49 protein-coding genes, 3 tRNA genes and 1 rRNA gene (1 of these 53 cut by a window edge) are annotated in these 52,722 nt (G+C 60.9%); 25 read left to right on the forward strand and 28 right to left on the reverse strand.

The genetic code is table 11. The annotated features are described in order from the left end of the window. Nucleotides 1-1,669: the 3' portion of a C4-dicarboxylic acid transporter DauA gene (gene dauA / locus HUS66_RS10995; RefSeq protein WP_175070958.1), read on the forward strand. Its footprint begins 80 nt before the window's first position; the window shows 1,669 of its 1,749 coding nt (coding positions 81-1,749); its start codon lies beyond the left edge, outside the window; it ends in the stop codon at nt 1,667-1,669. Nucleotides 1,670-1,870: 201 nt separating this feature from the next. Continuing rightward, a complete protein-coding gene (locus tag HUS66_RS11000) occupies nt 1,871-3,580 on the forward strand; it encodes an ABC transporter permease (RefSeq protein ID WP_254628795.1) in 1,710 nt (569 codons plus the stop codon). On the opposite strand, the gene HUS66_RS11005 is transcribed toward HUS66_RS11000, so the two are convergent. After that, nucleotides 3,533-4,705 carry an ABC transporter ATP-binding protein gene (locus tag HUS66_RS11005; protein ID WP_175070959.1) on the reverse strand — a complete coding sequence of 391 codons (1,173 nt, stop codon included), beginning with the start codon at nt 4,703-4,705 and terminating at the stop codon, nt 3,533-3,535. The genes HUS66_RS11000 and HUS66_RS11005 overlap by 48 nt on opposite strands. A gap of 286 nt (nt 4,706-4,991) precedes the next feature. Here HUS66_RS11005 and HUS66_RS11010 point away from each other — a divergent pair, with 286 nt between their 5' ends. Next, nucleotides 4,992-6,020, forward strand: a complete 1,029-nt coding sequence (locus HUS66_RS11010; RefSeq protein ID WP_175070960.1) for a Fe(3+) ABC transporter substrate-binding protein — start codon at nt 4,992-4,994, stop codon at nt 6,018-6,020. A 133-nt stretch (nt 6,021-6,153) separates the two neighbouring features. Here the strand turns inward: HUS66_RS11010 and HUS66_RS11015 are convergent, their stop codons facing one another. The 4 genes from HUS66_RS11015 to HUS66_RS11025 form a co-directional block, all read right to left on the reverse strand. Next, nucleotides 6,154-7,311 (reverse strand): HlyD family secretion protein, encoded by a 1,158-nt coding sequence (locus tag HUS66_RS11015; protein ID WP_175070961.1) that lies wholly within the window; start codon nt 7,309-7,311, stop codon nt 6,154-6,156. 37 nt (nt 7,312-7,348) lie between these two features. After that, nucleotides 7,349-7,672 (reverse strand): hypothetical protein, encoded by a 324-nt coding sequence (locus HUS66_RS17830; protein WP_254628796.1) that lies wholly within the window; start codon nt 7,670-7,672, stop codon nt 7,349-7,351. A gap of 32 nt (nt 7,673-7,704) precedes the next feature. Further along, nucleotides 7,705-8,931 (reverse strand): DHA2 family efflux MFS transporter permease subunit, encoded by a 1,227-nt coding sequence (locus tag HUS66_RS11020; RefSeq protein WP_254628797.1) that lies wholly within the window; start codon nt 8,929-8,931, stop codon nt 7,705-7,707. Nucleotides 8,932-10,243: 1,312 nt separating this feature from the next. Beyond that, entirely contained in the window at nt 10,244-10,948 is a 705-nt protein-coding gene (locus tag HUS66_RS11025) for a haloacid dehalogenase type II (protein WP_175070962.1), read from the reverse strand. 406 nt (nt 10,949-11,354) lie between these two features. On the opposite strand from HUS66_RS11025, the gene HUS66_RS11030 reads away from it, so the two are divergent. From HUS66_RS11030 to HUS66_RS11080, 10 genes are all read left to right on the forward strand, one after another. After that, nucleotides 11,355-12,269, forward strand: coding sequence for a restriction endonuclease (locus tag HUS66_RS11030; protein ID WP_217487990.1), 915 nt, complete (start codon nt 11,355-11,357; stop codon nt 12,267-12,269). A 90-nt stretch (nt 12,270-12,359) separates the two neighbouring features. Next, a complete protein-coding gene (locus HUS66_RS11035; RefSeq protein WP_175070963.1) occupies nt 12,360-13,178 on the forward strand; it encodes a DUF2971 domain-containing protein in 819 nt (272 codons plus the stop codon). Nucleotides 13,179-13,333: 155 nt separating this feature from the next. Next, on the forward strand, nt 13,334-13,612 hold the full coding sequence (locus tag HUS66_RS11040) for a hypothetical protein (protein ID WP_175070964.1): 279 nt from the start codon (nt 13,334-13,336) through the stop codon (nt 13,610-13,612). Nucleotides 13,613-13,700: 88 nt separating this feature from the next. After that, nucleotides 13,701-14,881, forward strand: a protein-coding gene (locus HUS66_RS11050) for an IS3 family transposase (protein WP_425340083.1) whose coding sequence is annotated in 2 segments (ribosomal slippage) — nt 13,701-13,997 and nt 14,000-14,881 — 1,179 coding nt in all. Because the reading frame shifts where the segments join, the coding sequence is not laid out codon by codon here. A 97-nt stretch (nt 14,882-14,978) separates the two neighbouring features. Beyond that, nucleotides 14,979-15,545, forward strand: coding sequence for a hypothetical protein (locus tag HUS66_RS11055; protein ID WP_175070966.1), 567 nt, complete (start codon nt 14,979-14,981; stop codon nt 15,543-15,545). A 68-nt stretch (nt 15,546-15,613) separates the two neighbouring features. Further along, nucleotides 15,614-16,153 carry an MltR family transcriptional regulator gene (locus tag HUS66_RS11060; RefSeq protein ID WP_175070967.1) on the forward strand — a complete coding sequence of 180 codons (540 nt, stop codon included), beginning with the start codon at nt 15,614-15,616 and terminating at the stop codon, nt 16,151-16,153. A gap of 175 nt (nt 16,154-16,328) precedes the next feature. Next, on the forward strand, nt 16,329-16,739 hold the full coding sequence (locus HUS66_RS11065; RefSeq protein ID WP_175070968.1) for a hypothetical protein: 411 nt from the start codon (nt 16,329-16,331) through the stop codon (nt 16,737-16,739). 215 nt (nt 16,740-16,954) lie between these two features. Beyond that, nucleotides 16,955-17,362 (forward strand): hypothetical protein, encoded by a 408-nt coding sequence (locus HUS66_RS11070; protein ID WP_175070969.1) that lies wholly within the window; start codon nt 16,955-16,957, stop codon nt 17,360-17,362. Between the two features lie 134 nt (nt 17,363-17,496). After that, a complete protein-coding gene (locus tag HUS66_RS11075; protein ID WP_175070970.1) occupies nt 17,497-17,739 on the forward strand; it encodes a type II toxin-antitoxin system Phd/YefM family antitoxin in 243 nt (80 codons plus the stop codon). Between the two features lie 88 nt (nt 17,740-17,827). Continuing rightward, complete coding sequence (locus HUS66_RS11080; protein WP_175070971.1) at nt 17,828-18,121, forward strand: YkgJ family cysteine cluster protein; 294 nt, start codon at nt 17,828-17,830, stop codon at nt 18,119-18,121. Between the two features lie 127 nt (nt 18,122-18,248). Here HUS66_RS11080 and polA read toward each other — a convergent pair whose 3' ends face one another. Continuing rightward, nucleotides 18,249-21,020: a DNA polymerase I gene (polA, locus tag HUS66_RS11085; RefSeq protein ID WP_175070972.1), complete on the reverse strand. Its 2,772-nt coding sequence runs from the start codon at nt 21,018-21,020 to the stop codon at nt 18,249-18,251. A gap of 142 nt (nt 21,021-21,162) precedes the next feature. Here polA and HUS66_RS11090 point away from each other — a divergent pair, with 142 nt between their 5' ends. From HUS66_RS11090 to speA, 3 genes are all read left to right on the forward strand, one after another. Then, entirely contained in the window at nt 21,163-21,471 is a 309-nt protein-coding gene (locus tag HUS66_RS11090) for a DUF2782 domain-containing protein (RefSeq protein WP_175070973.1), read from the forward strand. A 188-nt stretch (nt 21,472-21,659) separates the two neighbouring features. Next, complete coding sequence (locus tag HUS66_RS11095) at nt 21,660-22,607, forward strand: homoserine kinase (RefSeq protein ID WP_175070974.1); 948 nt, start codon at nt 21,660-21,662, stop codon at nt 22,605-22,607. Between the two features lie 191 nt (nt 22,608-22,798). Further along, nucleotides 22,799-24,700 carry a biosynthetic arginine decarboxylase gene (gene speA, locus HUS66_RS11100; protein WP_175070975.1) on the forward strand — a complete coding sequence of 634 codons (1,902 nt, stop codon included), beginning with the start codon at nt 22,799-22,801 and terminating at the stop codon, nt 24,698-24,700. Between the two features lie 216 nt (nt 24,701-24,916). Here the strand turns inward: speA and HUS66_RS11105 are convergent, their stop codons facing one another. From HUS66_RS11105 to HUS66_RS11120, 4 genes are all read right to left on the reverse strand, one after another. Continuing rightward, a complete protein-coding gene (locus HUS66_RS11105; RefSeq protein WP_175070976.1) occupies nt 24,917-25,582 on the reverse strand; it encodes a fumarylacetoacetate hydrolase family protein in 666 nt (221 codons plus the stop codon). Between the two features lie 214 nt (nt 25,583-25,796). Next, complete coding sequence (thpD, locus tag HUS66_RS11110) at nt 25,797-26,741, reverse strand: ectoine hydroxylase (RefSeq protein WP_282848687.1); 945 nt, start codon at nt 26,739-26,741, stop codon at nt 25,797-25,799. 536 nt (nt 26,742-27,277) lie between these two features. Further along, nucleotides 27,278-29,509, reverse strand: coding sequence for a S8 family peptidase (locus HUS66_RS11115; RefSeq protein ID WP_175070977.1), 2,232 nt, complete (start codon nt 29,507-29,509; stop codon nt 27,278-27,280). 30 nt (nt 29,510-29,539) lie between these two features. Then, nucleotides 29,540-30,622 (reverse strand): ATP-binding protein, encoded by a 1,083-nt coding sequence (locus HUS66_RS11120; RefSeq protein WP_175070978.1) that lies wholly within the window; start codon nt 30,620-30,622, stop codon nt 29,540-29,542. A 258-nt stretch (nt 30,623-30,880) separates the two neighbouring features. Here HUS66_RS11120 and HUS66_RS11125 point away from each other — a divergent pair, with 258 nt between their 5' ends. Continuing rightward, on the forward strand, nt 30,881-31,126 hold the full coding sequence (locus HUS66_RS11125; RefSeq protein WP_175070979.1) for a hypothetical protein: 246 nt from the start codon (nt 30,881-30,883) through the stop codon (nt 31,124-31,126). A 369-nt stretch (nt 31,127-31,495) separates the two neighbouring features. Here the strand turns inward: HUS66_RS11125 and HUS66_RS11130 are convergent. From HUS66_RS11130 to HUS66_RS11160, 7 genes are all read right to left on the reverse strand, one after another. After that, nucleotides 31,496-31,571 (reverse strand) — tRNA-Thr (locus HUS66_RS11130). Nucleotides 31,572-31,627: 56 nt separating this feature from the next. Then, nucleotides 31,628-31,702, reverse strand: a tRNA-Gln gene (locus HUS66_RS11135). Nucleotides 31,703-31,708: 6 nt separating this feature from the next. Next, a tRNA-Phe gene (locus HUS66_RS11140) sits at nt 31,709-31,784 on the reverse strand. Between the two features lie 81 nt (nt 31,785-31,865). Continuing rightward, nucleotides 31,866-32,138, reverse strand: coding sequence for an oxidative damage protection protein (locus tag HUS66_RS11145; RefSeq protein ID WP_092528489.1), 273 nt, complete (start codon nt 32,136-32,138; stop codon nt 31,866-31,868). Between the two features lie 4 nt (nt 32,139-32,142). Continuing rightward, a complete protein-coding gene (mutY, locus tag HUS66_RS11150) occupies nt 32,143-33,252 on the reverse strand; it encodes an A/G-specific adenine glycosylase (RefSeq protein WP_175071010.1) in 1,110 nt (369 codons plus the stop codon). Between the two features lie 189 nt (nt 33,253-33,441). Further along, the gene (locus HUS66_RS11155) at nt 33,442-35,898 is read right to left on the reverse strand and encodes an AsmA family protein (protein ID WP_175070980.1); all 2,457 of its coding nucleotides are present in this window, start codon (nt 35,896-35,898) and stop codon (nt 33,442-33,444) included. Next, on the reverse strand, nt 35,895-36,350 hold the full coding sequence (locus HUS66_RS11160) for an acetyl-CoA sensor PanZ family protein (protein WP_175070981.1): 456 nt from the start codon (nt 36,348-36,350) through the stop codon (nt 35,895-35,897). Before HUS66_RS11160 ends, HUS66_RS11155 begins: the two co-directional genes overlap by 4 nt. 154 nt (nt 36,351-36,504) lie before the next feature. On the opposite strand from HUS66_RS11160, the gene hisB reads away from it, so the two are divergent. The 5 genes from hisB to HUS66_RS11185 all read left to right on the forward strand — a co-directional run bounded on the left by hisB (nt 36,505) and on the right by HUS66_RS11185 (nt 39,987). Continuing rightward, nucleotides 36,505-37,098, forward strand: a complete 594-nt coding sequence (gene hisB, locus HUS66_RS11165; protein WP_092528495.1) for an imidazoleglycerol-phosphate dehydratase HisB — start codon at nt 36,505-36,507, stop codon at nt 37,096-37,098. Between the two features lie 85 nt (nt 37,099-37,183). Then, a complete protein-coding gene (gene hisH, locus HUS66_RS11170) occupies nt 37,184-37,825 on the forward strand; it encodes an imidazole glycerol phosphate synthase subunit HisH (RefSeq protein WP_175070982.1) in 642 nt (213 codons plus the stop codon). A 61-nt stretch (nt 37,826-37,886) separates the two neighbouring features. Next, nucleotides 37,887-38,642, forward strand: a complete 756-nt coding sequence (gene hisA, locus HUS66_RS11175; protein ID WP_175070983.1) for a 1-(5-phosphoribosyl)-5-[(5-phosphoribosylamino)methylideneamino]imidazole-4-carboxamide isomerase — start codon at nt 37,887-37,889, stop codon at nt 38,640-38,642. Nucleotides 38,643-38,657: 15 nt separating this feature from the next. Next, nucleotides 38,658-39,431: an imidazole glycerol phosphate synthase subunit HisF gene (gene hisF, locus HUS66_RS11180; RefSeq protein WP_175070984.1), complete on the forward strand. Its 774-nt coding sequence runs from the start codon at nt 38,658-38,660 to the stop codon at nt 39,429-39,431. Between the two features lie 7 nt (nt 39,432-39,438). Continuing rightward, nucleotides 39,439-39,987 carry a hypothetical protein gene (locus HUS66_RS11185; RefSeq protein WP_175070985.1) on the forward strand — a complete coding sequence of 183 codons (549 nt, stop codon included), beginning with the start codon at nt 39,439-39,441 and terminating at the stop codon, nt 39,985-39,987. Nucleotides 39,988-40,072: 85 nt separating this feature from the next. Here the strand turns inward: HUS66_RS11185 and HUS66_RS11190 are convergent, their stop codons facing one another. Together HUS66_RS11190 and HUS66_RS11195 are read right to left on the reverse strand one after the other, a co-directional pair. Then, a complete protein-coding gene (locus HUS66_RS11190; protein ID WP_175070986.1) occupies nt 40,073-40,666 on the reverse strand; it encodes a YjaG family protein in 594 nt (197 codons plus the stop codon). A 92-nt stretch (nt 40,667-40,758) separates the two neighbouring features. Further along, a complete protein-coding gene (locus HUS66_RS11195; RefSeq protein ID WP_175070987.1) occupies nt 40,759-41,055 on the reverse strand; it encodes an MGMT family protein in 297 nt (98 codons plus the stop codon). Between the two features lie 146 nt (nt 41,056-41,201). Between HUS66_RS11195 and HUS66_RS11200 the strand changes: the two genes are divergently transcribed. Continuing rightward, on the forward strand, nt 41,202-41,909 hold the full coding sequence (locus HUS66_RS11200) for a type 1 glutamine amidotransferase (protein ID WP_175070988.1): 708 nt from the start codon (nt 41,202-41,204) through the stop codon (nt 41,907-41,909). On the opposite strand, the gene mnmH is transcribed toward HUS66_RS11200, so the two are convergent. The 7 genes from mnmH to hmgA all read right to left on the reverse strand — a co-directional run bounded on the left by mnmH (nt 41,889) and on the right by hmgA (nt 49,407). Further along, nucleotides 41,889-42,989 carry a tRNA 2-selenouridine(34) synthase MnmH gene (mnmH, locus tag HUS66_RS11205; RefSeq protein WP_175070989.1) on the reverse strand — a complete coding sequence of 367 codons (1,101 nt, stop codon included), beginning with the start codon at nt 42,987-42,989 and terminating at the stop codon, nt 41,889-41,891. The two genes, HUS66_RS11200 and mnmH, sit on opposite strands and share 21 nt — an antisense overlap. Beyond that, a complete protein-coding gene (gene selD / locus HUS66_RS11210; RefSeq protein ID WP_425340084.1) occupies nt 42,986-44,026 on the reverse strand; it encodes a selenide, water dikinase SelD in 1,041 nt (346 codons plus the stop codon). The genes mnmH and selD overlap by 4 nt, the downstream gene beginning before the upstream one ends. 104 nt (nt 44,027-44,130) lie before the next feature. After that, on the reverse strand, nt 44,131-45,507 hold the full coding sequence (radA, locus tag HUS66_RS11215; RefSeq protein WP_175070991.1) for a DNA repair protein RadA: 1,377 nt from the start codon (nt 45,505-45,507) through the stop codon (nt 44,131-44,133). 164 nt (nt 45,508-45,671) lie between these two features. Further along, nucleotides 45,672-46,130, reverse strand: a complete 459-nt coding sequence (locus HUS66_RS11220) for a copper resistance protein NlpE N-terminal domain-containing protein (RefSeq protein ID WP_175070992.1) — start codon at nt 46,128-46,130, stop codon at nt 45,672-45,674. Between the two features lie 205 nt (nt 46,131-46,335). Then, nucleotides 46,336-46,977: a maleylacetoacetate isomerase gene (maiA, locus tag HUS66_RS11225; protein ID WP_175070993.1), complete on the reverse strand. Its 642-nt coding sequence runs from the start codon at nt 46,975-46,977 to the stop codon at nt 46,336-46,338. 25 nt (nt 46,978-47,002) lie between these two features. Beyond that, on the reverse strand, nt 47,003-48,022 hold the full coding sequence (locus HUS66_RS11230) for a fumarylacetoacetate hydrolase family protein (protein ID WP_175070994.1): 1,020 nt from the start codon (nt 48,020-48,022) through the stop codon (nt 47,003-47,005). A gap of 71 nt (nt 48,023-48,093) precedes the next feature. Next, entirely contained in the window at nt 48,094-49,407 is a 1,314-nt protein-coding gene (gene hmgA / locus HUS66_RS11235; protein ID WP_175070995.1) for a homogentisate 1,2-dioxygenase, read from the reverse strand. A 335-nt stretch (nt 49,408-49,742) separates the two neighbouring features. Between hmgA and HUS66_RS11240 the strand changes: the two genes are divergently transcribed. Further along, nucleotides 49,743-50,300, forward strand: a complete 558-nt coding sequence (locus HUS66_RS11240; protein ID WP_175070996.1) for a MarR family winged helix-turn-helix transcriptional regulator — start codon at nt 49,743-49,745, stop codon at nt 50,298-50,300. Nucleotides 50,301-50,306: 6 nt separating this feature from the next. On the opposite strand, the gene HUS66_RS11245 is transcribed toward HUS66_RS11240, so the two are convergent. Continuing rightward, the gene (locus HUS66_RS11245; RefSeq protein WP_175070997.1) at nt 50,307-51,212 is read right to left on the reverse strand and encodes an AEC family transporter; all 906 of its coding nucleotides are present in this window, start codon (nt 51,210-51,212) and stop codon (nt 50,307-50,309) included. Nucleotides 51,213-51,323: 111 nt separating this feature from the next. On the opposite strand from HUS66_RS11245, the gene hisC reads away from it, so the two are divergent. Continuing rightward, entirely contained in the window at nt 51,324-52,379 is a 1,056-nt protein-coding gene (hisC, locus tag HUS66_RS11250; RefSeq protein WP_175070998.1) for a histidinol-phosphate transaminase, read from the forward strand. 267 nt (nt 52,380-52,646) lie between these two features. Here the strand turns inward: hisC and rrf are convergent. Continuing rightward, a 5S ribosomal RNA gene (rrf, locus tag HUS66_RS18120) occupies nt 52,647-52,722 on the reverse strand; the annotation flags it as partial.

Raw genomic sequence — 52,722 nt, forward strand, 5'->3', positions numbered from 1 at the left:
AGGAGACCTACGCCATGACATCCTGGCCGGCCTGACCATTGGCATCGTGGCCGTGCCGCTATCGATGGCGTTGGCGATTGCCACCGGAGTGGCGCCCCAGCACGGGCTCTATACCGCCATCGTCGCCGGCATCGTGATCGCCCTCACCGGCGGTTCGCGCTTCAGCGTGTCGGGCCCTACCGCCGCCTTCGTGGTGATCCTGCTGCCCATCGTTCAGCACTATGGGCTTGGCGGGCTGCTGATTGCCACGCTGATGGCAGGGATGATCCTGGTCGGCCTGGGGCTCGCCCGCCTGGGCGCCCTGATCCAGTTCGTGCCCTACCCGGTGGTGCTTGGCTTCACCGCCGGCATCGCGGTGGTCATCGCCACCCTGCAGGTGCCGGATTTCCTCGGCCTCGAGGTGGCACGAGGCGAGCATTTCACTGACAGCCTGATGAATATCCTCGCCGCCTTGCCCGAGACTCGCTTGGCCGAGCTTGCCATCGGCGTCATCACCCTGGCGGTGCTGCTGCTGTGGCCGCGGCTGCGCACGCCGGTGCCCGCGCCGCTGGCGGGGTTGGTCGCCGGGGCACTGGCCGCCTATGTCGCCAATCACTGGTTGGGGGGCGACATCGCCACCATCGCCTCGCGCTTCGAGTGGAGCGCCCAGGGCGAGAGCGGCGTCGGCATTCCGCCGATCGCCCCGAGCTTCGCCCTGCCCTGGCATATGCCTAACGCCGACGGCGAACCGCTGGCGGTGAACTTCGAGCTTATCCGCTCGCTGCTCGGCCCGGCCTTTGCCATTGCCATGCTGGCAGCCATCGAGTCACTGCTCTGCGCGGTGGTCGCCGACGGCATGACCCGCACCCGGCACGATCCCAATGCCGAACTGATTGGCCTTGGGCTTGGCAACATTGCCGTGCCCTTCTTCGGCGGCATCACCGCCACTGGCGCACTGGCGCGTACCGCCACCAACATCCGCAGCGGCGCGCGCTCGCCGATCGCCGCCGTAGTGCATGCGCTGGTGGTCCTGCTGGCGGTGATTGCGCTTGCCGGGCTGCTGGGGCTGGTGCCCATGACCTCGCTGGCCGCGCTGCTGTTCATCATCGCCTGGAACATGAGTGAAGCGCGGATGTTCGTGCACACCCTGCGCTCGTCTCCTGCGGGCGATGTGGCGATCTTGGCGATCTGCTTCGCGCTGACGGTGCTGTTCGACATGGTGCTGGCGGTCTCGGTGGGCATGGGCCTGGCTGCCGCCCTGTTCATTCGTCGCATGACGCAGGTGACGCAGACAACGGCCCGCCCGCTCGAGCGTCATCCGGAAGTGCAGGACCTGCCACCTCAAGTCGCGCTCTACGACATCAACGGCCCGATGTTTTTCGGCGTCGCCGAAAAGGCCCTGTCGGCGCTGCAAACGGTTGACCCCGACATCCGCATCGTGATGGTGGATATGCATGGCGTGCCGAGCATCGACGGCACGGCACTCGTCGCCTTGCGCCGCATGGTCGAGGAGATGCGTCGTCAGAATGTCGGCCTGATTCTGGTCGGCCTGTCGCCCCGCCAGATCGTCAAGCTGCGCCGAGCCGGCATTCGCACCACCGCCGGCGAACTGACGCACTGCGCGAGCCTGGAGCGCGCCAGGACCGTGGCTCTGCGCTGGCTAGAGAAAGGCCGCCCCGAGCAGGCCTGAGACAGCCAGATGGCAGCCTGCCGCGCGTGGCAATACGTGCGCGGCAGGCTGCAGCGATAACCCCCAACTGATAGTATTCTCGGCCGTTACCATTTTCGCCCGTTACTGGCCTCACTCGTGACCCCATTGCATTGGGCGGGTGACGGGGCCTCTTCTCGCAGGCTCTGACTGCCGGCCTAAGCACCGCAAGGAGTCAACCGCTTGTTCCTACCCCCCCGTTCCCGACCGGCCAGCCTGGCTAGTCGCCTATCGCTGCACTTCAGCGCCTGGAGCGTACTGACCATCGGCATTGCGCTGATCGTGGCGCTACCGGTGATCGTGGTGCTCGCGCATATCCTAGTGCCCACCGACGGCATCTGGCAGCACCTGGCCAGCACCGTGCTGGGGCGCTATCTCACCAACACCCTGTTTCTGGTCGTGACGGTTGGGCTTGGCACCTTCATCATCGGTACCGGCACGGCCTGGCTGGTGGTGATGTGCCGCTTCCCTGGACGCCGACTGTTCGAATGGGCGCTGCTGCTGCCACTCGCCGTGCCGACCTATGTGATCGCCTACGCCTATACCGACTTCCTGCAATACGCAGGTCCGGTGCAGACCTGGCTGCGCGAGGTCTTCGACTGGGGCCGCGGCGACTACTTCTTTCCCGACATTCGCTCGCTGGGCGGAGCCGCCACGCTGATCACCCTGGTGCTCTACCCCTACGTCTACATGCTGACCCGGGCGGCCTTCCTCGAGCAGTCGGTGTGCGTGCTGGACGTGGGCCGCACCCTGGGACGCGGCCCCTGGCGGCTGTTCACCAGCGTGGCGATTCCGCTGGCCCGGCCTGCGATCGTCGGCGGCGTATCGCTGGCGTTGATGGAGACCCTCAACGAATTCGGCGCGGTGCAGTACTTCGGCGTCGACACCTTCACTACCGGCATCTACCGCACCTGGTTTGGCATGGGCGAGCAGGTCGCCGCCGCCCAGCTGGCGGCTTGCCTGCTGGCCTTCGTGATCATCTTTGTGTTGCTGGAGCGCTGGTCGCGGGGCAAAAGGCGCTACTTCCACACCTCAGGCCGCTATCAGCAGCTGCCCGAATTTCACCTGCGCGGCTGGCGTGGCGTGGCGGCCTGCCTCGCCTGCCTGTCGCCGATCATGGTGGGCTTTTTGATTCCCAGCGGTCTGCTGGGCTATCTCTCGGTGCAGGGTGGGGATGACCTGTTCGGGGCCCAGTTCCTCGAGTTCGCCGGCAATAGCCTGGTGCTGGCGACCATCGCCGCCCTGGTGGCGGTGGGCCTGGCGCTGGTACTGAGCTATGGCGCTCGCCTCAATCCACGCCCGATCACGCGCCTGGCCACCCGCATCGGCGCTATCGGCTATGCGGTGCCCGGCTCGGTGGTAGCGGTCGGCATCCTGATTCCCTTTTCGTGGCTCGATCAACGCATCAACGGCTTCATGGACGAGCAGTTCGGCATGATGGTCGGGCTCTTGTTCAGCGGCTCCGCCTTCATCCTGATCTATGCCTATGTGGTGCGCTTCCTGGCAGTCTCCTTCAACGCCATCGAGGCAAGCCTTGGCAAGGTGACGCCGAGCATGGACGCCGCGGCCCGCACCCTGGGCCAGACCGCCGGCGGCACCCTGCGCCGCGTGCACACCCCGATCATCCGCGGCAGCCTGCTGGCCGCGGCAATTCTGGTATTTGTGGATGTCATGAAGGAACTGCCGGCGACCATCATCCTGAGGCCCTTCAACTTCGACACCCTGGCAGTACGAGCGCACAATCTGGCAGCGGACGAGCGCCTCGCCGAAGCCTCCACCGCCTCGCTGACCATCGTGGCGGTGGGGATCATTCCGGTGATTCTGTTGAGCCTGGCGATTCGAGGCTCACGCCCCGGCAGCGGTGGCGTCGGCGGAAAAGACAAAGACCTGTGACGGGTCGAGCTGGATAAGCACCGGCTGTCCCTCTTCGGGCAGGAACACGCCCGGCACCCGGGCGTGGAGGTGAGCTTCCCAGCCACCGGCGCCATGGGCACAGATGTGCAGCAGGCTCGAACGCCCCAACAGTTTGGCCATCACCACATGGCTGTGATGGCCATGGCTGTTATCACCATGACCCTGGTGCCCAACGCCGTAAGGGGCCACCGGCGGTTCGTCGAGAGTCACGATCTTGAGCGCCTCGGGGCGGATCAGCACCCGCACCTGGCTGCCGTCGGCCATATCGTCCACCGGCACCTCACCGACCGGCGTCGTTACCCGGCCACCCTGTACCTCGCCGGCCATCTCGTTGACCTCGCCGAAGAAGGTCACCACGAAGGGGTCGCGCGGCGCGCAGTAGAGCTCCAACGGCGTGCCCATCTGCACGATATGACCATCACGCATCAAGGCGATGCGATCGGCCATGAACATCGCCTCTTCCGGGTCGTGGGTAACCAGCAGAGCCCCTGCGCCGACCCGCTTCAGCACGTGCAGGGTATCGTCACGAATACGATCGCGCAGCCGCGCATCCAGGCTCGAGAAGGGTTCATCGAGCAGCATCAGTGACGGCGCCGGTGCCAGTGCCCGAGCCAGCGCCACGCGCTGCTGCTGACCGCCGGACAGGGTGTGCGGGTAGCTCTTGGCATAGCCTTCCATCCCCAGCTGCTCGAGCAGCTCCATGGCCCGCGCACGGCGCTGCTTGCCGGGCAGCGACTCGAGACCAAAGGCAACATTGTCGAGCACGGAAAGGTGCGGAAACAGCGCCGAGTCCTGAAAGGCCAGCCCGACATTGCGCTTCTCAGGCGGCACATGGGCCTTGCCGGGCCGGCCAATGGGTCGGCCGCCCAGATCGACGCCACCTTCCTGCACGGCCTCTAGCCCGGCGACAATGCGCAACAGCGTGGTCTTGCCGCAACCCGAGGGGCCCAGCAAGCAGACGACTTCGCCCTGCTCGACGTAGAGGCTGACATCCTCGACCGCCTGGTGCTTGCCGTAGGCATGGCGGATGTGATGCATGGCGAGGACGGGGGCCTCGTGGGAAACCTGGCGGTCAACGTCGGTCGGGATCGCTTGGGAGGTCATGAAAGCTCGTCGTCTCATCTCGTCCGTCTGCGGCCTGTGCCGCAGCGTGAAAGCGGGAATGCGTCCTAAATGCATTCCAGTTTACTCGGTTTGTGGGCCCCTACGCACGCCACCGCCCCATGATCTGGATCAGCCGCGCGCCGGGTTTTAGCGGATCTCGCTCAAGGACAGCGCAAGACGGCCGCAATCTCAGTTGACGAAGCTTCCCGCAAGCGCTTCAATGGCAGTAAGTTAATGCAACGTATTATCATTCAATTTCAGGTTCTCGCTATCCATGAGGTGTCCGATGCCCCTGCAACGCCGTCACGTTCTGCCCCTCGCCGCCCTGGTGGCCGGTTCCGCTTTTGCCAGCCAGGCCCTGGCAGATTCCGTGAACATCTATTCGGCGCGTCATTACGACTCGGATCAGGCGCTCTATGACGCTTTCACCGAAAAGACCGGCATCGACGTCAACGTGCTCGAGGGCAACTCCGACCAGTTGATTCAGCGCATCCTGCTGGAAAGCGAGGCCGGCCCCGCTGACGTCATGATGACCGTGGACGCCGGCCGCCTGTGGCGCGCCGAAAAGGAAGACATCTTTGCCCCGGTCGACTCCGAGGTGCTGGACGAGCGACTGCCCGCCTCCATGCACCATCCTGAAGGCAAGTGGTTCGGCTTCAGCCAGCGCGTGCGCGCCATCTTCTATAACCCGGACGCCATCGACCCAAGCGAAGTCTCGACCTATGAAGACCTCGCCGATCCCAAACTCGAGGGCCGGGTCTGCATCCGCTCCTCGAACAACATCTACAACCAGTCGCTGCTGGCCTCGATGATCGCTCACCACGGTGAGGACGGCGCCGAGAAATGGGCACAGGGCGTGGTCGACAACATGGCCCGCGACCCGGAAGGCGGCGACACCGATCAGCTGCTGGGCGTGGCCAGCGGCGAGTGCGACGTGGCCGTGGCCAACCACTATTACTACGTACGCATGCTCGAATCCGACAACGACGCCGAGCGCGAGGCCGCCGAGTCGATCGAGATCCTGTTCCCCAACCAGGACGACCGCGGCGCCCATATCAACGTCGGCGGTGCCGGCATGATCAAGGGCGCCCCGCACCCGGAAAACGCCCAGCGCTTCCTGGAATTCCTGGCCTCCGACCAGGCCCAGGAGATGTTCTCCAAGGGTAACCACGAGTTCCCGGTGGTCGACGGCGTCGAGACCGACGAGGTGCTGGCCTCCTGGGGCGACTTCAAGCGCGATGACCTGAACGTCAGCGTGCTGGGCGAGAACAACCCCAAGGCGGTACGGATCTTCGACCGCGTCGGCTGGCGCTAAGCCCCGGCCGGTTGGCCTGACGCCATAGGCTGACAGCTACCGATACCGACAAAGCAATGACAGAAGGCCCGCAGCATGTGAACTGCGGGCCTTTTTGTGTTGGTTAAAGCTTCCATCACCACTGGGCTACTGCTCAGCCGTGACGCGGGCCGGCGCCACTCACATCGATCTCCACGTTCACCATCATGCCCGGCCCGATCAGGTCGATGGGGCCCTCGTCGAAGGCGATACGCACCGGCAAGCGCTGGGTGATCTTGGTGAAATTACCCGAGGGGTTGGGGTCCGGCAGCAGGGCGAACTGGCTGGTGGCTGCACGCCCGATAGTGGTGATATGGCCCGAGAATGTCTGGTCCGGGAAGGCATCCACCGCAATCGCGACCGGCTGATCGACGCGCAGCTCGCTGATGTCGGTCTCCTTTATATTCGCCTCGACCCAAAGCTTGGCCGGGTCATGCATCATCAGGATCGGCTGGCCGGGGCTGACATACTCGCCCTGGTCGATGAACGTCTTGTTGACCACCCCGCTGACAGGGCTCGGCACCTGGAGATCGGCGATGTGCTGCTTTGTCTGTTCCAGCCGGGCCCGGGCTTCGGAAAGCGCCTGCCGGGCGACCCGGAGCTGGGAGTGTTGCACACTCGGGTTGGGTAGCGGCATCTGCGAGCCATTGATGAAGCCGACCTCGGCGTTGTCGGCCAGGGCCTGACTGACCGCGACCTCCTGCTGGGCATGATGATATTCCGCCTGCGCCGCCTGATAGGCGTAATAGTCCTCATCGCGCTGCTGTTGCGACACCGAGTGCTTGGCAAGCAGGGCATCGGAGCGCTGGAAGTCCTTGCGCGCCTGAACCAGCCGCGCCTGGGCGGCCTGCATGGCGGCCTGGCTGGCGCTGAGCTCCTGATGGGTCAGGCTCTTGCCGCCCTCGAGCTGGCGTTCGGCGACCTCGAGGCGTTGCTGCTGATAATCGACCCGCGCCTGCATGACGGCCACACCGGCCTGGCGGGTTTCGAGTTCCTGCTCATCGGGCTGGCTGTAGAGCTTGGCGACGATGGCCCCCTTGTCCAGGTGATCGCCCTCGATCACCGTGAAGTCGGTGACCCAGCCCGCCAGGCGACTGCTAACGGTGACCTGATTGGCCATTACCCTGGCGTCCTGGGCGCTGACATGGCTCATCCGGTGGTAGATGGCAACACCCGCCCAAAGGGCGCAAGCCAGCAATGCCACCGCGAGAAGCGCCAGCTTGGTGCCCTTGCCGGGGCGGCGGGGTGCGGCATTCGAGGTCAGCGATGTCATGGTCGGTAAGTCCTTGAACTGACAAATGAAGGAAGGCTCATACGCGCTGCCAGCGGCTGAGCAGGATCGAAGGAATGGCCACCACCAGCAGGCTGCCCACCAGCAGCCAGAAGCCGTCCTGATAGGCGAGGATCGATGCCCAGACCGTCTCGAGGCGGCCTAGCAGATAGCCCGCCATGGCCTGCTGTTGGGTATCCGGCACGCCCAGGTGGCCGGCGATGCGGGCGTAGTCGCCGAGCTGTTCGCGGGCTAGGCTGTTGCCGGCGTTGATCCCGGCGTTGAGGTGCTGACCGTGCAGCGCCGTGCGCCGATCAAGCAGAATCACCAGCCCGGCGGTGCCCAACGCACCGCCCAGTTGCATGGCGAAGTTGATGGCACCCGAGCCATAGCCGGTCAGGTGGCGAAGTTGATGGCACCCGAGCCATAGCCGGTCAGGTGGCGAGGCAGGGCAGCGATGGCATTCGACAGCGTCGGCGGCGGGAAGGCCGCCATACCGACCGACATCACTGCCATGGCGCCGGCCAGGTACATGAATGAGGTATTCCAGTCCACCTGCGCCATATGCCACACCGAAAACACCGTGCAGGCCAACCCCGGCAGAGTGATCCAGTGCGGCGGATAGCGATCGCTGAGCCAGCCGACCAGCGGCACCAGCACACCCAGCACGGCGGTCGAGGGCAAGAATATCTGTCCGGCACTAACCGGACTGTAATGCAGGACCGACTGCACGAACTGCGGCAACAGATACATGATGCCGTAGAAGGAACCACCGAACAGCAGCATCGCCAAGGTGCCGACCACGAAGATACGGTAGCGGAAGATCGCCAGATCGAGCAGTGGGTGCGCGGTGCGCTGCTGCCAGGCCATGAAGACGCTCCCACAGATCAGCGCAAAGCCAATCAGCTCGGGAATGCGCGGGTCGCCCCAGCCCCAGCGCTGGCCGTTGGACAGCGCCGCCAGCAGCGCAAAAACGGCCGCGAACAGCAGCACCACGCCGGCCCAGTCGAAAGGCGGGCGCGGGCCCTTCTGCTCGCGGCTCGGCAAGAAAAAGTAGCCCATAATAGCCGCTGCCACACAGATTGGCAGAGTAATGAAGAACACATAGCGCCAGGTGAAGTTCTCCACCAGCCAGCCGCCGATCACCGTCGCTAGCGTCAGTGGCAGACCCAGACACATGCCGTACATGGCCACGGCCATGCCGCGCCCCTCTGGCGGGTAGGCGGCGAACAGCGCCTGCATGGCCACCGGCCGGATCAGCCCGGTCATCGCCCCCTGGATGACCCGGGCGGCGATCAAGGCCATCATGCCCTGCCCCAGGCCGCCCAGAATCGAGGCGGCAATGAACACCACCAGTAGCCCCATGAAGGTGGCTCGCTGACCAACCGCAGAGACCAGCCATGGCGCGATCAAAAGCGACACCGTGGTCGAGGCCAGAAAACCGGTGGAGAGCCACTGCACCTGGGAGTTGCTCATGCCAAAGGCGCCCTTGATGTAGGGAATCGCCACATTGACGATGGTGATCGACATCCCCAACGCCACCAGACCGAGCATCACGGTGAGGGTCACCCACAGCTTGTAGCGAGGACCATAGCGCTCGAATAGCAGTTCGACCTGGCTCATGCCGCCCCGCCACGCCACCGCCACGGTGTGCCAGTATCAGTGTCTCGTGTGAACAAACCTCTTCCCCTATGGGTAATCAAGAGCGTGAATAATGGCGGGATACGCTGCGTGAGAAACGATGCACCGGATGCCGCGATAGCCGCCTTTGTGCCAACCGAGCAGCCTGCTGCCATTCTTAGGCAGCCTCGAGATGGGCGCTCCAACTCCCCAGCCACGGACTCCGGCGCCTCGCATGGCGCAGTGCTGGCGGTAGTGGAAAATAAAAAACGACCGGCATCCGTGCGGAACAAGAGATAGCAACGCACCGAACGGCTAGCTGAAACCGGATCCCTGTGAGGCGAGCGAGGACGCCCGCCCGACACTAAAGATAGCGAGTATATAGTTTTCAGGCTAACAAGATAACCCACTATGCCACGTCGGATATCCAGCCGGCGTGGCTCAAAGGCGGCGATCTAGGCGGGCAACAGACACGAGAAGGCCCGTGGCGCTGCCACGGGCCTTCTCGTGTCTGTCTCGTTTTGGCGGGATTCTCAGGTCAAGACCGAACGGTGCGCACTAGGCGATCAGCTTCACGATGCGATGAGCCTCGCCTCGGCCTAATCACTCAGTCAGGCATATCCGCATCGCAACCAGCCAGGGGGAATGCCAGGATCACATTGTCGCGATTGATGAGTTCAGGGGGCGTCATTACTGTGCTAGGCGAAGCGTCCAGGGCCTGAAGCACTGCCTGGCGACCTGATCCATCGAAGTTATCCTCGAGAACCTCCATGCTGTTGATTTCACCGCACTCTTCGCAATAACAGCGCACTGAATTGCGGTAAGGCTTGAACCGACGCCACTTCCGGGGTTCCCGGGTGACCTCGATCGCACCGCATGAGCACATGATGATATAACTTTCATGAGGCCCAGCCCCTAGCAAAACACGCTCCATGCGTTCCTCGTCTTATCTGACTTTACCTGCATGGATTCAGCACCACGCGCGTGAAACCTTTGAGGCGAGCAGTGAAAGCATTACGCCCCCCTGCAGCGGCATATCCCGACACCGGGCAAGGCCACTAGGCAAAGCTGTAACCCTTATCGCTACTGTGATTGACCCAAACGATAAAACCCTGACCACGACGGTTACGCCTACTCTGGTATGGAGCAGGCTTCGCACCCTGCATTTTCAATGCCATACCAGCACATTGAACTGACGGTGAGGCACATGGCTGATTTATAGCATTGTTCCCATAGTAGCCGTAGCCATAAAGACAACAAGTTTTTCCTCTTTAATCCAGCCCTTGCTAATGAATTAGTCGGCCATAACGCAGGCTCAACAGCCGAGATGCTCCGCCAAGCCCACCAAGGAAGCAGTATGCAGGTCGTTGTCGAGCGCGCCCGACACGTCCTTGGCGGTTGCCATCCCGAACTCATGCGGGCGCTCGACGTACGCCGCTCGCAGCCCGTGGTGACGAGCACTGTCGAGATCCTCTTGATGGGCTGCCACCATCATCACCGCCGCAGGCGGCACATCGAACACATCGGCAACGCCAAGATAGGTGTCGGGATACGGCTTGTACTGGCGAAACACCTCGGCAGAGAGGATGCAGTCCCAGGGAAGCCCCGCGCGCTTGGCCATGTTGGTGAGCAACCCCAGGTTGCCATTGGAAAGCGTACAGAGCGTGAAGCGGCGTTTGAGGCGCATGAGCCCTTCCACCGCACCGGGCCAGGGATCGAGCCGGTGCCAGACCCGGTTGAGGTGGCGCTTGTCTGCTTCGGAAAGTGAGGTGATGGAAAAACGCTCGAGCAACTGATCGAGAATGCCACGGTGCAGGTCATCGAGACGCGTCCAGCCCAGCTCCCCGGACTGCACCCGCTGCATCGCCGGCTTGTAGCCCGCCCGCCAGGCCAGCGCAAACTCCCCGCCATCCACTCCGAGCCCCAGCGCATCGACCTCGCGGGCGACGGAGCCGTGCCAATCGACCACCGTACCGAACACATCGAAAGCCAGCACCTCGACCCTATCCACTCCCTCCATGATTTCTCTCCTGCTTTGGTTTCCTCAAAGATACCTCCCCCGTTATCCCTCGCCACCAGCGGCAAGTCCAGTCAGGCATCGCCCGCAGCACCATCGGCTAACATGACGGGCGTTAAGCCAAAACGTTGGCAGGCCCTCTTTCCCCCGCCGACGCCATTCGGGTACTTTGGTTCATAGCATTAGAGGTCGAGCACATGGCACAGGGCGCACTCATCCCAAACCAACTTTGGTGGCAAAGGCAGCAGGCGCGTTCATTGGTACTATATAGCCAACTCAGTGAAAAAGCGCATGAAAATCAGTGGATTAAAGATTCAGCATAAGAATGTTAAACGCGCACGCTCGTTCAAATGGGGAAACGAGCGCGCTGTCTAGTCACTGTAATACAAAAAAATGAGGTATCTGAAGTTTGGCTGCAAAAATCACACCGAGACTTATCGAGCTGACGTACGAAGCTCTACTCAAATCTTATTGGCGTAGGAACGCGCTCCGTAAATTTTTGATTGCTTCTCATGTTAAAGAGAGCTTCCTGAATTCGTGGTCTAGCGATGAGTCTAAGCGGGACTTGTTAGACCGACTTTTTCCCAAGCTTCAAAGTACAGACCGTGGAAAGTCTCTAATTTTCCAGATGGCTCGCAGCCTCTCGGAGAAAACTACTTTTCCAGACCTACGGAATTGGGAAGATTCAGATCAAAAAATAGCGGAGGCGCATAAAGCCGTCCAGGAGCTGAAAGCCTACCTGAAACAACAAGATGAAAAAATCAGGAGTGAGAGGGAAAGAAAGGAAGCGCAAGAACGTGCCCGAGAGGAGCGCACGAGAATCCAAAGGTCACTAACAGACAAGACTAAGTTGCAGAAGCAGCTTGATGCTATGCACGAGAAAGTAGGAACTCAGAAGGGTGGCTATGAGTTTGAAGAGTGGTTTTACAAACTACTCGATTTTTCGGAGATTACGAACCGGAAACCCTATAAAGCTGACGATCGGCAAATTGACGGTTCATTAAGTCATGACGGAACAACATACCTTGTTGAGCTAAAATTCACGAAAGATCAGTCGGGCGCAACTGATATTGACTCGCTAAAAGCCAAAGTGGATAAGATGGCAGATAATACCATGGGTATAATGGTGTCGATCTCTGGGTATAGTAGTACTGCTATATCAGAAGCATCCGGAAGTAAAACGACCCTTCTGATTTTAGATGCTAGTCATCTATATCTTTTTTTGTCAGGCGCTATGCCATTCGGTGAAATCATATCGCGGGTACGGAGGCACGCATCTCAGACAGGCGAATCATACCTTTCGGTTTCCAAGTTTGGTGGTTGACCCTGTATAACCAAGGGCTTCATCCGACCGCTTTCCGCTGCCGCTCCAAACCGGCGGCTGAGCCCAGCGTTAGCTTTTTGAGGATAAACGTTGATTCTGTATAAATATATGTCGTTTAAAGCGGCTATTTCAGTTATTGAAAACTCATCACTTGGCTTTTCTTGTCTCGAAGATCTGAATGACCCATTTGAATGCACTGCTTTTGGATTCGAGGAGGGTAGCGACTCATTCGTAACTGCAAGAATGGCTACTAATGCGTGTAAAAATCGTTTTTCAAGAAACTATGGCGTGCTGTCACTTACGAGGCAACCATTGAATTCATTGATGTGGGTTCACTATGGAGACGAACATCGAGGTGTAGTAATTGGCTTTGATGCGAAATTAGCTGGATTTACTGATGAAGATGCATGCGTCATACCCTGTCAGCACGGAGAAATCGTCTATTCGGCAACCAAGCCACATAAAAATTTGCCTACTTTAAGTAGTGAAGAATTGATGAGTATAGGAAATAGCATCAAATTTAACTCTGACTCGTTTAATCTAGTCAAAAGAGCATTTTTGTACAAATCTATTGAATGGAGCTACGAAGAAGAAGTTCGAGTTGTTAAGGACATATCAGCTCTGCCGTTTAGCTACCATTTTGGCAAGGGGCGCAGTAACGCTTGGAATAAAATCTCAGTAGCAGGGCGTCCGTTGTATTGTTTGGATATACCAGAAAATGCTATTGAGGAAATATATTTAGGTCGGCATGTATACAAGAATGTAACTAAAAAGAATGATTTCTCCGATGGTGAACTTAAAGAGATCCTTCTCTCATGGGGGCGCAAAGATTTAAAATTATTGCAATGTCAGCCTGATGTACATTCATGGCAGTTAATAGCAGAACAGTCAATCAACCAAAAAAGCTAACAAACAATTTAAGAGTGATTCCCCACGCTTGGCATTTTTGGTTTGGGTCAAGTTTAGTGTTTAAGGTGTTCAAATTGGGTGTCGTGGTAGCGTGGCTCACACCTTAATTGGGCGTTAAACGCTCAAAATACTGATCATCAAGGGGATGGGCAGCCATGGAATTCGATTACAGAGCAGACGACGATTCTGGTCTCATGTATATGGGAGACTATGAACCCGGAACAAGCCTGTCACAAACCATCGAACCCCGTGATGAGGTGACGCTCAAAGTTGGTGGAAACAGGGTCAATGTCTCAGTTGACACGATCAATGGGAATTCGTACGAAGGGACTGTAAGCCGCATCATCGACGATTCCGATGCATTCGGTGACCTTGAGGCTGGTGATGAGGTGGAATTTCTACACTCCAATATTTGGGCTAGGTATCGGAGTTAATGAGCGTCTAACCAGTCGCTGTAGTACGCGGTGGACTTCCCCCACTTCAGTGGACACGCATCGATAACTCCGCACGAGGAGAAAAACGATGCCAAAGATGATCACAGGGAAGAAGACTCAGCGCTATAGCACTGAGTTCAAAGTGAAAGCGGTGGAATGGAGCCACCAGGCCCACCGGAGCGTCAAAGCTGTGGCCGAAGCGCTGGATATTCCCCCTTTCATGCAGTCACGCTGGCGGAAGGAATATCGAGAGGGAAAGTTCGCCATGAAACGTGTCAAGAAAGCCCCAGCTGAGGCCAAACAGAAGATCCAGGAGCAGGATGAGGTTACTCGCCTGAAACGCCGGATATCGGAGCTTCAGGAGGAAAACGACATCCTAAAAAAGTTTCAACGTTTTCAGGCCGAGGAACGACGGAAGCGTTCCGGTTCGTCTGGAAACACCGAGGGGAACACGGAGTAAAAGCGCTGTGTCGCCACCTGAACATCTCGCGGTCTGGTTACTATGCCTGGGCAAACCGGAAGCCTAGTCAGAGAGCCTCAGAGAATGCCGAGTTACTGTCGAAAGTCCGTAAGGTCTACAACGACAGCAAGGGTCGTTATGGCAGCCCCAGGGTTTATCAGACCCTGCGCCGTGACGGTCTGGTTGTGGGAGAGAACCGGGTGGCCAGACTGATGCGGGAATGGGGTATGAAAGCCCGTGTGGCGCGAGTCTATCGCCGCATGACGAAACGGTGTGATGACTTGAAGGCTCTGCCAAATTACCGGCTCGACGCCGAGAAGCCGGATGCCGTTAACCAGCATTGGAGCAGCGATGTCACCTACATCAAGCTAGGCAAGAGATACGTTTTCCTGGCGGTCGTTCTGGACCTGTTCTCACGACGGATCATCAGTTGGCGGCTGGGAGAGAGCCTGAGCGCAGACTTCGCCAGAGCGACACTGAGGGAGGCTTTTACAAGCCGGCAACCGGCTTCAGATCTGCTGTTCCATACGGACCGTGGTATCGAATATCGGGCGCACAAAACCCAGGCGCTACTGAAACAGCACCGGGTACGCCACAGCATGAACCGGCCGGGGCAGTGTACCGACAATGCCGAAGTGGAGTCCTTCTTCAAAACGCTGAAGGGGGAATTGCTGCACGCCACCAGCTTCGTGACGTTGAGACAATTGCGGAAACACATCAAGCACTATATTGAAGGCTTCTATAACAGCTGCCGGCTGCACAGTGGCCTTGGTTACCGGACTCCGCTAGAGTTCGAGGGAGTCAGTTGATGGGGCGTGTCCATTTTTTTGGGGGAAGTCCACCGCTTTTCCGGCGCGATGCGCCTCCAAATCGGCCGCTGAGCCCAGGCGTTATGGATAAGTGAGCATGGATTGGAAGACGTTTTTCGCACAGACAATCGATTCCCTAGCTTGGCCAGCAGTTGCTGTCTTTGTCGTCTTTCTGTTGCGAGACAAAATTACGGACCTGCTCCCTCGTTTAAAGAAGTTTAGGCACAAAGAAACCGAGATTGAGTTTACCGAGGGTGTCAGTGAACTGGTGCAAGAACGACAAGCTCAAGGGATTCAAAACAATGAAGTCGAACAGACAGCCGAGTATCAAGATCAATTTAGCTTCTTGTCGCGGCTAGCAGAGATATCGCCAAGATCCGCTGTTCTTGAGGCTTTTCGTATAGTTGAAGTGGCCGCCGCGAAAAAGGCGGCACGAATATACCCGGATCTTGAGAGCCGGTATGCAAAGAGTCCTCTTCATTTGCAGAAGCTACTCAAAGGTGAGGTCCTAACCAAAAACGAATTCCACCAGTTCGATCAGCTTCGAAGGCTCAGGAATGAAGCCGCACACACAGAGGAATTCGGTGTGAAGGGGATGCCAGTTGAGGCTTATATCGATATCGCTTTATCCATGGCTTCCCGGCTGGAAGCTGAAAATCCATAACCAGTGCAGGCAGGGGACGCTCCGGACGTCGCGCCCCTGCTGCTGGCGTTTTAGGTATCGACCCCGTTATGTACGAAAATCGAAAATTTCAGGAAATGCTCGCTGAAACAAAAGGTGAAGGCGACAGAGGCTGCGCGCTTATCCTCGCTGCAAACCTTGATAACCGGCTTCGAGAATTGCTGATCGCCCACTTCGTTTCAATGCCCTGCAAACAACAGAAGGCACTGTTCGAGGGAACTGGGCCACTGTCAACGTTCTCATCCAGAATAAGCGTTTCCTACGCTTGTGGTCTTCTTGCTGAAGACGAGGCTCACGACCTCCAGCTCATAAGGAAAATCAGGAATTTATTCGCGCATGAAGAACATGGCTGGAGCTTTGTCACGCCAAGTATTAGTAACAGATGCGACTCTCTGAAAATGCCTTTGCTAGTAAAGCGGGAATATCCAGAGCTTGCCGATAAATTAGCTAAATCCCGTTCGATATTTCAGATAACGGCGGCGTCACTTACGCTACTTTTGGCGGAACGCGCTAAGAGTGCGTTGAGTGAAAAGCGGACGACTCATGCGTTGACGTCCATACTTCCGAGGCGCGGCGGTGCCCAGCCGTGAGTTCAAATACGAAACGAGGCGCTGCAGTTGACCGCCCAAAGTGCTGCCGCGCTTCGGTCGGCAACTGAGCTTCGGCGTTGGGAGGCTCGGAAGCGTTTCAGCAATGACTCAACAGACGGCGTGTTCGATTAGCGAGATCCACTTTTATGCTAGCGTCACATGCGAGGACAGCGGAATGAGCGAGCTCAAGGCTTTCAACGACTACATGTCCAATATCGTCGAACCGACGTTCATGGACTACCATGCGCAACCTGGTTCAACTAGGCTCGCCTTCCTCGCGTGCGTGGCCGTGTATCACTCGATCGATCGCTTTCAGCGGAAACCGGGAAACTTGAGGAAAAAATGGGGAGAGGAGTCGATTATGTTCCTGATGGTCGACATGATTGCGCATCATTTCAAGCACGTTCAGTCCAATCATGAGCGATGCAAAGAGCCACCACCGAACACGATCCCGCTGACGTCCCTGGTGTTCAACGATGACGCAGCGATCCCAGACTCGCTCGCGGTGGATCATCACAATCTCTATTTCGTCATTCGAGACGCAATTACTTTCGTCAAAGAGCAGGCACAGCTGCGGTTATCCTAGCCTCCGAAGTAAAAATAAAAGAAGAGCTAAGATACCCTCTTGAGCGTCGAGTTCAACCATCGAGATGCTGGCTTTAGGGAGAATCGGGCCAGACCACGGATTCAATTACGGAACCAAGGACGTGTCCAATAGTCAGCTGCAGTTGACCGCCCAAAGCGCTGCCACGTTTTGGGCGATTAACTGCGATTAGGCACTTTATTTCTGGAGGTTGAAAATTGAACATTAACCTCATAACGGCCCTTATAGGTATTCTTGCTGGTGCCGTGGGCTATTGGTTTTCCACCTTTTCGGTACAACCAATACTAAGGTTTCGTGAGATTCGGGCGCGGGTGCATTCTGAGTTCATCTTCTATGCTCAGGTTATAAAAGCTGACAATCTGAATGACGAGATTAAAGAGTTGCATAGGGAGCGCATAAGGTCAAATCGCAAGTCGTCAGCTGAACTTTCCGCAGCATACATAGAGCTTCCTGGTTGGTACAGGCGCTATCTCAGATGGAGGGGGCTCCGGCCTGAAGAGGCCGTAAGGCATCTAATCGGGTACTCGAATACCTATGACTATGATGATGCTCATAGCCTTGAAGACAGAATCAAGAAGGCTCTGGATCTACCGAGGGAAGTATAACCAGACTAGGCACGGCAACACTTACTAAATTGCGGGCTCCGCGCATGCTGCATCGCAGCATGCATAGCGTTCGCCTTGACGTACGTACGAATAGGCGTACACCTATTAAAATTTTAACGTGTACGAGGTGCGTCATGACCGGAATGACAGCGACTGAGGGGCGCAGCAACCTTTATCGATTGATTGACGAGACCGCCGAGTCCCACCAACCAATCATCATTATAGGTAAGCGTAACAAAGCGGTTTTGGTATCCGAGGAAGATTGGTCGGCCATTCAGGAAACACTTTGCCTGCTATCCGTGCCGGGAATGCGTGAGTCTATTCGTGAGGGGATGGACACCTCCGTAGACGAATGCGAGGAGGAGCCGGACTGGTGACATGGAAGTGGGTTTACACCAAGCAAGCCCAGAAAATACCGCAAAGCTAGCGTATGATGACGCCAAACGTCTCCAACCTCGGATATCCATGACGCCCATCGAAGCGAAGAACCTGCCGGCCTCCGAGGTCGCCTGCTCGAACTGCCAGGCCTGCTGCTGTCGGCTAGAGGTGGTCATCTTGACCGACACCGGGGTGCCGGAACGCTACATCGAGGTAGACGAGTGGGGCGGGGAGACGATGCACCGCCTGGAGGATGGCTGGTGCTCGGCACTCGATCGCGACACCTTGATGTGCTCCATCTATGAAAACCGGCCGCTGATTTGTCGGGAATTTGAGGTGGCCTCCGATGAGTGCCTTACCGAGCGCGCGGCGAGCATGTAGCGCGTTCAAGAACGGCTTATTCAGCCAACGCTTACCCTGCCCACATCAGCCCACATCAGCCCACATCAGCCCACATCAGCCCGGCCCTGGCCAGGCTGATGCTTGCGGGCTAATACGTGCTAGCGCCTCAGTGGGCTTCGTCCCAGTTGATGCCGCTCTCTGCCTCAACGATCAGCGGCACCTTCAAATCCGCAGCGTCGCGCATACGGGCCTTAACGGCATCGATGAAGTCATCGACCTGCTCGTCCTTCACCTCGAAGACCAGTTCGTCGTGCACCTGCATGACCATCCAGGCATCCATTTCGCCGTCCATCAGCCAGGCGTGCACGTCGATCATGGCGCGCTTGATGATGTCGGCGGCGGTGCCCTGCATGGGTGCGTTGATGGCGGTGCGTTCGGCGGCTTGGCGGCGTCCCTGGTTCTGCGCCTTGATCTCGGGCAGGTAGAGCCGGCGGCCGGCGACGGTCTCGACAAAGCCATCTTCCGCCGCCTGGGCGCGGATGCCCTCCATGTAGCGGGCCACGCCCGGGTAACGGTCGAAGTAGCGGTCGATGTAGGTCTGGGCCTGATTGCGCTCGATGTTGAGCTGCTTGCCAAGCCCCCAGGCGCTCATGCCGTAGATCAGCCCGAAGTTGATCGCCTTGGCACTACGCCGCTGGTCGCTGGAGACCTTATCGAGCTCGACGCCGAATACCTCCGCGGCGGTGGCGGCGTGAATGTCACGATCCTCGGCGAAGGCCTCGAGCAGGCCGGCGTCCTCGGAGAGGTGCGCCATGATGCGCAGCTCGATCTGGGAGTAGTCGGCGGCGACGATCTTGTAGCCGGGCCGGGCGATGAAGGCCTGGCGGATCTTGCGACCCTCCTCGGTGCGGATCGGGATGTTCTGCAGGTTGGGATCGCTTGATGACAGCCGCCCGGTGGCGGTGACCGCCTGGTGGTAGCTGGTGTGCACCCGGCCGGTGGCCTTGTTGACCAGCAGCGGCAGCTTGTCGGTGTAGGTCGACTTGAGCTTGGAAAGCCCGCGATGCTCGATGATCACCTTGGGCAGCGGGAAGTCCAGCGCCAATTCCTCGAGCACCGCTTCGGCGGTGGAAGGCGCGCCCTTGGGGGTCTTCTTCTTGACCGGCAGCTTCTGCTCCTCGAAGAGGATCTCGGCGAGCTGCTTGGGCGAGCCCAGGTTGAACTCGCGGCCAGCTAGCTCGTGGGCGCGGGCCTCTAGCTCGCGGATGCGCGTCTCGAGCTCGCGGCTCTGGGTGTGCAGGCGCTCGGCGTCCAGGGCCACGCCGGTACGCTCGATGTGCGACAGCACCGGAATCAGCGGCCGCTCGAGGGCGTCCAGTACTTCACTGACGCGGCCTTCCTGCTCGAGGCGCGGGCGCAGCTCGTGGTGCAGGCGCAGGGTAATGTCGACGTCCTCGCAGGCGTAGGGGGCAGCCTGCTCGAGGGCGATCTGATTGAAGGTCAGCTGCTTGGCACCCTTGCCGGCGATTTCCTCGAAGCTCACCGTCTTCTCGCCCAGGTACTTCAGCGCCAGCGAGTCCATATCGTGACGAGTGGCGGTGGAATTGAGCACGTAGGACTCGAGCATGGTGTCGTGCAGCGGCCCGGCGACGCGGATGCCATAGCTCGCCAATACCGAGATATCGTACTTGAGGTTCTGGCCGATCTTGGCCTTGCTGGCATCCTCGAGCAGCGGCGTCAGCGCCTTGAGCACCGCCTGGCGATCGAGCTGGGCGGGGGCGTCGAGATAATCGTGCGCCAGCGGCACATAGGCGGCTTCGCCTTCCTTTAGCGCCAGCCCGACGCCGACGATCTCGGCTTCCATGTAGTTGAGGCTCGTCGTCTCGAGGTCGAAGCAGAACGCCTCGCTGGCCTCGAGGCGCTCGAGCCAGGCGTCGAAGTCGGCCTGCTCCAGGATGACGTGATCCTCACGGGGGCTGGCCGGCGCGTCCTGACTTTCCTCTTCCGGCTCGTCGGCCGCATCGCTCTCGCCGGCGGGAGCCGCATTGACGCCTTCGTCCTTGCCTTCGAGCAGGTCGGAGAGCCAGGCCTTGAATTCCATCTCCCGGTACAGCTCGGTCAGCGCCTCGCGATCCGGGTGAGCGATGTCGAGATCATCGAGCCCCACCGGCAGCTCGCAGTCGGTCTTGATGGTGGCGAGTTTGTGCGAGAGGAAGGCCTCGTCGCGGTGAGCATCGAGCTTCTTGCCGAGCGTCTTGGCGCCACGAAAGCTCAGCGTCTTGATCCGTTCCAGGTCGCCGTAGATGGTGTCGAGGCCGCCCTGCATGCCCTGCAGCAGGCCAAGTGCCGTCTTCTCGCCCACGCCCGGCACGCCGGGAATGTTGTCGACCTTGTCACCCATCAGCGCCAGGAAGTCGATGATCAGTTCCGGCGGCAAGCCAAACTTGTCCTTCACCCCGTCCACGTCCAGGGTCTCGCCCTTCATGGTGTTGACCAGGGTGATATGCGCATTCACCAGCTGGGCCATATCCTTGTCGCCGGTGGAGATCACCGCGTCGCGCCCGGCCTCGGTGGCGTGGCGGGCCAGGGTGCCGATGACGTCATCGGCCTCGACGCCCTCGATGCACAACAGCGGTAGACCCAGCGCCTTGACGCAATCGTGCAGCGGCTGCACCTGGCTGCGCAGGTCGTCCGGCATCGGCGGGCGCTGCGCCTTGTACGCCTCGAACATCTCGTCGCGGAAGGTCTTGCCCTTGGCGTCGAAGACCACCGCCATCGGGCTATCCGGGTACTGCTTGATCAGGCTCTTGAGCATGTTGAGCACGCCCTTCACGGCCCCGGTCGGCTGGCCCTTGGAGGTGGTCAGCGGCGGCAGGGCATGAAAGGCGCGGTACAGGTAGGAGGAGCCGTCGACGAGGACGATGGGCGGGGTGGCCATAGATACCGATTCCTTGAGCAAGATCACTACCACCCATGATACGCAGCTCCCTGCATCACGTCAGGCTCGCCTGGCGTTAGCGAGCTGACCTACACTAGCGATATAAGCGTGAACACTGTTTCGCTGATATCAGGAGCTCACCATGTTCGCCATACCGCGTCGCCTTTTCCTCACGGCAGTCTTCGGCCTGTTCCTGGTCATTGGCGCTTGCCTTGCCACGACGGCCCCGGCATTGGCCCAGTCCACCGATGTCGAACCGGATGTCACCATCCGCCAGCAGGAAGACCGCACCATCGAGGAATACCGGGTCAACGGCCAGCTCTACGCGATCAAGATCACGCCCAAGGCAGGGCCATCCTATTTCCTGATCGATGAAGACGGCGATGGTAACTTCGCTCGCCAATCCGGCGACCAGGTCGCGATTCCCAGCTGGGTGCTGGTCGAGTGGTAGATCAGCACTCGGCACGAGACCTGTCGCTTGAGCACCTGTTCGCTTAGCGTCTGTTGGTTGGAACCCGCTGGCTTGAGGGCCTGTTTCAGTGACAGGGCTTCGCTCAGCCGAAGGACTGACGACGTGGGCCGTGCATCGCGCCGGCAAGCCGGTACAATGTTCCGTTTGGCATTCCGGGCGAGAGAGACATGGCCGTATTCACCCCGCTTGACGACGCGCAGGTCGCGGACTTCCTGACACGCTTCGAGGCAGGCTCCCTGACGGGGCTGAAGGGCGTGGCCAGCGGTACCGAGAACACCACCTATTTCGTGACCACCGACTCCCGCGAGTTGGTGCTGACGCTGTTCGAGCAGGGCGAACACGAAGAGCTGCCGTTCTTCGTCGACCTGCTCGATTATCTGGCCGAGCATCGGCTGCCGGTACCCGGCCCGTTGCACGACCGCGATGGCGTCGCCCTGCAGAGCCTGGCCGGCAAGCCCGCGCTGCTGTTTCCGCGCATGCCCGGCAAGCACCCCAGCGCGCCCAGCATTGCGCAGTGCAGTGCCCTCGGCGACGCCCTCGGCCATATGCATTCCGTGTCGCGCCACTTCGAGGGGCAGCGCCCCAACCCCCGCGACCTGCACTGGCTGGTCCCCATGCACCACCGGGTGTTGGCCTATCTCTCGCCTGACGACCAAGCGCTGATGAGCGATGAGATCGACGCCTACCAGGTGTTCTTCGGCGATGCTCCCGACCTGCCCCAGGGCGCCATTCACGGCGACCTGTTCCGCGACAACACCCTGTTCGACGGCGAGCGGCTGGGCGGCATCATCGACTTCTACAACGGCTGCACCGGCGACCTGCTCTTCGATCTGGCGATCGTCATCAACGACTGGGCCACCGACGACGACGGGCACCTGGACAAGGAGCGCCACGACGCCATCCTCTCGGCGTACCAGGCCCGCAGGACACTGACCAGCAACGAGCGTGATGCCTGGCCGATGATGCTGCGCATGACCGCGCTGCGCTACTGGCTCTCGCGGCTGCTGGTGGTCTACGTGGACCCACCGGCTCACGACCTCACGCCCCATGACCCCGAGCGTTTCCGCACCATTCTCGGCCAACGCCTCGAGGGTGCCCTACCGCTGCCGGCCTGATCGCTCCACGATGGCATAATCAGCGTTTGGCCCATGCGCCCGCCACCTCGGCGGGCGTTATTATGAGGGCTTACCTCCTGCCGGCCCGTTGCTCACAGATACCGCAGGCCACTGACAGTCGCGCTGCCCCGCGTCATAATGCGGCTCCGTTTCCGTCATCGCGCCGGCTCAGGCCAGCTCAGGAGAGCGACATGACCTCACCCGCCGCCAAGGCAAGACGCACCTATAACATCGACCAGTGGGGCAGCGGCTATTTCGACGTCGATGACCAGGGCCATGCCCTGGTGCGCCCGCTGGGCAGCGAGGTAGAGGGCCCCAGCCTGCCGCTGGACGGCCTGGTCGACGAACTGCGCGCGGCAGGCCTGCGCCTGCCGGTGCTGGTGCGCTTCACCGATATCCTGCACGACCGGGTCGAGCAGCTCTGCGCGGCTTTCGACTACGTGATGCAGGATGAGCACTACGACGGCGGCTACACCGCCGTCTATCCGATCAAGGTCAACCAGCAGCGCCGGGTGGTCGAGGAAATTCTCGCCACTCAGGAGCGCGGCCGCGGCCGCGTCGGCCTGGAAGCCGGCAGCAAGCCGGAGCTTCTGGCCGTGCTCGCCCTCTCCGGCGACGCCCCCTCGCTGATCGTCTGCAACGGCTACAAGGATCGCGAGTACGTGCGTCTGGCGCTGATGGGCGAAAAGCTGGGCCACAAGGTCTACCTGGTCGTCGAGAAGTTCTCGGAGCTGGAACTGATTCTTGAAGAGGCGCGCCGCCTCGAGGTCACGCCGCGCATCGGCCTGCGCGCCCGGCTAGCCTCGGTGGGCAAGGGCAAGTGGCAGAACACCGGCGGCGAGAAGTCCAAGTTCGGCCTCACCGCCAGCCAGATCCTCGAGGTGGTCGAGCGCCTGCGCGAGGCCGACTCCCTCGAGAGCCTGCAGCTGGTGCACTTCCATCTGGGTTCACAGATCGCCAATATCCGCGACATTCAGCGTGGCCTGCGCGAATGCGCCCGCTTCTACCAGAGCCTGCGGGAACTCGGCGCGCCGGTGGATACCGTCGATGTCGGCGGCGGGCTTGGCATCGACTATGAGGGCACCCGCTCGCGCAGCGAATGCTCGATCAACTACTCGATGCGCGAATACGCCGGCAACGTGGTGGCCGCCTTCCGCCAGGCCTGCGATGCCGAAGGCCTGCCCCACCCGCACCTGATCAGCGAATCCGGCCGCGCCCTGACCGCCCATCACGCGGTACTGATCACCAACGTAATCGGCGAGGAACGCATCGGCGAGGCGCCGCCGGCGTCGCGTACCGCTCAGGATGGCGAGGTGCAGGAACTGTGGCGGGTGCACGACCAACTGGCGGCCAGCCAGGAGCCTCGCGGCCTGGTCGAGGCCTACCACGATCTGGTGCAGGCGATGGCCGAGCTACAGGACCGTTTCGTGCTGGGCCTTGCCGACATCTCCGCCCGCGCCGAGGGCGAGGCCGTCTACTTCGCCGCCTGCGGCCGGCTGCGCGGCCAGCTCGATGCCCGCAACCGCGCCCACCGGGAGATCCTCGACGAATTGGCCGAGAAGCTCGCCGACAAGCTGTTCGTGAACTTCTCGCTGTTCCAGTCGGTGCCCGATGTGTGGGGCATTCAGCAGATATTCCCGGTGCTGCCGCTATCGGGACTCGACCGGGAGCCGACCCGCCGCGCCGTGGTGCAGGACATCACCTGCGACAGCGACGGGCGCATCGACAGCTACGTCGACGGCCAGGGCGTCGAGGCCACCCTGCCGCTGCCGGACTGGCAGCACGACGACGAAAAGCTGCTCGGCTTCTTCCTGGTCGGCGCCTATCAGGAGATCCTCGGCGACCTGCACAACCTGTTCGGCGACACCGATTCGGTGGATGCCGCGCTCGATGCCAACGGCCGCTGGGCACTCTCCGAGGCGATTCGCGGCGACGACGTGGCCTCGGTGCTTGGCTACGTCAACTTCGATGCCGAGGTGCTGCGCGCACGCCTGAGCCGTCAGCTCGAATCCAGCGGCCTGCCCGAAGCCCAACGCCGCGCCTTCCTCGACGACCTGCATGCCGGGCTCAAGAGCTACACCTATTTGGGCTGATGGCGATGCCGCCTGGCCAACCACTGGCCACGGCGCGCCAATTCACACCGCCACAAGCTACATCGCCACAAAATACATCGCCACAAAATACATCGCCTCGCCAAGAGCTTGACGAGGCGATGTCTTATCGGTCGGGCCCTGACGGCATCCCAGGGCCCAATGCGAACGTTCACGCGCTTATTGACGATCCTCTCATTTCGGTGAGGGGGGCGGCTGCTACGCCTCCACCCGCGTCTCGACCTGCAACCAGCCGTTGAGGTCGAAATGCAGCCGGGCACCGCGTGGCAGCCGCCCGACGCCTGCCGGGGTGCCGGTCAGCACCACGTCGCCGGGCAACAGCGTAAAGTGACGGCTCATCTCGGCCAGCAGTTCGGGAACCGGGAACAGCAGATCCGCGGTGTCGCCGGTCTGGCGACGCTCGTCGTCGATATCCAGCGAGAAATTGAGGCTCGACCAGTCCAGCGGGCCGTTAAGGCGCAGGAAAGGCGACAGCGGGCAGGCGCCATCGAAGGACTTGGCGATTTCCCAGGGGTGCCCCTTCTCCTTCAAGCGGCTCTGCACCTCGCGCAGGGTCAGGTCCAGTGCCAGGCCGATGCCGGCCACCGCCTGCTCGGCTTGCTGGGGGCTCGCATCGGTAAGCGTATCGCCGATCAGCAGCGCCAGTTCGGTCTCGAAATGCACCTCGCCCCGCGACGGGGCAATATCGATCGGCTCCTTCAAGGGCACCGCCGCCGTGGCCGGCTTGATAAACAACAGCGGCGAACTCGGCACCGGATTATCCAGTTCCTTGGCATGCTCGGCGTAGTTACGCCCCACGCAGACGATCTTGCCAAGTGCATGGGGAAAATCCTGACCGTCGGTAAAACGGGGCACGAAATGCATGGGAGCGGTTCTCCTGACCAGGTCCAGCGCATGGCGCGTAGTAATGGAATGGCGCGCAGTCATGGGACGTAGATGACGACGTGAGAGCAGCGAGCGGTGCCACGCAACGTGCACCCATCGCCATGATTGAGGGTCAGTCTACGTCACCCATGCCCTGGTTAGGCGGCCCGCCACCAAAGAACTAGGCGTCATGCGATCCTTGGATGCGCTGGCCTCAGTGCTGCTGCGCGCCCCAATCGTCTTCTGGCCGATGCGCCAGGAAGTCCGGGCGCTTGCGCTTCGCCGCATAGGGTTCGCCACAGGCGTTGTCGCGGCGGTTATAAACGAAGAAAGCGTTGCTGCGCGGGTCCGGCGACATATTGGCATTGGAGCCGTGCAAGGTGTTGCAGTCAAACAGCAAGAGCCCACCCGCAGCACCGGTCGGCGCCTCGATGCCGTGGCGCTCGATCAGCCGGGTCAGCGCCTCGCGGCTCGGCACACCGAATTCCTGCGTCTTCAGCGACTGCTTGTGATGATCGTCCGGCGTCTCGCCAAGGCAGGGCACGAAGACACGATGCGAGCCGGGAATCAGCATCAGCGGGCCGTTGAAGGTGTGATTGTCGGTGAGCACGATCGAAGCACTGACGGCGTTCATCGCCGGCATGCCGTCCTCGGCGTGCCAGGTCTCGAAATCGGAGTGCCAATTGAAGCCCTTACCCTGGAAGCCAGGCTTGTAATTGATGCGCGACTGATGCACGTAGGGCTCACCGCCGAGAATCTGGCGGGCGCGGCCCACCAGTCGCTCGTCTTCGGCGAGCCTTGAGAAACGCTCGGAGAGAAAGTGCACCGCGAACAGCGAGCGGATCACCTGGCTGCCAGGCTCGGTGATGCTGAAATCACGCCCGGCATAGTCTTCGTTTTCCAACAGCGCCTTCAACTCGTCGCGCAGTTCCTCGAGCTCGCGCCCGGAAAGAAAGTTCGGCTCGAACAGAAAGCCTTCGCGCTCGAAGCGCTCGAGCTGGCCCGGGTCCAGTGGGCCATCCTCGGCGCGGCCCTTCACCACCGGCTCCTGACGCTTCAGCCAGGGCATGTCCAACGGCTGCGCTAAGCGCGTGGGATAGGGATCACGCGGCGCGTTAGTGGCTTGTGTCGCTTGGCGGGTAGCGGTCTGTACTGACACTAGATCACCTCCATGGCTTCCGAAAAAGCGTCTGTGAAATAAGTGCAGATCCAGCCCGGCACTTGGCCTTGGGTCAGTTCTTCTTGTGATGAGGATCCGTGATTGCTCGCCGCCCCGGTTATGCCATGGGGCAGCCTGCATGTGATGTGCGAACGAGATCGCATATTTCAAGGGGCGTTGCATCACCAAAGCGTGGCAGCGGGTGGGCCTCATGCGCTTGAGCCTAGCTATAGACGCCGCTCATAGGCGACATAAGGCGCTGCGGGGAAAACCATCCACAGGGAGGTTTGGCGCTAGGCGGATGTGGATAGGTGGGGCTCTTGGTGGGATGGCTTCTTTCACGCACACAAAAAAGCCGCCTCGATGGGCGACCTCTTTATCTCTAGCTGCGTGTGTGCTGCTTTTTAATGGTGCCGGCACCAGGAGACGAACCCGGGGCCTACTGAATTGCAGAATTCTATCAATTCCTATCGCTGCTGCTCACACGATGTGGACACGCCCCTCAGGCATCAAGGCACTTAAGGGGCAGTATCGCGTTAGGTCCTGACAGGCACATCGACACGGGTTTCTAAGGGTACTAGGATGCTGGAATATGCATTCAGTACCTGGTCATACAGATTTTTCACCCTTGGCGCTTTAAGACTGACGATGAATGCATACGGTATAGGTTTAGCTTCATCATCTTTTCTTCCTTCATCCCGATTGTGATAATAGATATCGAAACCGGGATTAACCAGGGAGCTACCTCTTTTGGTCCTTGAGGCTTTCCAGCAGGGCTCCCACTTGTGCCCATCCCCTCGCAGCTTAAATTCTGCGGCTTTGCTCAAATTACTTTTAGAGAAAAAGGTATCAGTCGCCGGGTAATTAGGATCACCACCTTGCGATGGTTTATCTTCATTGGGCCTAAAAACAGCTTCAAGCCCACCCCGTGTATAAGCATGAACGAATGCCGGATCGACTTCGGGAGCTATCACCAACGTCGCTTTGATATCCACATTACCTTCAAGCTTTTCTTCTGGCAGTGGAATTGGTGCTCTAAGATACTTACCTACCGGGAGTTCTCCCTGATAGATGACCGTTATTTCGTCATCATCGCAGGTCAGAAGGTTGTTTGTATCTGTGATGAACCTTCCCCACCCAACGTTTTCCCGCTGGTGTTCTCCAGGCTCTGCACGGTGCACCATAAGGGCTCTTATGGCTAGCGGAGAGATGTCATCACCAATTAGGGTTTTGCACCCAATGCAGCTTCTAAGAGTGAAGGGCGCTGCAAAGCTAGTACCACTGGTGCCTACCAGTCCACCCTGCGAGCTTGAGTAGACGCCAAAAGGACGTTCAAAGCATCCACCAAAGGCAAGTCCATCGGGTTTTGCGACACCGGGAGTGCGCCCTGGGCCAACCGAGCTATAAGATGCCTTCGACCAGTCATCTAGCGAGCTATCACAAGCCCCAACAGAAAGCACATTCACGCCGTCGGAAGGCGGCTGAATACGATTCAACCCAAACGATTCATCTAGCTCTCCAGAATTACCAACCGCTACCGCAGCCAATGACTTGTTGCTCGCAAAACGCTGATCCAGCTCTGAAGTCCACCTATTGACTTCATCATCTTCTACCGGCAAGTCAGGACCTAGACTAAGATTCACAAAATCGTATGTGTTTTCGGAGCTATCTAAGTGCTCTAGAATACGGTCTAAACAGTCATAGAACTCAAAGTCAGCATCAGTACCTGTACGCTGATCTATAACTCTTATGTGGTCTACCTGGCAAAAAGGCCTCTCCAGCTTACTTTGAGGAGTAAGGGGACCAAAAAGCACTGTCGATGTAACAGCTTCGCCATGATCGATGGCATCCGGATGCATCGGCCCTATGCCATGTGGCTCGATATAATTCACCCATGGTAGCAATGGAGAATCTGTTGGCATCCCTCCATCAAAGACAGCAACTCTTGAATTTCTATTCAAGACTCCCTCATCAGGAAAGCTTGGCTTTCGAGCTACACCCGCCCTGTACATTGCTGGGCGAAAAGTCCGCAAACCAGGCATTTTTCTTGTCACTCTCACAAACGTGAAAGCTGAAAGGGCCTCAACAATGCCGGCAGAACACCGTACAGGAACAAAGGTTACACCATTGCCCGCCCGGAGCTTTTCTCTAACAGGCTCTGCCCCTAGAGATTCGCAATAATCGAAAAAGCTATTCAGAATAAAATCATCGCCACTGCCATGCAAGACAAGCTCATAAACCTCGCTCTCACCCTCCACCTGATGCAAAGCGGACTTGAACTTTTCTCCGGGGCTAGGAATTGAAAAGTCTTCGATTGTTCTAAGCTGTCGAGATAACGTACTCTCAGGGTCCCAGCTGGGAATCTCCCTAATCAGTCCAAGTAGACCTTTTCTATTTGTCTTCACATAAAGCGTATCGGTAACGGCCTCATTATTTGGCGGCGCCTCAATACCCCAGGCTTTAGGCTCTACCCATTGCGACTTACCACCAACGGTTTCAAAGCCTGCCGACCTCAAAAACTCGTAGGGATAATCACTCTTGGAGATAAACCTGGGGTGCACAGTGATACTTGCTACCAAATTTCCACCAGGGCACGCTCCCTCTCGAAGACCATCCAAGTAGCTTTCCACCTCGTTCACCCTATCTTTCATGAAATTGGAGATAAAGCTAAAGCTGTATGGAAGCCCCTTGGACCCACCCGAATTTTTTTTGGCGATAGGATTAGCCAGACGTTCGCCTTTACCTAACAAGAAGTTCTGCTTAGACATTATTTCACCCTTCCCTGCGTAATTAGTGCCTTAAAGGTGTTTTCTGATGGTATCTCGGGACACCCCTGAAATCACTGCAGCCTTACGCTGTGAGAGTCCAGAAGAAGTTAAGTCACATGCTAGCTTTAGCCTTTCCTCAGCTGTAAGCGCCCCCAACCTCTCTGACACTCTTTCTGCAAATTTTTCTTCAACCTTTGTCCCGCTGACAACACTAGCTCTAAACACTGAGGACAGCCAGTTATTCACATCAGAATATGACTGCCCCTCAAGCGATTTTGAGGCCGCCTTCATCAGGCTCTCGTTGATCTTTGCACCTGAAGCCGACACACGCTCATTCATTAACTTAAAAACGTGCTCTGCATCTGGTGTATCAAACTCAACCACTCTGTCAAATCTTCTCCAAACTGCTCTATCAAGCATTTCCGGATGATTCGTAGCAGCTATGAGAAGGCCATCTTTAGACCATGCGTCTAAAGACTGAAGAAGAACATTCACAAGGCGCTTTAGCTCTCCAATATCACCATCATCGCCTCTCTTTTTAGCGATAGCATCGAACTCATCTAGAAACAGTATCGCCCCAGACTCTCCGGCTTCCTCAACGACTTTCTTTAAGTTGTTGCCAGTCTGGCCTAAGTAGCTACTCATGACAGCGGCCAAATCTAGCACAACAATTTCTTTTTTAATTCTATGGGCAAGCCAATTAGCTGCCATGGTTTTTCCGACCCCCGGTGGGCCTGTGAAAAGGATGGTGCGAGTGGGCCCTACACCAAGCTTTGCCAGCTCATCAACTTTCTCTCTTTCTAAAACGACTCCGCTTAGTTCATTTTCTATTTTTTCATCCCAAATCGGGCGAACACCCTCAAACTTATCAGGCGTAAAGACATGTTGAGCACTAATTCTTGATTGGGAGCTAATAGCGGGTGTTGTGGCTCTTTTAGTCGAAGGTGCTCCCTCTTTTTCAAGCTTGCTCAGTAAGCTCTTGAGCTGCTCTTCGAAGTCGGGACGGTCTTTTTTTGCCCTTCTGAGAGTCCGCTGTAGAAACATCTTGGCATCGTCTTGCCGTCCTGAGACAGCAAGCCTAGCCAGCTGGACGTACTCGGAGTAGATGTCCATTTCGAAAGACCACCTTCGTATGCAATATCATCGGGCCTTGTGGCCACAGGTGGACTAATCCTAGCACACCACCCAAAAACCAGTCCAACACAATGTTAAGATACTGTTTTTTAAGGTTTTAAAAATGGACTACGTGGGTGCTATATACTCCGCTTGGCTGCAATGCTTTTAGCCACACAACGTAGCCGATGCCCCTGGCGCCTTATTTGGCTTGTGCTAGATTTCCTTAGATCTAGAGAGCCTGCTTGGAGATCAGAGATGATCGCTCCCGCCTTGCTGCTGTGCGGTTCGCTGCTGCCGTTACCCGACCACTCCGATATCCATAAGTGCCAGATCGGTGGCGACACGCTGTACCAGGAAGCCCGCCCTGGTGTCGAGGTTTCCATGACGCGCGGTAATGCCCTAACCTATGAAGCTCCGGACCTTCACCCCTACGCCAAGTGCAGCCCCGGAAGCAAGATCACAGGCGCAGCAGCGCAGCTCCCGGCTTCAAATCAAGCCTGACGAACCGTAATCGGCGTGTTCAGGCTAAAACTCGTGGAGAGCTCATTCCCGGTATGGCGAAAGGGCAGGCCTACTCCATGCTTGGCGAGCCGACTTACAGTTACCTGCCGCACCGTCTTGGGCGAGCAGGTACGACATGGAAACAAGCAACGCGATCCAGGCCCCGGGCATCGTGCCAGTCTTTTCATTATGAACTGGGGAAATATCCTGGTCTTGCAACGCATCCTGGGCCGCCAGTGGATGACGATGCGCTGCGCCTCGGGTCACATGGAAGGCGCTTCGGGAGGAAAATTTTTTCCACGCACACAAAAAAGCCGCCTCAATGGGCGACCTCTTTATATCTAACTACTTGTGTGCGCTGCATTTTAATGGTGCCGGCACCAGGAGTCGAACCCGGGACCTACTGATTACAAGTCAGTTGCTCTACCAACTGAGCTATGCCGGCGGGGGCAACTCACTAACTACAAGTACCAGATGATGCTACTTAATTTGGGTTGGCAGTGGCTGGGGTAGCAGGACTCGAACCTGCGAATGCCGATACCAAAAACCGGTGCCTTACCACTTGGCTATACCCCAGCAGATTGGTGGCCAGAGAGGGAATCGAACCCCCGACACGGGGATTTTCAATCCCCTGCTCTACCGACTGAGCTATCTGGCCCGTGCCAACGAGGACGTATTTAACTAGAAAGCTTTCCGCGCGTCAACCCTTTTTCTTTCAAAGAGATGGAATGAAGAAAAATCACTGGCTTGGCGGTACGTAGCCTTCAGCCTGGTCAGTATCGCGGTTATCCAGGAAGCGTTCCATCTGCTCCATCAGGTACTCGCGGGTCTTGGGGTCGAGCATGCTGAGATGCTTCTCGTTGATCAGGCGAGTCTGCAGCGCCTGCCACTCCTCCCAGGCCTTCTTGGATACGCTGGCCTGGATCTCCTGGCCTTTCTGGCCAGGCAGCGGCGGAAACGGCAGGGCTTCAAGCTCCTGCTGGTACTTGCGGCAGAACACGGTCTGGCTCATGGGATCACTCCGGGTCTTGCGGGTTGGATGGGCTGGCGAGTCGCGCCAACGACTCTAACAGTGCCTTGACCGGCGCGGCCAAGCCAATGCTGGCCGGCTCGCTGGGGTTATACCAGAGCCCGCCGCCTTCGGTCACGGCAGCCTGTCGGCCGCGTGCGGGCTGCGGGGTAATGGCCAAGCGGAAGTGGCTGAAGGTGTGGTTGAAGGCATTCCAGGCCGGTGCCAGCTCGGCAGCGGGTGCGTGAGCGTCCAGCCAGTCCATCAGGGCCTCGCGGTCATCGAACTGGGGAAAACACCACAGGCCGCCCCACAGGCCCACGGCGGGGCGCTGCTGAAGCAGCACGCGGCCTGTTTCGTCGTGCAGCAGCAGCATGATGGTCGAGCGTTCGGGCAGCGCCTTCTTGGGCTTGGATTCGGGGAAGCGCTTTTCCTGGCCGCGGGCGTGCGCCAGGCACACGTCCTCGAAGGGGCACAGCAAGCAGCTGGGGCTGCCGCGCCGGCACAGGGTGGCGCCCAGGTCCATCATCGCCTGGGTATGGTCGGGCAGGCGTTCATGCGGCGTGTAGCGCTCGGCAAGCGCCCACAGCGGGCGTTCGACCCTGGGCCGCCCCGGCCAGCCTTCCACGGCATGCAGGCGCGTCAGCACGCGCTTGACGTTGCCATCGAGAATCACCGCCCGCTCGCCAGTGCTGATGCTGATGATGGCCCCAGCAGTTGAGCGGCCGATGCCGGGCAGTGCGGCCAAGGCGTCGACGCTGTGCACGGGAAACTCGCCGCCATGCTCGTTCACGACGACCTGAGCGGCCTTGTGCAGGTTGCGCCCGCGAGCGTAATAGCCAAGCCCGGTCCACAGGTGCAGAACCTCGTCCTGCGAAGCGCCAGCCAGGGCGTGCACGTCGGGAAAGCGTTCCATGAAGCGCTCATAGTAGGGAATCACCGTGGCCACCTGCGTCTGCTGCAGCATGATCTCGGAAACCCAGACCCGATAGGGCGTGGTGTTGTGCTGCCAGGGCAAGGTCTTGCGGCCGTATTCGTCGAACCAGGCCATCAGGCGGCGCTGGAACTCCTCGGGCGAGAGATCGATCGGCTCGACGGCCTCGGGGATATCGGTCATGGGCGCTTCGGTCGTGGACAGTTGAGTCATGGATGGTGCCGCTTACAGCAGTGGGCGTGAAGGGTAACCGGCGAACGGGCTTGGGGGTAAAAAAGCGACAAAAAAAAGCGCCGACGATGGGGTCGGCGCAGGACAGGCTTGCATGAAACGTCTCGTCATCAGGGCCGACTCATCACCGGCCGCTCATGACTACTGGAATAGACCCTTTAGGGCGTCACGAAGTTCCCCGGAGGCACCTTCGCCGATACGTTCATCGATACCTTCCAGTGCATCGTCGAGACGTTTCTGGACTTCTTCGCTGGCTTTGGCCTCGACTTCCTGACGGGCGAGGTTGGCCACGGCGTCGCGGAAGGCGCCGCGATCGAAGCGACACCAGTCGGCAGGCGTGCCGGACAGGTCGCCTTCGCAGCGCACCGGCAGCGGCACCTTGGTGAGGCGCGGATTGACCTCGCAGGCGGCGTCGGCGGTATCGACGAAGCGGGCCGCGGCGCGATAGTCCAGGCGTTTGTCGACCAGGCCGACCTTGCCTTCGCCGGTAACCTGGATGCCGGGGATGCTGATATCCAGGTCATCGTTGCGCACTTCCCCGTCGCGGATGTTGAGCGTCGCGCTAGCGCTGTCAAAGCGGGTATCGGGGCTCCATTCGCGGCTGGTCTGCTTGCCTTCGAGCAGCGCCACGGCGGTGCAAAGCTCCTCCGAGACGTTGACATCGAACACCGCGCCGTCGTCGATATTCGCCTTCAGCTGGCCGTTGAGCTTCGCCGGCAGTGCGGCCGCGCTATTGCCGCGGGTGGTCAGCTCGCCGCTAAGATTGAGCTTGCCGCGCAGCGGCGACTCTGCGCCGGTTAGGGCGGCAAGGAAGGGCTCGGCGGCGACATCTTTGACCGTTGGGGCAAAGCGCCAGCGCAGCGGCGACTCGCGTAGGTCGAGCCCGGCGGTGGCGGCAAGGGTGCCGTCGAAGAATCGCGCGTCAAAGCGCTCCAGACGCTGCTGGCCGTTATTGCCGCGGGCCTTGAGCACCACCTGTTCAAGGTCCATTCCCTTCACGGTGAGCCGCTCGAGGGCGAGATCCGCGTTGAGGTCCAGGGCCTTGAGGCTCGCCACCGGTACCAGCTCGCCACCGGCCTGGCTAACAGCCGCGGCACCGGCCTGGCTAGCCTCACCGGAAGCCTGAGCGTTGGACTCACTATCGGCGCTTGCCTGGGCACTGTCGCTGCCTTCTGTGGCCGGCGGCAGGTAGCGATCGAGGTTCAGCACATCGCCCTGCAAATCAAGCGCCAGCGAACGGCCGTCGAGGCCAGCGGACAGCGAGCCGCTGAGGGTGGTGTCGTCCAGCGTCAGGGTCAGGCTCGGCAGGCTGAACCGCTCGAGATTGCCTTCCACAGGGCTAGATATCGCCAGGCTGTCGAGTGCGGCGTCATCGGCGGTCTCTGGCAGACTGCCCAGGCGCTTGAGCCAGGTGCGCAGCGACAGCGGTTCCAGCGCCAGCTGGCCGCGGTACTGCGGGGCGCCGAGCAGCTGTTCGACGCGCAGGTTGCCGCCAAGCTTCAGGCTGTCTTCTCCGCTGAGCTGCCATTCGCTGATGCGCAGGGTCTGCGCTTCGAGATCGGCATCGGCGGCAAAAGTAAGCGACAGCGGCAGCACCTTTTCGCCAAGCGACGGGTGCGACAGGCTGGCCTCCAGGGTGCCGCCTTCCAGCACATAGCGGCCGCTGTTGATGTTGGCCTCGAGGCTAGGAAAGCTGAGGTTGGCCTTCTGCTGCTTACCATCGGTGCCGGCCAACTGGGTGTTGGTATTCAATTTCAGGTCGCTCAGCACGTATTGACCGTCGTCGAGACCAAGCTTCACCCGGCTGTCCAGTTTCATCTGGCTGACCCATTGGGCCTCGGCTTCCCGCGACTGTCCCTCGGGCACCAAGAACGACGCCAGGGTGAAGTCGGCACCGAGCGGGAAGGCCTTGGCAGGATTGACGTTGCTGCCGCTGATATTCAGGGAATCAATGTGCCAGGCATGGCCGCCCTGGCGGTCGGTATAGCGAATGCTGCCATTGGTGAGGTCCACGCGGGCAATGTCGAGCGCCACCGCCACGCCGTTCTCGCCACTCAGACCACCGGGCAGCGCAGAAGAGGAATCGCTGGTCGTCTCACTGGCGCTTTCGCTGTTTGTCTGTGTCTGTGCTTCGGCGACGACTGAGGAAGTCGCGCCGTCGCTGGCCGCCTGCTCCTGCTGACGTGCGAGCCGGTCAACCAGGGTCTGCCAGTTGCCGCGGCCTGCGGCGTCGCGCTTGAGATTCAGACGCATGCCGTCAAGGTTCAAGCCGTCGATGGCCACATGGCCGGATAACAACGGCGCGAAGGCCAGGCTGACCTCGGCCTGATCGAAGGCCAGGAAGGCCTGCTCGTTTTCGGGCTGGTCCGGGAGACGGGCTTCGGCATCGGCCACGCTGAGCCCCAGGCGCGGATAGAAGGACCAGGCCAGCGGCCCATCCAGCTCAAGCTCCAGGCCGCTCTGATCGCGTACCACCTGCACCAAGTGTGGCTTCAGGTCTTCGGGGTCGAAGAAGGTCGTGATATAGACCACTGCACCCACCACTACCAAGCCCAGTATCCCTACCACTGCTAGCAGCGTACGTAACAGTGCTCTCATCCTTTACCTCCTAGTGAAGCCTTGGGGTCCATTTCGTAGTGCTCACCGCCTGCGACCAGCCTGAAGCCCATTTTCTTGAGCAGCAACTCATCACCCAACAGCAGCGTCGAGGTCGCAACCCGCAGCAGGCAGCCATCGCGCAGGGCCTGCTGGCAGATCAGCGTCACCAGCCGAGAAGCCACGCCACGGCGTCTGGTGGTCTTGCGAATACACAGGTTAGAAAGCCACCAGGCATCGTCGACGACATTCATCGCCACGGCGCCGAGCAGGCGATCATTGAAGCGTCCACAGCAGAAGGTACCCTGTCGTGCAAACTGATCGCGAATGTAGTCATCCGGCGGCAGCGGCAGCCGCTCGGCGGGCACGTCGGCGTAGATACGGGCAAGATCGAGGGCGAGCTGCGGGTCCCGTTCCCATTCGGCCTTGGTAACCTTTAGCAGGGTAACCGGCATTGACGTTTCTCCTTGGCTAACGGGGCAACCCGACAATATCCCGCATTGTAGCGGATGGGGGGCGCGATTCACTATAATGGCTGGCTCGACCTCCGTCGCTCTGGCGTGCGACGGCGTTTCACCGCAATGCGCTCAGCGCAGGAGTACAGCCATCATGACCCAGCGTACCGCCACGGTTTCCCGCGATACCAAGGAAACGCAGATCACGGTAAGCGTGAACCTCGATGGCAAGGGCGAGCTCAACTGCGAGACCGGCGTGCCCTTTCTCGACCATATGCTCGACCAGGTGGCGCGCCACGGGCTGATCGACCTCGACATCAAGGCAGTGGGCGATCTGCATATCGACGCTCACCACACCGTCGAGGATCTCGGCATCACACTGGGCCAGGCCTTCGCCAAGGCCATCGGCGACAAGCGTGGCATCTACCGCTATGGCCACGCCTATGTGCCGCTGGACGAAGCGCTTTCCCGCGTGGTCGTGGATTTCTCCGGCCGCCCGGGCCTGTTCATGAATGTCGAATTCACTCGCGGCAGCCTCGGCACGCTGGACACCCAGCTGTTCTGGGAGTTTTTCCAGGGCTTCGTCAATCACGCCCAGGTGACCCTGCACATCGACAACCTGAAGGGCTTCAACGCTCACCATCAGGCAGAGACCATCTTCAAGGCCTTCGGCCGCGCGCTGCGCATGGCTACCGCCGAGGATCCACGCATGGCCGGCCAGATGCCGTCCACCAAAGGCAGCCTGTAAGCTGTCATGATGGCATGATGATGCCTCTTCGCCTCTCAGGCCGCCAGGCAACTCACTCGGCCACTTACTCGACAAGGAGCGCAGCATGACCATTGCCGTCATCGATTATGGAATGGGCAATTTGCACAGCGTCGCCAAGGCCCTGGAGCACGTCACCCATGAAAACGTGGTGGTGACCCGCGATGCCCGCCGTATCCGTGGCGCCACCCGGCTAGTGCTGCCCGGCCAGGGAGCGATCCGCGACTGCATGGGCGAGCTGGAGCGCAGCGAGGTCAAGGGCCTGGTGCAGGAGCTGCTGACTGACGGCGACAAGCCGCTGCTGGGAATCTGCGTCGGCCAGCAGATGCTGCTCGATGAGAGCGAAGAGAATGGCGGCGTGACCTGCCTGGGCTTTCTGCCGGGCCGCGTGCGTCGCTTCCCCATCGACCTGCGCGATGCACAAGGCGAGCGCCTCAAGGTGCCGCACATGGGCTGGAACCGCGTGACCCAACGCCACGACCATCCCCTGTGGGAAGGCATCGAGGATGGCGATCGCTTCTATTTCGTGCACAGCTACTACGTCGATGCCGCCAAGGATGCCGATGTCTTCGGCACCACCGAATACGGCGGCGTCACTGCGCATGTAGCGGTGGGTCGCGGACCGGTCTTCGCCACCCAGTTCCACCCGGAAAAGAGCTCGGCGGCGGGCCTGCGCCTGCTCGAGAACTTCGTGCAGTGGACGCCCTGACCGCCCCCCGTTTACGCATCACCTTCATTCGCGCCCCGCAAGGCGCCCACGAGGACACGACATGCTGGTAATTCCCGCCATCGATCTCAAGGACGGCAAGTGCGTTCGCCTGAAGCAGGGCCGGATGGATGACTCCACTACCTATGGCGATGACCCGGTGGCCATGGCGGCCCGGTGGGTCGAGGCCGGCGCTCGCCGCCTGCACCTGGTCGACCTCAATGGCGCCTTCGAGGGTGCCCCGGTCAACGGCGAGGCGGTCACCGCCATCGCCCGCGCCTACCCGGACCTGCCGATCCAGATCGGCGGCGGCATTCGCAGCGCCGACACCATCGAGCACTATCTGGAAGCCGGAGTGTCGCACGTGATCATCGGCACCAAGGCAGTCAAGGAACCGGCCTTCGTCACCGAGATGTGCCGCGCCTTCCCGGGCCATGTGATCGTCGGCCTGGACGCCCGCGACGGCTTCGTGGCCACCGACGGATGGGCCGAGGTCTCCGCCATCAAGGCGACCGACCTGGCCAAGCGCTTCGCCGATGATGGCGTGTCCTCGATCGTCTACACCGACATCGCCCGCGACGGCATGATGCAGGGCGTCAACGTCGAGGCCACCGCCGAGCTAGCCCGCCACGGCGGCCTGCCGGTCATCGCTTCCGGCGGAGTCACCAACCTCGAGGATCTGCGGGCCCTGGCCAAGGTCGCCGACGACGGTATCCTCGGCGCCATCACCGGCCGCGCCATCTACGAGGGCAGCCTGGACCTCGCCGAGGCCCAGCGTCTGTGCGACGAACTCGCCGGCGCTGCTGCCACTCAATCATAAGCGGAGGGCTGACTCATGGGACTCGCTAAACGCATCATCCCCTGCCTAGATGTCGACGCCGGGCGCGTTGTCAAAGGCGTCAACTTCGTTGGCATCCGCGATGCCGGCGACCCGGTGGAAATCGCCAAGCGCTACAATCAACAGGGTGCCGACGAGATTACCTTTCTCGACATCACGGCAAGCCATGAAGACCGCGGCACCACCGTCGAGATGGTCGAACGCATTGCCGGCGAGGTGTTCATCCCGCTGACCGTGGGCGGTGGCATTCGTACCTGCGACGATATCCGCACCATGCTCAATGCCGGTGCCGACAAGGTGTCGATCAACACCGCGGCGGTAAGCAATCCGGAATTCGTCTATGAAGCGACCCAGCGTTTCGGCAGCCAGTGCATCGTGGTGGCCATCGACGCCAAGCGGGTCTCCGCCGAAGGCGAGACGCCGCGCTGGGAGATCTTCACCCACGGCGGGCGCAAGCCGACCGGCCTTGACGCGGTGGAGTGGGCGCAGAAGATGGTGGAACTGGGCGCCGGGGAGCTGCTGCTGACCAGCATGGACCGCGACGGCACCAAGATCGGCTTCGACAATGAGCTGACCCGCGCCATTTCCGATGCGGTGTGCGTGCCGGTGATCGCCTCCGGCGGCGTGGGCACCCTGGACCACCTGGTCGAGGGCGTCACCAAGGGCCGGGCCGATGCGGTACTGGCCGCCAGCATCTTCCACTTTGGCGAATACAGCATCCCCGATGCCAAGCGCTACATGGCGGACCAGGGTATCGAGATGCGACTTTGAGGACGCCATGATGCCTGCTCAGCGCCAAGGCCTGGCGACTCAAGTCCGGCGGACGCGCATCGGACACTATGCGCTGGCGCTGCTGCTAACGGGCCTGCTCGCGCCTTCATTCGCTCAGGCCGAAGGGTTCTTCACCTACGATCATGGCCTGGTACAGACCAGCCTGTGGACCGCGCATTACTCGACTAATGAAGACGATGACGAGGAGTACAACAACCAGCAGAACCTGATCGGCTTGGAGGTCCACAACCCCGAGCGCTGGTTCACTGGTGCGGCCTGGTTGAAGAACTCCTTCGACCAGCCGATCTGGTACTTCTATGCCGGTCGCGAGTTTCCTCTCTGGCAGCCCAGCGAAGACCTGGAAGTGCGCGCCAAGCTCACCGCCGGCGGGCTGCGTGGCTATGACGGCGACAAAAAGGACAAGATTTCCTATAACAGCCTCGGCATCGCCCCGGCGATTCTCCCCACCATAGGCGCGCGCTGGGGCCGATTCGAAGCCGATATGCTGCTGTTCGGCACCGCAGGCGCGATGTTCAATGCCGGGGTCCGTTTCTAGCTTTTAGCTTGTAGCCTCACGCCTCTAAATTCGGGGCTGCTCGCCGTGGCAGCCCTCTCCCTTCGCTCTCCCGGCACTCTTCTCGTTAGTCGAGGGTGAGCCCCAGGTTGCTCACCCCACCGTTACGCCCCAGGCGCTTGAGCGCCTTGAGGGCGTCGCGATCCAGGTCGACTTCCTCGACCGCTTCCAGCACCGCATCCTGAAAGTCGCGCTCATCCGCCATCAGCTCGTGCTCGCGGATCAGCGCCGCCAGCCGCGTTGCGTCTTCCTCGCCTTCGCTTACCTCGATGAAGGCCCGCACGCCGCTGAGTGACGCGCGGCTGACTTCCAGCACCGCCTCGGGCGCTTCGCCGCGCAGGGTGTCGAGCATCGCCGAGATCGCCATCACCGCTTCCAGGGCGCGCCGGGCACCGAAGCTGTCGTCATCGACCGGCGGCTCGAGCTCGGCGAGCTTCTCCGCCTGACGGTCGAAGTCGATCTTGGCGCCTTTCACCGTCAGGTGCTCCCAGATCAGATCGAGGATGCTGCGCAGCGCCGCAGGATCGCCGACTTCGGCATGGTCGGCATAGAGGGCGTAGTTGGGCATCAGGCGCTCGCCCAGGGCGGCCATGAAGGCCAGGCGGCGGCGGGCGTCGAGGTTCGTCAGGCGGGCATTGAAGCCGCCGGCAGGTTGGGTCATGGAGTCTCCTGGAAACAGGTGGGAAAGACGACAAGCAAGCGTCAGTGATGGGATCTTTATGAGTCGTTAAGCAAAGAGGCCGCCGCCTTTTCTCAGGGCCAGAGCAGGTCGGCCGGGACCTTGCCCCGCGCATCGAACACCACGCCCTCGGCGCGTAGCTTCTCGCGCTGGCGAACGGCGCCACCATGCTCGGTGACGCGCCGGCTGGCATTGATCACTCGATGCCAGGGCAAGCCGTGTCCCTCCGGCAGGTGGCGCATGGCGCCACCGACCATGCGCGCCGTGGCACCCTCCGTCATCTTGGCCACGCTGCCATAGGTGGTAACGCGGCCCTCCGGAATCTGGGCGACGATGGTATAGATCTGCTCGAGTACGGCGCTGCTGGCCATGCTCCCTCCCCTGGTCGTGTGCCTGTTAGCGTAATGCCCGTCACGTGTTGAGCATGCCGGAATTAGCGTAACTGGCTAACCGCATCTTATTGCCGTTGCCTAACGGGCGCTGGACGCCTCGGCCCTGAGCCGGTCATCATAACGCCATGCATATCTACTTTCTTCAGCATGCTGCGGGCCTGGGCCCGGCCCGCTTCGCCGACTGGCTGGACAGCATGGGACACAGCCACAATCGCTGCCACCTCTACGCTGGCGAGGCGCCGCCGCGTCTCGCCGACTGCGACGCGCTGGTACTGCTCGACGGCGATCTTGCCATCGATGATACCGCGACTCATCCCTGGCTCGCTCGCGAGAAGAAGCTGTTGGCCCGCGCGCTGAAGAGCGGCAAGCCAGTGCTGGGCGTCGGCATGGGGGCACGGCTGATCGCCGAGGGGCTGGGGGCCATCGTTTCCCGCGGCACCTACCCGGCCCTTGGCTGGCAGCGGATCGAACTCGCCCCGGAGAGCCCCTTCGACCTGCCCGAGACCTTCGAGGCCTTCAGCTGGCAGCGCGATATCTTCGGCCTGCCCGACGGTGCCCTACCGCTGGGCGGCAGCGAGGCGAGCCCGCTGCAGGGCTTCGCCTGTGACCGGGGCCGGGTGGTGGCCTTGCAGTGTCATCTGGAAGCCACCGACACCAGCATCTCGGCGCTCTTCGAACATCTCGCGGCGCGTACGCAGGCAGGCGCCAGCCCTCTGGAAGGTCGCTACGTGCAGGCCGCCGAGACCATTCTTGCCGACACGCGGCGCGTCGACCATCAGGCGGCGCTACTCGACCGGCTGATGGTGCAGTGGCTACGCAGCGTGTCGCGCTGACCAGTCCTTGGCGAACTCCAGGCAACTCTCCCAGTCCCCCACATGCAGGAAGGTATGCGGGTGCTTCTCGAGCTGATGGCGATACAGCGGATCGTAGTATTCGGTGAGCAGCGGCCCCAGCCAGGCCTCATGCGCTTGGCGGTTGCCACGCTCGTGCTCGCGAAAGGCCAGCTCCTGCAGGCGCTGCAGGCGTTGCAGACGCGCCAGCCCCAGGCGCTTGCGTAGCCGACCCAAGGCGGTGGAAAGCTGCTTGCGCATCAGCGCCCAGCCGAGCCAGTCGCCATATTGGCCCTGATACAGCGCCCAGAGATCGTCGATGTAGTCCTTGCGAATCTGCGCCAGCCGCCAGTCCAGGGGCATCTCGACGCGGATACGCGGTGCCTTTTCCATGCCACGCCAGAAGATCAGCGGCACATTGGCTATGCCGATGTGGCGCGACTCGTCCTCGAGCACGATCGAGCCCTGTGGCTGCTGTAGATTCAACAACCCCATGCCGATGGCGTGCTCGAAGTCGATCTGGCTGGGCGCCGGCATCGGGTGGCGACCGAAAGCCGACCCCTTGTGGCGAGCACACCCCTCGAGGTCGAGCCCCTGACCAAGACCATTGATCAGCGGCGTCTTGGCCGAGCCAGTCAACCCACTGACGACCAGTATCGGACGCTCGCTGGCGGCATCGACATGATCGCAAATCAACCTGCGCATGGCCTTCCAACCACCGCGCATGCGAGGGCGCTCAATGCCGGCATCCCAAAGCCACTGCTGGGCGGTCTGCGAGCGCAGCCCGCCGCGAAAACAATAGAGCAGCGCATCGGGATGCTGCCGGAGCTCCTGCTGCCAGGCGGCCACCCGGGCGCGCTTGATGCCTCCTGCGACCAGCCGTTGACCAAGCTCAATGGCCGCCTGCTGGCCCTGCTCGGCGTAGGCGATGCCGACCCGGTGGCGCTCTTCGTTATCCATCAGCGGCAGATTGACGGCCCCGGGCAGCCCACCCTGGGCGAACTCGACAGGTGCACGCACGTCGATCAAGCGGCGGCGCTGACGCAGCATGTCAAGGCTGGGGTCTACCTGAGGCAGGTTCATCCTGTCACCTCTAGGCGGGTGGTGCCGTGGGCGGCGACGATCTCGCCGCAGGGGGCAAGGCTCAGGCCATGGGCACGGCCGGCCCGCTCGATATCATCGGCCCAGGAGGGGTGCACGGCCAGTAGCAGGCCGCCGGAGGTCTGGGGGTCGCAGAGCCACTGCCAGTGGGCTTCATCCATCACCGGCAGCCGCTCGCCGAGCGCCTCACGGTTGCGCCGGGTGCCCCCCGGCACGGCGCCAAGACGCCGGTAATGCTCGGCCTCGGCGAGCCGCGGCAGGCGCTTGAAGTCGAGCCTGGCCGCCACGCCGCTGGCCTCGCAGATCTCGCTCAGATGGCCAGCGAGGCCGAAGCCGGTCACATCGGTCATGGCATGTACGCCCTTGATCCGTGCGAAGTCGGCGCCGATGCGGTTGGAGGCGAGCATGGCCTCACGCGCCAGCCCCTGGTGGCCGGGTTTGACCAGTCCCTGCTTCTCGGCGGTGGTCAGAAGGCCGACCCCGAGCGGCTTGGTCAGGTACAGAAGATCGCCGACCTCGGCGCCCTTGTTGAGGATCAGGTGTTCGAGATCCACCAGGCCATTGACGGCCAGGCCGAAAATCGGCTCCGGTGAATCGATCGAGTGCCCGCCGGCCAGCGCCATGCCGTGCTCGCGGCAGACTGCCTGGGCACCGGCTACCACATCGCCGGCGACATGGGCGCCGAGCTTGTCCAACGGCCAGCCGAGGATGCCCAGCGCCATTACTGGATCGCCACCCATGGCATAGACGTCGCTGATGGCGTTGATGGCGGCGATGCGGCCGAAGTCGAAGGGATCATCGACGATCGGCGTGAAGAAGTCGGTGGTGGCGATCATGCCTCGCCCGTCGCCCAGATCGTAGACGGCGGCATCCTCGCGGCCTTGATTGCCGACGATCAACCGCGAGTGACTGGTAGCGGGCCCCGCTTTGGCGAGGATGCCATCGAGGACGTCGGAGGCAATCTTGCAGCCACAGCCCGCGCCGCGGCTGTATTCGGTCAGACGAATCGCACTCATCACCATCTCCTTTCTGAAGGCGTGTTCAATATCGGGCGCCGGCCGTCATGGGGGCCTCGACCAAGAGGGCCTATCGACCAAGAGGAGCTATCGATCAAGGGCCGGCATCACAGCGCCTCTAGGGCGTCGGCCAGCTTGTCGACGGCGACCACTTCCATGCCGGGCGGCGAGGTTTTGGGAGCGTTGCCGCGGGGCACGATGGCGCGCTTGAAGCCGTGCTTGGCGGCCTCGACGATGCGCTCCTGGCCGCTCGGCACCGGGCGGATTTCACCGGAGAGCCCGACCTCGCCGAATACCACCAGCTCACGCGGCAGCGGGCGGTTCTGCAGGCTCGAAACCACTGCTAGCAGCACAGCAAGGTCGGCGCTGGTCTCCAGCACCTTGACCCCGCCGACAACGTTGAGGAAGACGTCCTGATCCCCCGTGAAGAGCCCGCCATGCTTGTGCAGCACCGCCAGCAGCATCGACAGCCGGTTGCCGTCGAGGCCCACGGCGATGCGGCGCGGGTTCCCCAGCGGCGAGTCGTCGAGCAGCGCCTGCACCTCGACCAGGATCGGCCTCGTACCCTCCCAGACCACCATCACCAGGCTGCCAGAGGCCTGCTCCTCGCTACGCGACAGGAAGATGGCGCTGGGATTCTTCACTTCCTTCATGCCGTGTTCGAGCATGGCGAAGACGCCGAGCTCGTTGACCGCGCCGAAGCGGTTCTTCTGGCCGCGCAGGGTGCGAAAGCGTGAGTCGGCACCGCCCTCGAGCAGTAATGAGGCATCGATCATATGCTCGAGCACCTTGGGGCCAGCCAGGCTGCCGTCCTTGGTGACGTGCCCTACCAGCAACAGCACGGTGTTGGACTGCTTGGCGAAGCGGGTCAGCGCCGCGGCGGACTCTCGCACCTGGGCCACACCGCCCGGGGCCGAGGCGATGTCCTCGAGGTGCATGGTCTGGATGGAGTCGATGATCAGCACCTCTGGGCGCTCACGCTCGGCAACGCCGAGAATCGTCTCGACGCTGGTCTCGGCGAGCATCTTGAGGCCTTGAGTCGGCAATTGCAGCCGGTGGGCGCGCATCGCCACCTGAGACAGCGATTCCTCGCCGGTGACGTAAAGCGAAGAGCGTTCCTGAGCCAGCTTGCAGGCGGTCTGCAGCAACAGGGTAGATTTGCCGGCGCCGGGATGGCCGCCCAGCAACACCGCCGAGCCCGGCACCAGGCCACCGCCCAGCACTCGGTCGAACTCACCGAAGGTAGAGGAAAGCCGGGGCACCTCGGTCAGGTCTACCGACGCCAGATCGGTGACATCCCGGGAAACGCCGCCGGCATAGCCGCTGCGCCCGCCACTGGCGCTGGGCGCAGCGCCGGGACGAGCCGGTGCCAAGCGCACCTCGCTCAGCGAGTTCCACTCGCGACAGCTGGTGCACTGGCCCTGCCACTTGCGATATTCGGCACCGCACTCGGTGCAGACGAACGCGCTCTTCGCTTTGGCCATGCCAGGCTCCACCGAATAAAAGGCCCTATTCTACCAGCCGGGGCACGCGATGCGACGTATGCGCCCGAGGCGTTGGGCAAAACAGGGGCGGCCGAAAGAAACACCATACGAAAAGAGGCGGCCCACGCGGGCCGCCTCTTCACATGCTACTGACGCTGCCTGACTTACTGGCTGGCACTCTGGCGCTTGAGCTGCAGCATGTCGCGGTTCTGGAAGCGCCGACGCTGGGGATCGATCAGCTCAAGGGTATTCGGATCAATCTTGAGGAAGTAGTAGATCTGTCCCTCGCCTTGGGGCGTAAGCTCGTAGACGGTAGCCTCGGGGTCGACCGGGGTACCGGTGAGCACGCTCCACTGGCCGGTATAGGTCTCGTCCGGCGGATTCTGCGGATGCTCACGATAGCTAGCATTCAGGTTGAAGGTGCGGTCAGCGGCCGCACCATCTTCGGTGCCATCGAGCTCGACATCGATATCGATGCCGGCACAGTTACGACAAGGCAGTGTGCCCTCGTAATGCGCCATTTGATCAATGACTTCCCCATCGGTCTGATCCATCTGACCGGTGGCACAGCCTGCCAGAGAGGCAAGCATGAAGGTCCCGGCCAGCAGCGTCCTAATCTGCATGTATTTCTCCTAGCTGTGAGACACGCGCCGCGACGGCGACGGTTGTCTCACAGCATAACGTCAAGTGGCGCCGACGGACAGTCACGCGACTCTCCCGTAGCCCCCCAAAAGCAACTCTTTGCAGGTGCCGCTTACCGATGCAGCATCCTAGGCGTGCGATGCGCGTCCCGCGATACGCTCACCACTCTTGCTTGCTCGCCTCGGATCAGCCGGCACCCGGCTGGCGGGACGGGCTCGCCTGCTCGAAGGCAGGCAGCCCACGACAGTGCTCGGCGATGGCGCGCAAGCGCGGATAGGCGGAGAGATCACAGTCGAAGCGCTCAGCGTTATAGACCTGGGGTACCAGACAAATATCGGCAAGGGTTGGCGTATCGCCGTGACAACAAAGGCCAGTCTGCTCGCTTTCGAGCAGGGCTTCGAGCGCCGTGAAGCCCTCTGCCACCCAGTGGCGATACCAACCAAGCTTGGCATCTTCATCCAGTTCGAGATCGCCGATCAGATATCTGAGCACCCGCAGGTTGTTGAGCGGATGGATGTCGCTTGCGATCAGTTGGGCAAGTCCGCGCACCCGCGCACGACCGGTGGCACCCTCCGGTAGCAGGGCCGGCGACGAGGGGTAGCGCTCATCAAGATACTCACAGATAGCCAGCGACTGGGTCAGCCACTCGCCGTCGTCGGTCTCGAGCACCGGCACCAACCCTTGCGGGTTGATCGCCCGGAAGCTCCCCTCGCGCTGGGCACCGCCGGCCAGATTGACCGGCACCTGGGCGACCTCGAGCCCCTTTAGGTTCAGGGCAATACGCACCCGATAGGCCGCCGAGGAGCGGTAATAGCCATAAAGCGTCATGGTCTTTTTCCTCTCGGTCACCCGCTCACCGCGGCCGGTACTCGACTACCTGCTGGTCAATGGCGCCGAAGATGCTCTGACCGTCGCGGTCGAACATCTCGATGCGCACTCGATCGCCGAAGCGCATGAAGGGCGTCTTCACCTCGTCGTACAGGATCTTCTCGACCATGCGCACCTCGGCTAGGCAGCTGTAGCCAACGCCGCCGTCACGCATCGGCTTGCCCGGCCCGCCGTCGGCATCCGGGTTGGAGACGGTGCCGGAGCCGATCACCGTTCCGGCGCCGAGGTGGCGCGTGCGGGCAGCGTGGGCGACGAGTTCGTGGAAGCCGAAGATCATGTCAGGGCCAGCCTCGGGTACGCCGAAGGCGTCGTCGTTGAGGTGGACGCTAAGCGGCAGGTGCACGCGACCACTCTGCCAGGCCTCCCCCAGCTCGTCCGGGGTCACGGCAACCGGCGAGAAGCTGGAGGCCGGCTTGGCCTGGAAGAAGCCGAACCCCTTGGCAAGCTCGCCGGGAATCAGGCCGCGCAGGCTGACGTCATTGACCAGCATGATCAGCTTGATGTGGCCTGAGGCGGTCTCCGGGGTCACCGTCATGGGCACGTCATCGGTGATCACCGCGATCTCGCCCTCGAAGTCGATGCCGTGTTCCTCGCTGATCGCCTCGATGTCCTCGGTCGGCGCCAGGAAATGGTCGCCACCGCCCTGATACATCAGCGGATCGGTCCAGAAGGTCTCGGGCATTTCGGCACCGCGCGCCTGGCGTACCAACTGCACGTGATTGAGATAGGCAGAACCATCGGCCCATTGATAGGTCCGCGGTAGCGGCGAATGCAGGGCGGCCATCTCGAGGGCGAAATCGCCCTCGGCAGTGCCGGCGTTGAGCTCGGCATAGCGTGCCTCGAGGCGCGGGGCCAGCGTATCCCAGTCCTCGATGGCCTGCTGCAGGGTCGCCGCGATGTCGGTAGCCCGCACGGCGCGGGTCAGGTCACGGGAAACCACGACCAGTTCGCCGTCGCGGCCGCTGTTCAGGGTGGCAAGTTTCATGGCAAAGATCCTTTGGTGAGGGTGATGCGTTGAATAGGAGCTCGGGTATCGCCGTAGCTGCCTCTCGCAGCTCAGGGAGCTGTCGGGTCGAAATGAGAGGCAAGGCCCTTCCAGACGTCGACGTAGTCTCGCTGACGAAAATCGGCGGCAAGCGCCGTCTCGGTCGGCTGGAAGACGTAGCGACTCTCGAACATGAAGGCCAGGGTCTCGCCCTGATACTGCGGGGACAGTTCAGCGACACTGGCGGCCTCAAAGGTCGCGGCGTCGGGGCCATGGGGCGACATGCAGTTGTGCAGGCTGGCACCGCCGGGGGAGAAGCCCTCCGCCTTGGCATCGTAGACACCCTCGATCAGCCCCATGAACTCGCTCATCAGGTTGCGATGGAAGTACGGCGGACGGAAGGTCTGTTCGGCGACCATCCAGCGCGGCGGGAAGATCACGAAATCGAGATTGGCCATGCCCGGGGTATCGGAAATGGATGTCAGCACGGTGAAGATCGAGGGGTCCGGGTGGTCGAAACTCACCGAATTAACGGTATTGAAGCGCGCCAAGTCGTACTTGTAGGGAGCGTAATTGCCGTGCCAGGCCACCACGTCCAGCGGCGAATGATCGAGCTGGGTCGCCCAGAGGCCACCGCCGAACTTGGCCACCAGCTCGCTATCGCCCGTCATATCTTCATAGGCGGCAACCGGGCTCAGGAAGTCTCGCGGATTAGCTAGACCGTTGGCGCCAATCGGCCCAAGACCTGGCAGCTCCATTGGGCTTCCGTAATTCTCGGCGACATAGCCCCTGGCCGCGTCACAGCCGTCTGCCAGCCGCACCTGGAACTTGATGCCGCGGGGGATGACCGCGATTTCGCCGGGCGAGATCGCCAGCACGCCAAGCTCGGTGCGCAGCTCCAGAGCGCCCAGTTGCGGCACGATCAGAAGCTCGCCGTCGGCGTCGTAGAAGAAGCGCTCGGTCATGTCACGGTTGCAGGCATAAAGGTGCACGCCGCAACCAACCTGGGCCGCTGCATCGCCGTTGGCAGCGATGGTCTCGAGGCTATCGATGAAGTCGGTGGGCGCATCGGGCAGCGGCATCGGGTCCCAACGCATCTGGTTGGGGTCGGCCTGACCGGCCACTGGCGCGGTGACAACCCGCCCTTGCGGTAACCGACGATAGGCACTCTGCGCCACCGAGGGACGGATGCGATACAGCCAGCTTCTCAGGTTTTGATGGCGCGGTGAGGTAAAAGCCGAGCCGGTCAGCTGCTCGGCATAGAGCCCATAGGGGCAGCGCTGAGGCGAGTTCTGCCCCTGCGGCAGCGCACCCGGCAGTGCTTCGCTTGCGAAGTGGTTACGGAAACCGCTTTGATAGGAAAGCTCATTCGATGACGCAGACATACTCCTGGCCTCGTGGTGATCGTGTGATGGCTGTCACAGTGCGGGGCCTCTTGGGCCCGACAACCGGAACAACTGGTTTCATATGAAACTATATGCTCAAATGAAAGCACAGCTCAACCGTCTACTCAATATCCACCAAGGTCTTATAGGTTCAGGATGCCCAACGTTCGCTCAGGTACAACGAGATCGTTGCAGATGATCCGTTCTGCCTGACCGCCGGCTGACGCATAATGGCTGAACCGGGGCCGTCAGGCAGTTTTCCACTCACACACGCCCCGCTTTCACACGCATTCGTCAGCGCACACCACTTGTCGGCGAACATCAGGAGACAAGCCATGTCCACCCGCTCACATAACCCTAAACTCCCCGACTCTGCACCTGAGGACTCTGCTAGCAACGACTTTGCTATCGACGGCGCTGCTGCCCCCGATAGTGCACCATGTGAGCAACGGCCCGAGCTCGACCTCGGCCAGTTCCTGCCCTACCGGCTGAACAGCCTGGCGGATCGCATCAGTCAGGCACTGTCGAGGATCTACGGCGAGCGGTTCGGCATCACCATTGCCGAGTGGCGGGTGCTGGCCTGGCTCAGCCATCGCGAGGAGCTCACCGCCAAGCAGATAGGTGAGCATACCCGGATGGACAAGGCCAAGGTGTCGCGGGCCATTCAGGCACTGGAAGGCCGGGCCTTGATCCGACGCACCCAGTCGGCGCAGGACCAGCGGGTGCACTATCTGCATCTGACTCAAGAGGGCGAGGCGTTGCTCAGTGAGCTGATTCCCCAGGCACGAGCCTGGGAGGCCGAGCTATTGGCAACGCTTTCTTCAGGAGAGTATCGCGACCTGCTGAACACCATGAGCAAGCTGGAGCGGCAGCTCACTCGCCTGGAGCGCTGACCCGACCTAGCCGGCTGCTGCCGGAGTGACCAGCTGATAGCTGAACACCAGCCCAAGCACGAGCGGCATCACGATCAGGCTACCCAAGTTGCCGATCAGCACCAGAGAAGCGACCTTGTGGGGCTCCTGGCGATATTGCTCGGCGACCAGGTAGTTGAGCACCGCCGGGGGCAACGCGGCGAATACCCACAGGCTAGCCGCCTGCAGGCCGGACAGGTCGAGCCAGATGATCATCGGTGCTGCCAGCACCAGGCCGCTGAGCGGGCACAGCACGGCGCCAAGTACGCCGGTTTTCCAGTCGCTAAAGTCGATATCGAGCATCCGCACGCCAAGAGCGAACAGCATCAGCGGAATGCAGACGCCGCCGAGCATATCAAGGGCTTCAAGCAGCCAGCTCGGCAGGGGGATACCGCCGAGATTGAAGGCCAGACCGGCAAGGCTCGCCAGCACGATGGGCATGCGCAGCAGCCGCCACAGCGGGGTGTGCGGGCTGAGCATATAGAGCCCCACCGAGAAGTGCAGCAGCATCTCGACGATGAACAGCACCACGGCGGCGGGTAGGGCCTGGTCGCCGAAGGCCAGCACGATCAGCGGAATGCCCATGTTGCCCGAGTTGTTGAACATCATCGGCGGCAGGAAGGTCTTCAGGTCGAGCCTTAGCCAGCGGGTCAGTGGCCACAGCACCAGGCCGGAACCCAGCACCACCACTGCAGCAGCCAAGGCCAGGGACGCATAGTCCTGAAGCGGCGCCTGCTGGTCGGCCAGCACGGCGAACACCAGCATGGGCACGAACAGCTCCATGTTGAGGGTATTGAGGCCGCGGATGTCGGGGCTACGATAACGTCCATAGAGAGTGCCGCAGCCGGCGATCAGAAAGACCGGCAGCAGGGTGGCTAGAATCTGCGCAATCATCGTGAACTCCTGAATTAGCCTTGCAACACTAGCATGGCCGCCGCTTGCGAAGGGCCGTCAGGCGCGTCACCATGACCAAAGTCCCATCCCCACCTTGAAATGCGAGTGCCCATGAGCAAGTTCTGGAGCCCCGGCGTCAGCGAACTGACGCCCTATACCCCGGGTGAGCAGCCGCGCGAGCGCCTGATCAAGCTGAACACCAACGAGAACCCCTATCCGCCGGCGCCGGGCGTCGAGCAGGTGCTGCGCGATTACCCGATCGACCATCTGCGTCTCTACCCGGACCCGGACTCTCGAGCGCTACGCGAGGCACTGGCCAAGGAGCACGGCGTCGAGGTCGAACAGGTATTCGTCGGCAATGGCTCCGATGAAGTACTCGCTCTGGCCTTTCAGGCCTTCTTCCGCCAACCCCTGCCGTTGACGATGCCCGCCATCAGCTACAGCTTCTATCCGGTATATTGCCGCCTGTATGGCGTCGACTATCGCACCGTGGCACTGGGAGATGAGTGGCAGGTGCCGCTGGAGGCCTTCGATCCCCAGAGCGGCGGCATCATCTTCGCCAACCCCAATGCACCGACCGGCCACGGCCATGGACGCGACACCATCGCCGCGCTGCTCGAGCGCGTCACCGAGTGCGTGGTGCTGGTCGACGAAGCCTACGTGGACTTCGGTGGCGAAAGTGCCGTGCCACTGGTCGAGCGCTATCCCAACCTGCTGGTGACCGGCACCTTTTCGAAATCCAGAAGTCTCGCCGGCCTGCGCCTGGGCTATGCCATCGGCTCACGAGAATTGGTCGAAGGCCTGGAGCGTATCAAGAACTCCTTCAACTCCTATCCAGTCGACAGCCTGGCCAGTGCCATCGGCGTTGCAGCCCTCGAGGACAAGGCCTACTTCGAGGCCTGTCGCGAACAGGTGATCACTACCCGCGAGCGCACCCATCATCGCCTTGGCGAGCTCGGCTTCGAGGTTCTGCCCTCCCAGACCAACTTCCTGCTGGTCCACCACCCCGACCATGAGGCCGCCCAGCTGTTCGTCGGCCTCCGCGAGCGCAGCATCCTGGTACGCCACTTCAATACCGAGGCACTGCGCGACTTCATGCGCATTTCCATTGGCACCGAAGATGAAATGAACAGCCTGATCGAAGCCATGGAAGCCATGATCCGCTAGGCCAGCCACTCAACGAATGGTGCAGGCATAAACGACATCGCCCCGGCAGCCGTATGGCAACCGGGGCGAATTTTTTAAGGCTGGCGACCAGAAGAGGCCTGCAACGACGGGAAACGATCACGACCAACGGGCCTTGTCTTGCAAAGTTATCTGGCATGCCGTCTTGCGACGCTATCGCGCCATGCCCTCGACGGATTTATCGCCCAGACATGCCCAGACACGAAAAAACCCCGGCCTGTAAAGGACCGGGGTTTTCTCTCAATAAGTGCCTGACAATGACCTACTCTCGCATGGAGAAACTCCACACTACCATCGGCGCTAAGCGGTTTCACTTCCGAGTTCG

Source organism: Onishia taeanensis, from assembly GCF_013349955.1.
Classification (GTDB): domain Bacteria; phylum Pseudomonadota; class Gammaproteobacteria; order Pseudomonadales; family Halomonadaceae; genus Onishia; species Onishia taeanensis_B.

What these genes read in the sequence shown, in the direction of transcription:
- hisC (WP_175070998.1), top strand. Translation starts at nt 51,324, where the DNA reads ATGAGCAAGTTCTGGAGCCCCGGCGTCAGCGAACTGACGCCCTATACC.
- hisF (WP_175070984.1), top strand. Translation starts at nt 38,658, where the DNA reads ATGGGACTCGCTAAACGCATCATCCCCTGCCTAGATGTCGACGCCGGG.
- HUS66_RS11105 (WP_175070976.1), bottom strand. Translation starts at nt 25,582, where the DNA reads ATGCATTTCGTGCCCCGTTTTACCGACGGTCAGGATTTTCCCCATGCA.
- maiA (WP_175070993.1), bottom strand. Translation starts at nt 46,977, where the DNA reads ATGACGCTTTATGGCTATTACCGCTCCTCGGCGGCCTATCGGGTGCGT.
- HUS66_RS11145 (WP_092528489.1), bottom strand. Translation starts at nt 32,138, where the DNA reads ATGAGCCAGACCGTGTTCTGCCGCAAGTACCAGCAGGAGCTTGAAGCC.
- HUS66_RS11160 (WP_175070981.1), bottom strand. Translation starts at nt 36,350, where the DNA reads ATGCCGGTTACCCTGCTAAAGGTTACCAAGGCCGAATGGGAACGGGAC.
- HUS66_RS11065 (WP_175070968.1), top strand. Translation starts at nt 16,329, where the DNA reads ATGAGCGAGCTCAAGGCTTTCAACGACTACATGTCCAATATCGTCGAA.
- HUS66_RS11120 (WP_175070978.1), bottom strand. Translation starts at nt 30,622, where the DNA reads ATGGACATCTACTCCGAGTACGTCCAGCTGGCTAGGCTTGCTGTCTCA.
- HUS66_RS11220 (WP_175070992.1), bottom strand. Translation starts at nt 46,130, where the DNA reads ATGCAGATTAGGACGCTGCTGGCCGGGACCTTCATGCTTGCCTCTCTG.
- HUS66_RS11005 (WP_175070959.1), bottom strand. Translation starts at nt 4,705, where the DNA reads ATGACCTCCCAAGCGATCCCGACCGACGTTGACCGCCAGGTTTCCCAC.
- HUS66_RS11115 (WP_175070977.1), bottom strand. Translation starts at nt 29,509, where the DNA reads ATGTCTAAGCAGAACTTCTTGTTAGGTAAAGGCGAACGTCTGGCTAAT.
- HUS66_RS11015 (WP_175070961.1), bottom strand. Translation starts at nt 7,311, where the DNA reads ATGACATCGCTGACCTCGAATGCCGCACCCCGCCGCCCCGGCAAGGGC.
- HUS66_RS11095 (WP_175070974.1), top strand. Translation starts at nt 21,660, where the DNA reads ATGGCCGTATTCACCCCGCTTGACGACGCGCAGGTCGCGGACTTCCTG.
- speA (WP_175070975.1), top strand. Translation starts at nt 22,799, where the DNA reads ATGACCTCACCCGCCGCCAAGGCAAGACGCACCTATAACATCGACCAG.
- hisB (WP_092528495.1), top strand. Translation starts at nt 36,505, where the DNA reads ATGACCCAGCGTACCGCCACGGTTTCCCGCGATACCAAGGAAACGCAG.
- HUS66_RS11240 (WP_175070996.1), top strand. Translation starts at nt 49,743, where the DNA reads ATGTCCACCCGCTCACATAACCCTAAACTCCCCGACTCTGCACCTGAG.
- hisH (WP_175070982.1), top strand. Translation starts at nt 37,184, where the DNA reads ATGACCATTGCCGTCATCGATTATGGAATGGGCAATTTGCACAGCGTC.
- HUS66_RS11190 (WP_175070986.1), bottom strand. Translation starts at nt 40,666, where the DNA reads ATGACCCAACCTGCCGGCGGCTTCAATGCCCGCCTGACGAACCTCGAC.
- polA (WP_175070972.1), bottom strand. Translation starts at nt 21,020, where the DNA reads ATGGCCACCCCGCCCATCGTCCTCGTCGACGGCTCCTCCTACCTGTAC.
- HUS66_RS17830 (WP_254628796.1), bottom strand. Translation starts at nt 7,672, where the DNA reads ATGCAACTGGGCGGTGCGTTGGGCACCGCCGGGCTGGTGATTCTGCTT.
- HUS66_RS11245 (WP_175070997.1), bottom strand. Translation starts at nt 51,212, where the DNA reads ATGATTGCGCAGATTCTAGCCACCCTGCTGCCGGTCTTTCTGATCGCC.
- HUS66_RS11090 (WP_175070973.1), top strand. Translation starts at nt 21,163, where the DNA reads ATGTTCGCCATACCGCGTCGCCTTTTCCTCACGGCAGTCTTCGGCCTG.
- HUS66_RS11010 (WP_175070960.1), top strand. Translation starts at nt 4,992, where the DNA reads ATGCCCCTGCAACGCCGTCACGTTCTGCCCCTCGCCGCCCTGGTGGCC.
- HUS66_RS11025 (WP_175070962.1), bottom strand. Translation starts at nt 10,948, where the DNA reads ATGGAGGGAGTGGATAGGGTCGAGGTGCTGGCTTTCGATGTGTTCGGT.
- HUS66_RS11020 (WP_254628797.1), bottom strand. Translation starts at nt 8,931, where the DNA reads ATGAGCCAGGTCGAACTGCTATTCGAGCGCTATGGTCCTCGCTACAAG.
- HUS66_RS11080 (WP_175070971.1), top strand. Translation starts at nt 17,828, where the DNA reads ATGACGCCCATCGAAGCGAAGAACCTGCCGGCCTCCGAGGTCGCCTGC.
- HUS66_RS11230 (WP_175070994.1), bottom strand. Translation starts at nt 48,022, where the DNA reads ATGAAACTTGCCACCCTGAACAGCGGCCGCGACGGCGAACTGGTCGTG.
- HUS66_RS11185 (WP_175070985.1), top strand. Translation starts at nt 39,439, where the DNA reads ATGATGCCTGCTCAGCGCCAAGGCCTGGCGACTCAAGTCCGGCGGACG.
- hmgA (WP_175070995.1), bottom strand. Translation starts at nt 49,407, where the DNA reads ATGTCTGCGTCATCGAATGAGCTTTCCTATCAAAGCGGTTTCCGTAAC.
- HUS66_RS11195 (WP_175070987.1), bottom strand. Translation starts at nt 41,055, where the DNA reads ATGGCCAGCAGCGCCGTACTCGAGCAGATCTATACCATCGTCGCCCAG.
- mnmH (WP_175070989.1), bottom strand. Translation starts at nt 42,989, where the DNA reads ATGAACCTGCCTCAGGTAGACCCCAGCCTTGACATGCTGCGTCAGCGC.
- HUS66_RS11200 (WP_175070988.1), top strand. Translation starts at nt 41,202, where the DNA reads ATGCATATCTACTTTCTTCAGCATGCTGCGGGCCTGGGCCCGGCCCGC.
- HUS66_RS11040 (WP_175070964.1), top strand. Translation starts at nt 13,334, where the DNA reads ATGGAATTCGATTACAGAGCAGACGACGATTCTGGTCTCATGTATATG.
- HUS66_RS11075 (WP_175070970.1), top strand. Translation starts at nt 17,497, where the DNA reads ATGACCGGAATGACAGCGACTGAGGGGCGCAGCAACCTTTATCGATTG.
- HUS66_RS11060 (WP_175070967.1), top strand. Translation starts at nt 15,614, where the DNA reads ATGTACGAAAATCGAAAATTTCAGGAAATGCTCGCTGAAACAAAAGGT.
- mutY (WP_175071010.1), bottom strand. Translation starts at nt 33,252, where the DNA reads ATGACCGATATCCCCGAGGCCGTCGAGCCGATCGATCTCTCGCCCGAG.
- HUS66_RS11155 (WP_175070980.1), bottom strand. Translation starts at nt 35,898, where the DNA reads ATGAGAGCACTGTTACGTACGCTGCTAGCAGTGGTAGGGATACTGGGC.
- HUS66_RS11055 (WP_175070966.1), top strand. Translation starts at nt 14,979, where the DNA reads ATGGATTGGAAGACGTTTTTCGCACAGACAATCGATTCCCTAGCTTGG.
- radA (WP_175070991.1), bottom strand. Translation starts at nt 45,507, where the DNA reads ATGGCCAAAGCGAAGAGCGCGTTCGTCTGCACCGAGTGCGGTGCCGAA.
- HUS66_RS11125 (WP_175070979.1), top strand. Translation starts at nt 30,881, where the DNA reads ATGATCGCTCCCGCCTTGCTGCTGTGCGGTTCGCTGCTGCCGTTACCC.
- hisA (WP_175070983.1), top strand. Translation starts at nt 37,887, where the DNA reads ATGCTGGTAATTCCCGCCATCGATCTCAAGGACGGCAAGTGCGTTCGC.